Annotated in this window: 51 protein-coding genes (2 of these 51 cut by a window edge); 19 read left to right on the top strand and 32 right to left on the bottom strand. The window is 74.1% G+C overall.

The genetic code is table 11. The annotated features are described in order from the left end of the window. Nucleotides 1-387: the 5' portion of a hypothetical protein gene (locus tag B086_RS0138430; RefSeq protein ID WP_051115996.1), read on the bottom strand. It extends 51 nt beyond the left edge of the window; only the first 387 of its 438 coding nucleotides appear in the window; its start codon is at nucleotides 385-387; its stop codon lies beyond the left edge, outside the window. A gap of 86 nt (nucleotides 388-473) precedes the next feature. Here B086_RS0138430 and B086_RS0138425 point away from each other — a divergent pair, with 86 nt between their 5' ends. After that, entirely contained in the window at nucleotides 474-1247 is a 774-nt protein-coding gene (locus tag B086_RS0138425) for an MBL fold metallo-hydrolase (protein WP_018571763.1), read from the top strand. Continuing rightward, nucleotides 1244-1885, top strand: a complete 642-nt coding sequence (locus B086_RS0138420; protein WP_018571762.1) for a DedA family protein — start codon at nucleotides 1244-1246, stop codon at nucleotides 1883-1885. Before B086_RS0138425 ends, B086_RS0138420 begins: the two co-directional genes overlap by 4 nt. Nucleotides 1886-1948: 63 nt before the next feature. Here the strand turns inward: B086_RS0138420 and B086_RS0138415 are convergent, their stop codons facing one another. The 3 genes from B086_RS0138415 to B086_RS42170 all read right to left on the bottom strand — a co-directional run bounded on the left by B086_RS0138415 (nucleotide 1949) and on the right by B086_RS42170 (nucleotide 5630). Then, nucleotides 1949-3091: an MBL fold metallo-hydrolase gene (locus B086_RS0138415; RefSeq protein ID WP_078531328.1), complete on the bottom strand. Its 1143-nt coding sequence runs from the start codon at nucleotides 3089-3091 to the stop codon at nucleotides 1949-1951. Beyond that, on the bottom strand, nucleotides 3088-4344 hold the full coding sequence (locus B086_RS0138410) for an aminotransferase class I/II-fold pyridoxal phosphate-dependent enzyme (RefSeq protein WP_026253215.1): 1257 nt from the start codon (nucleotides 4342-4344) through the stop codon (nucleotides 3088-3090). The genes B086_RS0138415 and B086_RS0138410 overlap by 4 nt, the downstream gene beginning before the upstream one ends. Nucleotides 4345-4706: 362 nt before the next feature. Beyond that, nucleotides 4707-5630 carry a hypothetical protein gene (locus tag B086_RS42170; protein WP_026253214.1) on the bottom strand — a complete coding sequence of 308 codons (924 nt, stop codon included), beginning with the start codon at nucleotides 5628-5630 and terminating at the stop codon, nucleotides 4707-4709. 336 nt (nucleotides 5631-5966) lie between these two features. On the opposite strand from B086_RS42170, the gene B086_RS0138400 reads away from it, so the two are divergent. Both B086_RS0138400 and B086_RS0138395 read left to right on the top strand, forming a co-directional pair. After that, a complete protein-coding gene (locus B086_RS0138400) occupies nucleotides 5967-6350 on the top strand; it encodes a DUF2795 domain-containing protein (protein WP_026253213.1) in 384 nt (127 codons plus the stop codon). 60 nt (nucleotides 6351-6410) lie between these two features. Next, nucleotides 6411-6962, top strand: a complete 552-nt coding sequence (locus tag B086_RS0138395; RefSeq protein WP_018571758.1) for a type 1 glutamine amidotransferase domain-containing protein — start codon at nucleotides 6411-6413, stop codon at nucleotides 6960-6962. Between the two features lie 147 nt (nucleotides 6963-7109). Here the strand turns inward: B086_RS0138395 and B086_RS0138390 are convergent, their stop codons facing one another. Continuing rightward, nucleotides 7110-7358, bottom strand: a complete 249-nt coding sequence (locus B086_RS0138390; protein WP_018571757.1) for a DUF6158 family protein — start codon at nucleotides 7356-7358, stop codon at nucleotides 7110-7112. Nucleotides 7359-7420: 62 nt separating this feature from the next. Between B086_RS0138390 and B086_RS0138385 the strand changes: the two genes are divergently transcribed. After that, nucleotides 7421-8539: a Vms1/Ankzf1 family peptidyl-tRNA hydrolase gene (locus B086_RS0138385; RefSeq protein WP_018571756.1), complete on the top strand. Its 1119-nt coding sequence runs from the start codon at nucleotides 7421-7423 to the stop codon at nucleotides 8537-8539. 52 nt (nucleotides 8540-8591) lie between these two features. On the opposite strand, the gene B086_RS0138380 is transcribed toward B086_RS0138385, so the two are convergent. Continuing rightward, nucleotides 8592-10211 carry an ABC-F family ATP-binding cassette domain-containing protein gene (locus B086_RS0138380; RefSeq protein WP_018571755.1) on the bottom strand — a complete coding sequence of 540 codons (1620 nt, stop codon included), beginning with the start codon at nucleotides 10209-10211 and terminating at the stop codon, nucleotides 8592-8594. 70 nt (nucleotides 10212-10281) lie between these two features. Next, entirely contained in the window at nucleotides 10282-10941 is a 660-nt protein-coding gene (locus B086_RS0138375; RefSeq protein WP_018571754.1) for a histidine phosphatase family protein, read from the bottom strand. A 99-nt stretch (nucleotides 10942-11040) separates the two neighbouring features. On the opposite strand from B086_RS0138375, the gene B086_RS0138370 reads away from it, so the two are divergent. Beyond that, nucleotides 11041-12543 (top strand): bifunctional phosphatase PAP2/diacylglycerol kinase family protein, encoded by a 1503-nt coding sequence (locus B086_RS0138370; protein ID WP_018571753.1) that lies wholly within the window; start codon nucleotides 11041-11043, stop codon nucleotides 12541-12543. Between the two features lie 138 nt (nucleotides 12544-12681). Next, nucleotides 12682-13509, top strand: a complete 828-nt coding sequence (locus B086_RS0138365; protein ID WP_018571752.1) for a class I SAM-dependent methyltransferase — start codon at nucleotides 12682-12684, stop codon at nucleotides 13507-13509. 88 nt (nucleotides 13510-13597) lie between these two features. Here the strand turns inward: B086_RS0138365 and B086_RS0138360 are convergent, their stop codons facing one another. The 12 genes from B086_RS0138360 to B086_RS0138305 all read right to left on the bottom strand — a co-directional run bounded on the left by B086_RS0138360 (nucleotide 13598) and on the right by B086_RS0138305 (nucleotide 22841). Further along, entirely contained in the window at nucleotides 13598-13879 is a 282-nt protein-coding gene (locus B086_RS0138360) for a gas vesicle protein K (protein ID WP_018571751.1), read from the bottom strand. Beyond that, entirely contained in the window at nucleotides 13876-14112 is a 237-nt protein-coding gene (locus B086_RS41750) for a gas vesicle protein (RefSeq protein ID WP_018571750.1), read from the bottom strand. Before B086_RS41750 ends, B086_RS0138360 begins: the two co-directional genes overlap by 4 nt. After that, nucleotides 14109-14897 (bottom strand): GvpL/GvpF family gas vesicle protein, encoded by a 789-nt coding sequence (locus tag B086_RS0138350; RefSeq protein ID WP_018571749.1) that lies wholly within the window; start codon nucleotides 14895-14897, stop codon nucleotides 14109-14111. Before B086_RS0138350 ends, B086_RS41750 begins: the two co-directional genes overlap by 4 nt. Then, nucleotides 14894-15232, bottom strand: a complete 339-nt coding sequence (locus B086_RS0138345; RefSeq protein ID WP_018571748.1) for a gas vesicle protein — start codon at nucleotides 15230-15232, stop codon at nucleotides 14894-14896. The genes B086_RS0138350 and B086_RS0138345 overlap by 4 nt, the downstream gene beginning before the upstream one ends. Further along, nucleotides 15229-16350, bottom strand: coding sequence for an SRPBCC family protein (locus B086_RS0138340; RefSeq protein WP_018571747.1), 1122 nt, complete (start codon nucleotides 16348-16350; stop codon nucleotides 15229-15231). The genes B086_RS0138345 and B086_RS0138340 overlap by 4 nt, the downstream gene beginning before the upstream one ends. Then, the gene (locus tag B086_RS0138335) at nucleotides 16347-17045 is read right to left on the bottom strand and encodes a hypothetical protein (RefSeq protein ID WP_026253212.1); all 699 of its coding nucleotides are present in this window, start codon (nucleotides 17043-17045) and stop codon (nucleotides 16347-16349) included. The genes B086_RS0138340 and B086_RS0138335 overlap by 4 nt, the downstream gene beginning before the upstream one ends. Further along, nucleotides 17042-17305 (bottom strand): gas vesicle protein GvpG, encoded by a 264-nt coding sequence (locus B086_RS0138330; RefSeq protein WP_018571745.1) that lies wholly within the window; start codon nucleotides 17303-17305, stop codon nucleotides 17042-17044. The genes B086_RS0138335 and B086_RS0138330 overlap by 4 nt, the downstream gene beginning before the upstream one ends. A 4-nt stretch (nucleotides 17306-17309) precedes the next feature. Further along, a complete protein-coding gene (locus B086_RS0138325) occupies nucleotides 17310-18080 on the bottom strand; it encodes a GvpL/GvpF family gas vesicle protein (RefSeq protein ID WP_018571744.1) in 771 nt (256 codons plus the stop codon). Continuing rightward, a complete protein-coding gene (locus B086_RS0138320; RefSeq protein WP_018571743.1) occupies nucleotides 18077-18508 on the bottom strand; it encodes a gas vesicle structural protein GvpA in 432 nt (143 codons plus the stop codon). Before B086_RS0138320 ends, B086_RS0138325 begins: the two co-directional genes overlap by 4 nt. 96 nt (nucleotides 18509-18604) lie before the next feature. Further along, nucleotides 18605-19060, bottom strand: coding sequence for a gas vesicle protein (locus B086_RS43510; RefSeq protein WP_078509745.1), 456 nt, complete (start codon nucleotides 19058-19060; stop codon nucleotides 18605-18607). Nucleotides 19061-19296: 236 nt separating this feature from the next. Next, nucleotides 19297-21144 (bottom strand): transketolase, encoded by a 1848-nt coding sequence (locus tag B086_RS0138310; RefSeq protein WP_018571741.1) that lies wholly within the window; start codon nucleotides 21142-21144, stop codon nucleotides 19297-19299. Continuing rightward, entirely contained in the window at nucleotides 21141-22841 is a 1701-nt protein-coding gene (locus B086_RS0138305; RefSeq protein ID WP_026253211.1) for an NAD(P)/FAD-dependent oxidoreductase, read from the bottom strand. Before B086_RS0138305 ends, B086_RS0138310 begins: the two co-directional genes overlap by 4 nt. A 195-nt stretch (nucleotides 22842-23036) precedes the next feature. Here B086_RS0138305 and B086_RS0138300 point away from each other — a divergent pair, with 195 nt between their 5' ends. After that, on the top strand, nucleotides 23037-23993 hold the full coding sequence (locus B086_RS0138300) for a TIGR03557 family F420-dependent LLM class oxidoreductase (protein WP_018571739.1): 957 nt from the start codon (nucleotides 23037-23039) through the stop codon (nucleotides 23991-23993). Nucleotides 23994-24070: 77 nt separating this feature from the next. Here the strand turns inward: B086_RS0138300 and B086_RS0138295 are convergent, their stop codons facing one another. Next, the gene (locus B086_RS0138295) at nucleotides 24071-24508 is read right to left on the bottom strand and encodes a phage holin family protein (protein ID WP_026253210.1); all 438 of its coding nucleotides are present in this window, start codon (nucleotides 24506-24508) and stop codon (nucleotides 24071-24073) included. Between the two features lie 112 nt (nucleotides 24509-24620). On the opposite strand from B086_RS0138295, the gene B086_RS0138290 reads away from it, so the two are divergent. Further along, the gene (locus tag B086_RS0138290) at nucleotides 24621-24968 is read left to right on the top strand and encodes a VOC family protein (protein ID WP_018571737.1); all 348 of its coding nucleotides are present in this window, start codon (nucleotides 24621-24623) and stop codon (nucleotides 24966-24968) included. Between the two features lie 28 nt (nucleotides 24969-24996). On the opposite strand, the gene B086_RS0138285 is transcribed toward B086_RS0138290, so the two are convergent. Beyond that, complete coding sequence (locus B086_RS0138285; RefSeq protein ID WP_018571736.1) at nucleotides 24997-26976, bottom strand: DUF5107 domain-containing protein; 1980 nt, start codon at nucleotides 26974-26976, stop codon at nucleotides 24997-24999. A 184-nt stretch (nucleotides 26977-27160) separates the two neighbouring features. On the opposite strand from B086_RS0138285, the gene B086_RS0138280 reads away from it, so the two are divergent. Beyond that, nucleotides 27161-27508 (top strand): DUF6204 family protein, encoded by a 348-nt coding sequence (locus B086_RS0138280; protein ID WP_018571735.1) that lies wholly within the window; start codon nucleotides 27161-27163, stop codon nucleotides 27506-27508. Nucleotides 27509-27767: 259 nt separating this feature from the next. On the opposite strand, the gene B086_RS0138275 is transcribed toward B086_RS0138280, so the two are convergent. Genes B086_RS0138275 through B086_RS0138260 form a run of 4 tightly spaced genes read right to left on the bottom strand, consistent with a single transcriptional unit; the run spans nucleotide 27768 to nucleotide 32810 of the window. Then, nucleotides 27768-28691, bottom strand: coding sequence for a S66 peptidase family protein (locus tag B086_RS0138275; RefSeq protein WP_018571734.1), 924 nt, complete (start codon nucleotides 28689-28691; stop codon nucleotides 27768-27770). Continuing rightward, a complete protein-coding gene (locus B086_RS0138270) occupies nucleotides 28688-30640 on the bottom strand; it encodes an LpqB family beta-propeller domain-containing protein (RefSeq protein WP_018571733.1) in 1953 nt (650 codons plus the stop codon). The genes B086_RS0138275 and B086_RS0138270 overlap by 4 nt, the downstream gene beginning before the upstream one ends. A 21-nt stretch (nucleotides 30641-30661) precedes the next feature. After that, nucleotides 30662-31984 (bottom strand): M20/M25/M40 family metallo-hydrolase, encoded by a 1323-nt coding sequence (locus B086_RS0138265; RefSeq protein WP_018571732.1) that lies wholly within the window; start codon nucleotides 31982-31984, stop codon nucleotides 30662-30664. Then, the gene (locus B086_RS0138260) at nucleotides 31977-32810 is read right to left on the bottom strand and encodes a M55 family metallopeptidase (protein WP_018571731.1); all 834 of its coding nucleotides are present in this window, start codon (nucleotides 32808-32810) and stop codon (nucleotides 31977-31979) included. Before B086_RS0138260 ends, B086_RS0138265 begins: the two co-directional genes overlap by 8 nt. 152 nt (nucleotides 32811-32962) lie before the next feature. On the opposite strand from B086_RS0138260, the gene B086_RS0138255 reads away from it, so the two are divergent. Then, nucleotides 32963-33997, top strand: coding sequence for a C40 family peptidase (locus B086_RS0138255; protein ID WP_018571730.1), 1035 nt, complete (start codon nucleotides 32963-32965; stop codon nucleotides 33995-33997). A gap of 76 nt (nucleotides 33998-34073) precedes the next feature. Here B086_RS0138255 and B086_RS0138250 read toward each other — a convergent pair whose 3' ends face one another. From B086_RS0138250 to B086_RS0138225, 6 genes are all read right to left on the bottom strand, one after another. Continuing rightward, nucleotides 34074-34943 carry a class II glutamine amidotransferase gene (locus tag B086_RS0138250; protein ID WP_018571729.1) on the bottom strand — a complete coding sequence of 290 codons (870 nt, stop codon included), beginning with the start codon at nucleotides 34941-34943 and terminating at the stop codon, nucleotides 34074-34076. Nucleotides 34944-34958: 15 nt separating this feature from the next. Continuing rightward, the gene (locus B086_RS0138245) at nucleotides 34959-36389 is read right to left on the bottom strand and encodes a glutamate decarboxylase (RefSeq protein ID WP_018571728.1); all 1431 of its coding nucleotides are present in this window, start codon (nucleotides 36387-36389) and stop codon (nucleotides 34959-34961) included. Between the two features lie 64 nt (nucleotides 36390-36453). After that, nucleotides 36454-37587: a glycosyltransferase gene (locus B086_RS0138240; RefSeq protein ID WP_018571727.1), complete on the bottom strand. Its 1134-nt coding sequence runs from the start codon at nucleotides 37585-37587 to the stop codon at nucleotides 36454-36456. Beyond that, nucleotides 37584-40466 (bottom strand): bifunctional glycosyltransferase family 2 protein/CDP-glycerol:glycerophosphate glycerophosphotransferase, encoded by a 2883-nt coding sequence (locus B086_RS0138235; protein WP_018571726.1) that lies wholly within the window; start codon nucleotides 40464-40466, stop codon nucleotides 37584-37586. The genes B086_RS0138240 and B086_RS0138235 overlap by 4 nt, the downstream gene beginning before the upstream one ends. Before the next feature lie 357 nt (nucleotides 40467-40823). After that, nucleotides 40824-43286 carry an MFS transporter gene (locus tag B086_RS0138230; protein WP_018571725.1) on the bottom strand — a complete coding sequence of 821 codons (2463 nt, stop codon included), beginning with the start codon at nucleotides 43284-43286 and terminating at the stop codon, nucleotides 40824-40826. 176 nt (nucleotides 43287-43462) lie between these two features. Next, nucleotides 43463-43906 carry an SRPBCC family protein gene (locus tag B086_RS0138225; RefSeq protein WP_018571724.1) on the bottom strand — a complete coding sequence of 148 codons (444 nt, stop codon included), beginning with the start codon at nucleotides 43904-43906 and terminating at the stop codon, nucleotides 43463-43465. Nucleotides 43907-44110: 204 nt separating this feature from the next. On the opposite strand from B086_RS0138225, the gene B086_RS0138220 reads away from it, so the two are divergent. The 3 genes from B086_RS0138220 to B086_RS0138210 all read left to right on the top strand — a co-directional run bounded on the left by B086_RS0138220 (nucleotide 44111) and on the right by B086_RS0138210 (nucleotide 47470). Then, complete coding sequence (locus B086_RS0138220) at nucleotides 44111-45250, top strand: Rv2578c family radical SAM protein (RefSeq protein ID WP_018571723.1); 1140 nt, start codon at nucleotides 44111-44113, stop codon at nucleotides 45248-45250. A 147-nt stretch (nucleotides 45251-45397) separates the two neighbouring features. Then, entirely contained in the window at nucleotides 45398-47005 is a 1608-nt protein-coding gene (locus tag B086_RS0138215) for an alpha/beta hydrolase (RefSeq protein ID WP_018571722.1), read from the top strand. 66 nt (nucleotides 47006-47071) lie between these two features. After that, the gene (locus B086_RS0138210) at nucleotides 47072-47470 is read left to right on the top strand and encodes a RidA family protein (RefSeq protein WP_018571721.1); all 399 of its coding nucleotides are present in this window, start codon (nucleotides 47072-47074) and stop codon (nucleotides 47468-47470) included. Nucleotides 47471-47652: 182 nt separating this feature from the next. Here the strand turns inward: B086_RS0138210 and B086_RS0138205 are convergent, their stop codons facing one another. Further along, a complete protein-coding gene (locus B086_RS0138205) occupies nucleotides 47653-48228 on the bottom strand; it encodes an adenylosuccinate lyase (protein ID WP_026253209.1) in 576 nt (191 codons plus the stop codon). Nucleotides 48229-48635: 407 nt separating this feature from the next. On the opposite strand from B086_RS0138205, the gene B086_RS0138200 reads away from it, so the two are divergent. The 5 genes from B086_RS0138200 to B086_RS0138180 form a co-directional block, all read left to right on the top strand. Then, on the top strand, nucleotides 48636-50441 hold the full coding sequence (locus B086_RS0138200) for a 3-hydroxyacyl-CoA dehydrogenase family protein (protein WP_018571719.1): 1806 nt from the start codon (nucleotides 48636-48638) through the stop codon (nucleotides 50439-50441). 199 nt (nucleotides 50442-50640) lie between these two features. Next, nucleotides 50641-51489, top strand: coding sequence for a TetR family transcriptional regulator (locus B086_RS0138195; protein WP_037874709.1), 849 nt, complete (start codon nucleotides 50641-50643; stop codon nucleotides 51487-51489). Nucleotides 51490-51890: 401 nt separating this feature from the next. Then, the gene (gene ccrA, locus B086_RS0138190) at nucleotides 51891-53228 is read left to right on the top strand and encodes a crotonyl-CoA carboxylase/reductase (RefSeq protein ID WP_026253208.1); all 1338 of its coding nucleotides are present in this window, start codon (nucleotides 51891-51893) and stop codon (nucleotides 53226-53228) included. Nucleotides 53229-53235: 7 nt separating this feature from the next. Next, nucleotides 53236-55308 carry a protein meaA gene (locus B086_RS0138185; protein ID WP_026253207.1) on the top strand — a complete coding sequence of 691 codons (2073 nt, stop codon included), beginning with the start codon at nucleotides 53236-53238 and terminating at the stop codon, nucleotides 55306-55308. Then, nucleotides 55305-55746: the 5' end (the start) of an HpcH/HpaI aldolase/citrate lyase family protein gene (locus B086_RS0138180; protein ID WP_018571715.1), read on the top strand. It continues 533 nt past the right edge of the window; the window shows 442 of its 975 coding nt (coding positions 1-442); it begins with the start codon at nucleotides 55305-55307; its stop codon lies beyond the right edge, outside the window. Before B086_RS0138185 ends, B086_RS0138180 begins: the two co-directional genes overlap by 4 nt.

Here is a 55746-nt window from a genome sequence, read left to right as displayed (position 1 = left end):
GGCCTTCATCTGGGCGTCGTAGCAGGGTTCGGCGGTGCCGACCGTCTCCACGCGCACCCCGCGCCGCGCGCACTCCGCGGTGAACTCCTCCACGGAGGACAGCGCCCGCTCCAGCACCCGGCGGCTGGGCGCCACGAACAGGTCCAGGCCCGGCCGTACGCCTTCCCACAGGGCGCGGTGGTCGGTGCGCAGCCCGCCCACGAGCAGTTCCCGCGCGATCACATAGCCGTGCTCGGCGGCCCAGCTTGCGCACATCGCGTACTGACTGCGGGAGTCCACGAGGAAGGGGTCCTCGTTCAGCTCCTCCAGGGGGGTCAGACTGGCGATCGCCGTCACGCGGACCGGCGTCGCGACGCCCTGGCCGCGAGCGTCCCGCACATCTCCCATGGAGTCTCCCTCACCTCCGGGTTCTGCCCGCCGACCCTACCCCTGCACGTAGGCTCAGGGGGAGTCGCGCGAAGGAGGCAAAGAAGGTGCCGGTGGAGATCACCTGGTGGGGTCACGCGACGTGCACGGTCGAGGATTCGGGCGTGCGTGTGCTGACCGATCCGCTGTTCGCCCGCCGGCTCGCGCATCTGCGCCGCCGCCGGGGCGCACCGCCGCCGCCGGACGCCTGGCAGGCCGACCTCGCGCTCGTCTCCCATCTGCACGCCGACCATCTGCACCTCCCCTCGCTGGCCCGGCTCGCCCCGGGCACCCGCGTGCTGGTGCCGCGCGGCGCGGCGCGGGCGGTGCCGGGGCTGCGCCGGCTGGCCGGGCTGCGGATCACCGAGGTGGCGCCCGGCGACCGGTTCGAGGCGGGCGGGCTCGTGGTCCGGGTGGTGTCCGCGCGCCACGACGGGCGCCGGCTGCCCGTGGGACCGCACCGCTCACCGGCGCTCGGCTACGTCGTCGAGGGCGCCGCCCGGACGTACTTCGCCGGGGACACCGGCCTGTTCGAGACGATGGCCGAGGAGGTCGGGCCGGTGGACGTGGCGCTGCTGCCCGTGGGCGGCTGGGGGCCGTACCTCGGGGAAGGCCATCTGGACGCCGGGCGGGCGGCGCAGGCGCTGGCCCGGCTCGCGCCGCGCAGCGCCGTCCCGGTGCACTACGGCACGTACTGGCCGATCGGGATGGACGCCGTGCGCCCCCATGAGTTCTACGCGCCGGGCGAGGAGTTCGTGCGCCATGCCGCGCTGCGCGCGCCCCAGGTGGCGGTGCACCGGCTCGGGCACGGGGAGAGCGTACGGCCGGAGGTCGCCCGGTGATACGGCTCGCCGCCGCCGTCACGACGGTGGTGCCGCCGGAGTCCACCCAGCAGGCACTCGGCTATCCCTCGCTGTTCCTGCTGGTGCTGATCGGGGCGCTGGTGCCGGTGGTGCCGACCGGGGCGCTGGTCAGTTCGGCGGCGGTGGTCGCCGTGCACCAGACGGCGCCGTTCTCGCTGGCGCTGGTGTTCGTGACGGCGGCGCTGGCCGCGTTCCTCGGGGACGCCGCGCTGTACTGGCTGGGGCGGCGCGGGCTCGGCTCGAAGAACGGCTCGCGCTGGCTGGAGGCGATCCGCTCGCGCGCCCCCGAGGACCGGCTCGCGCAGGCGCAGGAGAAGCTCACCGAGCACGGTGTGGCGGTGCTGGTCCTCTCCCGGCTGGTGCCGGCCGGGCGCATACCGGTGATGCTGGCCTGTCTGCTGGCCCAGTGGCCGCTGCGCCGCTTCTCCCGGGGCAACCTGCCCGCCTGTCTCGCCTGGGCGGCGACGTACCAGGTGATCGGCATCCTCGGCGGGTCGCTGTTCCGGGAGCCGTGGGAGGGCGTGGCCGCCGCGATCGCCGTGACCGTGCTGGTCGGCGCGGCCCCGGCGGTGTGGCGACGGCTGCGCCGCTCGGCGCCGGTGCACCGCTCGGGCTGACCGGCGGGGCGGGACAGTGCCCGCAGGGGGTGCGCAGGAATTCCTGGCGAGGCCGCGCGCCGGTCAGGACGGCAGGACCGCCGAGGCGCCCACCGGGAGGTCCCACAGGTCCTCGCGGGCCAGACCGGCCCGGTGCCAGGCGGCGCGGACGCGCGTGAGGGGTTCCAGCACGGGTTCGGCGGAGAGCACGAAGGCGCCCCAGTGCATCGGGGCCATCCGGCGCGCGCCGAGGTCCTGGGCGGCGCGGACGGCCTCCTCCGGGTCGCAGTGCACGTCGCTGAGCCACCAGCGCGGGTCGTAGGCGCCGATGGGCAGCAGGGCCAGGTCGATGCCGGGGTAGCGGCGGCCGATGCGCTCGAACCAGTGGCCGTAGCCCGTGTCGCCCGCGAAGTACACGCGCTGACCGTCGGGCGCGGTGAGCACCCAGCCGCCCCACAGGCTGCGGCAGGTGTCGGTGAGGGTGCGCTTGGACCAGTGGTGGGCGGGCACGAAGTCGACGCGGACCCCGGACAGTTCGGCCGCCTCCCACCAGTCCAACTCGGTGACGCGGGTGAACCGGCGGCGGTGGAACCAGCGGCCGAGTCCGGCGGGCACGAACACGGGCGTGTCGCGCGGGAGCCTGCGCAGGGTCGGGGCGTCCAGGTGGTCGTAGTGGTTGTGACTGATGACGACCGCGTCGACGGGCGGCAGCGCCTCCCAGGGGACGCCGACGGGGGTGATGCGGGCGGGGGTGCCGACGATGCGGCGGGACCACACGGGGTCGGTCAGGACGGTCAGCCCGCCGATGCGCACCACCCAGCTCGCGTGCCCGGCCCAGGTGACGGCGACGGTGCGGTGGTCCACGCGGGGCAGCGGCCCCGGTTCGTACGGCAGCAGCGGGACGTCGGCCAGTCCCTCCCGGCCCGGCCGCACCGCGCCCTCCCGGGCGAACCGGGCGAGGGCCTTGAGACCGGGCAGCGGGGCGGTGAGCCGGTCGTGGAAGGCGCGCGGCCACACCCGCCGCTCCCCCAGCGGGCGCGGCTCGGCCAGCGGCGGGAACGGGGCGGGGGCACCGCCGGGGCGCGTGGCCGTGGCGGCGGCGGACGGGGGCGGGGATGGGGATGGGGATGGGGATGCGGGGGTGGTGGTCGGGGACGGGGGCGTGGGGGCGGTGGTCGGGATCGGCTCGGCGGTCGGGGTCGTGGTCGGCTCGGACTGCTGCGTCATCGAGGAGGCTCCCATCGCCGAGCATCGTCACGGAGACCGTCGAAGGCGGACCTCAAGGAGATCAACGCGCTTCGCGGGTGCGGCAGTTCCAGGGGATCGGGGCACGTGAGGCAGGCCGCGCGCTCCTCGTCCGTACCGCCGAGCAGGTCCGCGCAGGACAGCCGGACCCGCAGGGCTCCGAGGCCGTCCCCGAACCGGTGGCCGCCGGGCGCGGCGATGCCCAGCCGGGCGCCGAGGAAGTCCTCCAGCTCCTGCGCGTCGCCGACCCCGAGGGCGGTGAGCGCGGGACGCAGCGGGCCGAGGTCGGCGTACAGGTGGCGGCCCGCCTGCGGCGGCGGTGCCAGGGCGCCCGCGCCGACCACGGCGGCGTGCACGGCGCGGGCCACGCGCGCGTGCAGGCGCACGGTGGCGGCGCGGCGGGCGGTGACGGGCGCGGGTTCGTCCAGCGCGTAGGCGGCAGCGGCGGCGACGGGTTCGGCGATCCGGGCGTCCAGCGCGGTGAGGACGTCCAGCACGCGCGCGTGCAGGGCGTCGCCGGTGGCGCCGGCCGGGAAGCGGGCGAGCGCGGCGGGCCAGCCGCCCGGCAGGAAGGCCCCGGCGAGGTCGGTGACGACGGTGACCCGCTCGGGCAGCATCTCGGCGGGGCTGAGCAGCACCGTGCCGTGCGGCGCGTGCACGGTGTCGCGCCAGGTCTCGTCGGCCACCAGGTGCAGCCCCTCGCCCGCGGCGGCCTCGACGGTCTGGTGCAGCAGTTCCGGCGGGGCCACGGTGGCGGTCGGGTCGTCCGCGACGGACAGCACCAGCAGTCGCGGGTCCCCGCCCTCGGCGCGGACCCTGCGCACGGTCTCCAGCAGGGCGTACGGGTCCGGTACACCGCCGCTCCCGGCCGGTGTCGCGACGGAGAAGGCGGGCCTGCCGAGCAGCCGCGCGGACGGCGCCCACCAGGCGGCGCAGGGCCGGGGCACGAGGACGTCGCCGCCGAGCGCCGCGGTCAGGGCGAGCAGCAGGGAGGGTGCGCCGGGCGCGGCGGCCACCCGCTCGGGCCGGGTCGCTAGCCCGCGCCGCGCCCAGTGTCCGGCGGCGGCGTCCAGGAGCGCGGCGCCGCCGCCGATCGGCCGGTCGTGGCGCCGTCCCGCGGCGGCGGCCAGCGCCTCGCACAGCTCCGGCAGCACCGGCAGCCCGTCGTCGGGCAGCGCCGAGGGCCCGTAGCGCACCGGTCCGTGGCCGTGCCCCTCGGGGACCGTCCGCCGCATGGCCGCCACCTCCGCGCAGTCCCTGGTGCCGGGCCGGACACCGGGTCCGGTCCGGCTGCCGTGCCGGACACCGTGCCGTACCGCCGTGGTGCCGTACGGGCCCGGCGTGGTGCCGTACGGGCCCGCCGTGGTGCCGTACGGGCCCGGCGCCTCGGACGCGGCCCGTACGGCGGCACCCGGCCCCGCCGGTCCGCCGCCGCGTCCCGTGCGGAAGGCGACTCCGTACGGTCCGGACCGGCGCACCTGGCGTGCGGGTACCCCGGGGCACGGCGTCCCATCGGAGGCCGGTCGCGGCGCGGTGTGTGCGGCGGCCGTGGAGGGAGCGGTTCCGTGCGGGGGCATGCCGTGTCCTGCGGGCCCGGTCAGCCGTCCGCCCGCCTGCGCCGCCACATCCGGTGGGCGGCGCCGCAGAGCGCGATCGCGATGAGGACGCCGCCGCCGATCAGGGCGGGCAGGGAGGCGGTGAAGGAGCCGCCCGTACCGGCCTGCACCCCGTGCTCGGCCGCCGCCCCCCGGCACGGGTCGTCCGACCCCGGCCGGTCGTCGCCGCCGTCGTACCCGCTCCTGCCCAGGGCGCCGTCGGGTCCGCCGTCCCGGCCCGCGCCCGTGTCCCCGGCGCAGCCGGACCCCGGGGTGCGGCCCGGCTGGTCGCGCGGGGGCGTGTCGCGGCCCGGGGCCCGGGTGGCGGCCGCGTCCCGGCCGGGCGTACGCGAGGGCGTGGCGCGGGGCGCCTGGTCCCGGCCGTCCTGGGCCGGGGAGGTGCCGTGGGCGGGGTCGTACGCGTACGGGGACGGGCCGGTGACCGGGGCGCCGGGCACGGTGCCGATCTGGGGGCCGGTGCCGGCGAGCGGATCCCGGAGGGGGTCCGGGGAGGCCGCCTCGCGGGCCGGGTCGTGGGCCAGCGCGTCCTGGAGCACCGGGTCGTCGGCGGGGTCCTGGAGCGCGCCGTCGTCCCCGCCGGACCCGTCCGGCGGGTCGGGTACGAGGGCGGGGGCCGGGGCGGCCTCGCGGACTCCCGTACCCGGCCCGCCGTCCGGCGGACCGTCCTGCGCGGGCGTGGGCCCGGCCGCCGCGCCGCTCCGCGCCCCGGCCGCACGGACTCCGGCGCCCGTGCTCCGCTCCGTCACGGCTCCCTCCGCGAGGGCCGCGCCGGGGCCCGCCGCCTGCCGGACGGAGTCCGGGGGCACGGCCGGGGACACGGCGGCGGCCTGCGCGGCGGAGCCCGCTATGACCCCCAGCGCGGCCAGGACGGCGGCGGGCAGGGCGCGGGTGGCGGTACGGCGCATGGGCGGAACTCCTCGGACCGGCGGACGGCGGACGGTGTGCGGGTGAGGGGCGGACAGTGCGGCACGGGACGGACGGGGCCAGGGGCCCGGAAGGGGCGGGCGCGGTGGCCGTGCCTCTCCCTTCCGCCATCACAGCCCCGGGCGCCGCCCGGCGCGCGCGGCCGGGCACCATTCGCGGGACGGCGGCGGCCTATCGGGTGATCTCGCGCGCCGGTGGGCGGCGCGCGTCCCGGCGGGCGCCGCGAACTCCGGCATCCGGGCCGGAAAGGCCGTGTCGGCCCGGCGTGCACGGGTACGCGGCAGGCCATCCCCGACGATCTGGAGCTGGAGGGAGACATGCAGCGAGGCAGCGACCGGCTGAGTGTCCACCGTGACGAAGAGATGAAGCACGAGTTGCAGGGCCTGCTCCGGTCCGGTCACCCCACGCGGAGCGAGGAGTGGCACGACCCGGAGCCGACCGCCGAGGACGACCCCGAGGTGTGGGGCGGACCGGTGACCCCGGGCGGCTCCCGGGCCTCCCTGGAGACCGTGCGCCTGGAACTGGCCAGGATCCTCGGCCGCAGCGCCTTCCCGGCGGACCCGGGCGAGCTGGCCCGCGTACTGCGCCGCAAGAACGCGCCGGACGCGCTGGCCGACGCCGTGCAGCGGCTGCCGCGCCGGACGCGGTACGCCAACGTCCAGGAGCTGGCCGAGGAAGTGACCCACCACGAACGCGCCTGACGCCCGGCCGCCAGGCGGCCGAGAGACTCCGGACAGGCGACGGAAGGACTCCGAACCATCATGCGCATCGCTTTTCTGACCGCACCCGAGGGCGTGGAACAGGTCGAGCTGACCGAGCCGTGGAAGGCGGCCGAGGGCGCCGGGCACGAACCCGTGCTGGTGTCCACACGGGCGGGCGAGGTCCAGGGCTTCGACCACCTGGACAAGGCGGACACGTTCCCCGTCGACGAGGTCGTCGGGGACACCTCCGCCGACTCGTTCGACGCGCTGGTCCTGCCGGGCGGCGTGGCCAACCCCGACTTCCTGCGCACCGACGAGAGGGCCGTGGCGTTCGTCAAGAGCTTCTTCGACCGGGGCAGGCCGGTCGCGGCGATCTGCCACGCGCCCTGGACCCTGGTCGAGGCCGATGTCGTGCGCGACCGCGTGCTGACCTCCTGGCCGAGTCTGCGCACGGACATCCGCAACGCGGGCGGCACCTGGGTCGACGAGCAGGTGCAGATCTGCACGAACGGCCCGAACACGCTGGTCACCAGCCGCAAGCCGGACGACCTCAAGGCGTTCGACGCGGCGTTCCTCGACGTGCTCGCGCAGCAGGGGCCGAACGGCGGCTGAACCGGCCGTCGGCGCGGCGCCGACCGTGCCCGCCGTGCCCGCCGTGCCCGCCGCCCGCGGCCGTGCAGAACGGCGAGCGGGCCGGCGGGCACGGCTGTGCCGGGGTGCGCGCCGGGACACCGGGGCCGGGACGACGGGGCGGGGGCCTCAGCGCTCCCGCGCGCCCTCCCGGGTCCGCCCGGCCGCGACCAGCCGCCGCGGGTTGCGCCGCAGGTACTCGCCCTCCAGCTGGGCCATACGGCCGTTGTGGGCCCGCAGCGCGTCGTCGGAGCCGTACAGCAGGGTGTCGTGGCGCGTGCGGTGGATGGTCTCCAGCTCCTTCATGAGCTGCTGGTCGTCCAGGCGGCCCGGGTCGACTCCGGTCATGGTGCTGCCCCGCTCGTCGTGTTCGTCCATGCGGCCCGGGTACCCGCCCGGCGCACACCGCCACCGACCGGCATCCGATCCGGGAGGGAGCCATGGAGCTCGCCTTTCTCCATCCACTGTACGAACACCCGGGCCCCTGGGCCTCCGTGTACGTCGACACCTCCCGTCCCACGCAGGACAGCGCGCACGAGCTGCGTCTGACGGCGCGGGCGATGGCCGGTGACCTGGCGCAGCGGGGCGCGGACGGGGCGACCTGCCGGGCCGTCGAGGAGGCGGTCGAGGAATTGCGCCACTCCCCCGACCCGCACGGGCGGGCCTTCTTCGCCCGGTCCGGGACGGTCGTCCTTGACCCGCGTCTCGCCCGTCCGCCGCAGGGCGGCAGCCGGGCCGAGTGGGGTCCGCTGCCCCGGGTGGGGCCGCTGCTGGACCTGGCGGGCGAGGACCCGGTCGCGATCGTGGCCTACGTCGACCGCAAGGGCGCCGACTTCGAGCTGCGCAGCGCGCTGGGCCGCCGGGAGGCCGGCACGGTGACAGGGCGGCAGTGGCCCCTGCACCGCACCAGCGGTGCCGACTGGTCGGAGCGGCACTTCCAGCTGAAGGTCGAGAACACCTGGGAGCACAACGCCGCCGAGATCGCCGACGCGCTCAGCGTCTGCCAGGACGAGACCCGGGCCGATCTGATGATCGTGGTCGGTGAGCAGCGGGAGCGGCACGAGGTGCGCGCACGGCTGCCCGAGCGGCTGCACGACCGCGTGGTGGAGGCCACCCACGGCTTCGGGAGCAGGCTGCTGGACGAGGACGTGGAGCAACTGCGCGCCGAGCACGTACGCGACCGGATCGACGGGGAGCTGGACCGGTTCCGGGCCGCCCGCGCGCCCGACGACGCGGGCCGCGCCGGGGCCGTGGAAGGGGTGCCCGCGCTGGTCGAGGCGGCCCGCGAGCACCGTATCGAGGAGCTGCTGATCCGCCCCGAGGCGGCGGACGCCCACCGCGAGGTGTGGGTCGGCGAGGACCCGGACCAGCTGGCGGCGCGCCGCGGGGAGCTGCGGACGCTCGGCGAACGGCACGCGTGGGCGACGCGCGCCGACGACGCCCTGATCCGCGCGGCGGTGACCACGGACGCCGCGGCACTGTCCCTGACCCCGGTGGCCCCCCTGCCCGCGGGCGCCGCGCCGAGCGGCGGCCTGGGCGCCATCCTGCGCTGGCGGTGAGCCGCACCGTGCCCTTCCCGGACGCGCCGCCGGTCCGGCCGCGCGGAAGGACCTACCGCGCCCGCTCCACCCGCCGCTCGTCCCAGACCGGTTCCGCCGTCTCGCGGAGCCGGCCGTCGCTGCCGAAGACCAGGTAGCGGTCGAAGGAGCGGGCGAACCAGCGGTCGTGGGTGACGGCGAGGACGGTGCCCTCGTACGCCTCCAGGCCCTCCTGGAGGGCCTCGGCGGACTCCAGGTCGAGGTTGTCGGTGGGCTCGTCCAGGAGCAGGGCGGTGGCGCCCGCCAGTTCGAGCAGCAGGATCTGGAAGCGGGCCTGCTGGCCGCCGGAGAGCCGGTCGAAGGACTGCTCGGCCTGGCCGGTCAGCTCGTAGCGGCGCAGCCGGGACATGGCGGCGCCCCGGTCCTGGGAGTGCTCGGTCCACAGGATGTCCAGGAGGGTGCGCCCGGCCAGCTCGGGGTGGGCGTGGGTCTGGGCGAAGTGGCCGGGCTCCACGCGCGCGCCCAGCTTCCACGCGCCCGTGTGCGCGACGTCCCCGCCGGCCAGCAGCCGCAGGAAGTGCGACTTGCCGGAGCCGTTGGAGCCGAGGACGGCGACCCGTTCGCCGTAGAAGACCTCCAGGTCGAACGGTTTCATCAGGCCGGTCAGCTCCAGGCCCTGGCAGGTGACGGCCCGGATGCCGGTGCGGCCGCCCTTGAGCCGCATCCGGATGTCCTGCTCGCGCGGCGGCTCCGGCGGCGGCCCGGCCTCCTCGAACTTGCGCAGCCGGGTCTGGGCGGCCTGGTAGCGGGAGGCCAGCTCATGGCTGACGGTGGCGGCCTGGCGCAGGTTGAGCACCAGCTTCTTCAGCTGGGCGTGCTTCTCGTCCCAGCGCCTGCGCAGTTCCTCGAAGCGGGCGAAGCGCTCGCGCCGGGCCTCGTGGTAAGTGGCGAAGCCGCCGCCGTGCACCCAGGCGTCGGCTCCGGCCGGTCCCGGCTCGACCGAGACGATCTTCTCGGCGGCGCGGGCGAGCAGTTCCCGGTCGTGGGAGACGAACAGGACCGTCTTGCGGGTCTCCCGCAGCCGCTCCTCCAGCCAGCGCTTGCCGGGCACGTCGAGGTAGTTGTCGGGCTCGTCGAGCAGCAGCACCTCGTCGGTGCCGCGCAGCAGCGCCTCCAGGACCAGCCGCTTCTGCTCGCCGCCGGACAGGGTGCGCACCTGCCGCCACTGCGCCTGCTCGTAGGGCACGCCGAGCGCGGCCGTGGTGCACATGTCCCACAGGGTCTCGGCCTCGTAGCCGCGGGCCTCGGCCCAGTCGGCGAGCGCCTGGGCGTACCCCAGCTGGGCGGCCTCGTCGTCGACGGTCATCAGGGCATGCTCGGCCGCGTCGACGGCGCGGGCGGCCTCCCGCACGCGCGGCGGCGCGACCGACACCAGCAGGTCGCGTACGGTCGTCTCGTCCCGGACCGAGCCGACGAACTGGCGCATCACGCCCAGGCCGCCGCTGACGGTGACGGTGCCGCCGTGCGGCTTCAGCTCACCGGAGACCAGCCGCAGCAGGGTCGTCTTGCCCGCTCCGTTGGGCCCGACGAGGGCGACCACCGCTCCCTCGCCCACCCGGAAGGACACGTCGCCGAGGAGCGTCCTCCCGTCGGGCAGGTGGTACTCCAGGTGCGCGGCTTCCAGATGTCCCATGGTCACGCATTGTGCGGGCGCGCCCGGGGCGGCGGCAAACCCTTAACCGGTCAGCGGTCCGCGCACCCGGTCATCCGGCGTCGACCGGGCGGCCCGCGGGCCCGCCCTCGCGCGCGGGCGTGACGAGCGCGCCCGCCCAGGACAGCGCCCGCCAGCCGTCACCGGGCGAGCCCTCCAGGACGACCACGCCGGTGTTGCGCAGCGGGTGGGCGGCGGCGAAGTCCGCGTCCAGGTTGCGGGCGCGGACGGCGGTCCACAGGCGGATGGCCGCGCCGTGGCTGACCATGGCGACGGTCCGGGCGCCGCTGCCCGCGGCCTCGGCGACGACCGCGTCGTAGCGGGCCAGTACCTCGGTGCCGCTCTCGCCGCCCGGTCCCGGCATCCGCAGCGCGCGCTCGCCGTCCGCCCAGGCCAGGACCGTACGCAGGTAGAGCCGCCCGCGTTGGGTGTCGCCCGGTTCGCGCTCCAGGTCGCCCGCGGCCAGTTCGCGGATGCCGTCGCGGATGTGCACGCCGAGGCCGCGGGCGGCGGCGAGCGGGGCGGCGGTGAGCTGGGTGCGCACCAGGGTGGAGGCGTACAGCGCCTCGATGTCCTCGTCGGCGAGCGCCTCGGACAGCGCGGCGGCCTGCCGGGTGCCGAGTGCGGTCAGGCCGGGCCCCGGGGCGGCCGTGTCCAGCAGCGAGGCGACGTTGGACGGGGTCTCGCCGTGGCGGACGAGGAGCAGACGCATAGGTGGTCCCGGGTGCGGGGGCAGGGGCGTGCCGTGCGCGCCCGGGGCCGGGTCCGGCCCGCGCACAAGAAACGGCCGCTTCAGGGTATCGGTGCCTGTATGAGCCCAGATCTCGACCTCACCTCCCCCGCCGCCGCGGGCCGCGGCGCCCGTACCGGCCTGACCCGACTGCTCGCCGCGGACGCGTGGCTGTTCCGCGCGGCGGCCGGGCGCCGCTGGCCGGGCGCGGGCCCGGTGCTGCCCCGGCTGAGCCGGAGCGCCAACCACGGCGTGCTGTGGTTCGCGACGGCGGCGGCGGTCGCGGCCAGCCGCACCCCGCGCGCCCGCCGGGCCGCCGCACGCGGCCTGGCCTCGCTGGGGCTGGCCTCGCTGACCGTGAACACGCTCGGCAAGCGCTCGGTACGCAGGCCGCGCCCGGACCTGGGCCCGGTGCCGCTGGTGCGCCGGCTGGGGCGGCAGCCGATCACCACCTCCTTCCCGTCCGGGCACGCGGCCTCCGCCGCCGCCTTCGCGACCGGGGTGGCCCTGGAGTCTCCGGGCTGGGGCGCGGCGGTGGCGCCGCTGGCCGTCTCGGTGGCGGCCTCCCGCGTCTACACCGGCGTCCACTTCCCGAGCGACGTGCTGGCGGGCGCGGCCCTCGGCGCGGGGGCCGCGTTCGCCGTACGGGGACTGGTCCCGGCCCGCGCCCAGCTGGTGCCGCCCGCCCGGCCGCGGGCCGAGGTGCCCGCGCTGGCGGAGGGCGAGGGGCTGGTGCTGGTCGCCAACGACGCCTCCGGCACCTCGGACCGGGCCCGCGCCCTGCGGGACGTGCTGCCGAAGGCGGAGGTCGTCGAGTGCGCGCCGGAGGACGTCGGGGACGCGCTGGAGGAGGCGGCGGGCCGGGCCGTGGTGCTCGGTGTGTGCGGCGGCGACGGCACCGTGAACACCGCCGCCGAGACGGCCCTGCGCCACGGTCTGCCGCTCGCGGTGCTGCCCGGCGGCACGCTCAACCACTTCGCGTACGACCTGGGCGTGGAGGATGCCAAGGACCTGGGCCGGGCGGTGCGGCACGGCCACGGGGTGCGGGTGGACGTGGGCCGCTTCACCTCGGGGCGCGGGCAGGGCATCTTCCTCAACACCTTCAGTCTCGGGGTGTACCCGGAGCTGGTGCGGCTGCGTGAGCGGTGGACGGACCGGATCGGCGGCTGGCCCGCCGGGCTGCTGGCGGCGCTGCGGGTGCTGCGCGCGGACCGCCATCCGCTGGAGGCGGAGGTGCAGGGCCGCTGCCGTCCGATGTGGCTGCTGTTCGCCGGGAACGGCACGTACCACCGCATGGGGCTCGCGCCGGGCCGCCGCCTCGACCTGGCCGACGGGGTGCTGGACGTCCGGGTGGTGCACGGGGGCCGCAGGCCCGCGCTGCGGCTGCTGTCGGCCGCGCTCGCGGGCCCGCTGACGCGCTCCCCCGCCCACGCGGCCGTCCAGGTGCGCCGGCTGCGGCTGGCCGGTCTGGAGCCGGGCACCCTCCTCGCGTACGACGGCGAGGTCACCGAGGTGGAGGGCGAGGTGCGCCTGGAGAAGCTGCCCGAGGCGCTGACGGTCTACCGGCCGCTGCCCGACGCCTGACCCTACCGTCACTGACGCATCGTCAGTCCGGATGCCGAAACGCGGGTCTCATCATTCGGCATGCGCGCGTACCGTGATCCGTACCGCCCCCGGGCCGCGCGGCCCGTGCGGGGACAGGTCAGGAGAAGGGGTACCGCCATGCCGGAACCGCGGGAGACGGCCGTCTACACCCATGGGCACCACGAGTCCGTGCTGCGCTCGCACACCTGGCGCACCGCCGCCAACTCGGCGGCCTACCTGCTCGGTTCGCTCAAGCCGCACATGAAGGTCCTGGACATCGGCTGCGGCCCCGGCACCATCACCGCCGACCTGGCGGAACTGGTGCCCGACGGTCATGTCACGGGCGTCGACCGGGCGCCGGGCGTCCTGGAGCAGGCCCGCGCCACGGCGGCCGGACGGGGGCTCGGCAACGTCGACTTCGCCGTGGCGGACGTGCACGCCCTGGACTACCCGGACGACACGTTCTGCGTGGTCCACGCCCATCAGGTGCTCCAGCACGTCGGGGATCCGGTGCGGGCGCTGCGCGAGATGCGGCGCGTGACGCGGCCGGGCGGGATCGTCGCGGTCCGGGACGCGGACTACGCGGCGATGACCTGGTACCCCGAGGTGCCGGGGCTCGACGACTGGCTGGACCTGTACCGGCGGGTGGCGCGGGCCAACGGCGGTGAGCCGGACGCGGGCCGGCGGCTGCGCTCCTGGGCGCTGCGGGCGGGCTTCCCGGAGTCGGTGGTGACGGCGACCTCCGGCACCTGGACCTATGCCACCGCCGAGGAGCGGGAGTGGTGGAGCGGGCTGTGGGCCGACCGCACGCTGGCGTCGGCCTACGCCGAGCGGGCCACCTCCGGCGGCCACGCCACCGAGGAGGAGCTGCGGGCCGTCTCCGGGGCCTGGCGCGCGTGGGGGCGGCAGGAGGACGGCTGGTTCGCGGTCCTGCACGGAGAGGTTCTGTGCCGCAAGGAAGGCTGATTCCCCCGCGGACTCTCCGGCTTCCCCGGTCCCGGGTCGTCACCGGTCGTCACTGGTCATCACCGGTCGTTCCCGGGGCATTGCCGGGTCATTGCCGGGGAAGCAGCGGTCCCAGCGGCCCGAGGTCCAGGTTCAGGTCCTCGGGCCGCAGTCCGTAGCGGTCGCGCAGCTCGGCCATGCGGTCCTCCAGCAGCATCAGCGTCAGACCGATCCGCTCCTCCTGGTCCTCGGACAGGTCCCCCACGTCGAAGCGGCGCAGCGCCTGCCGCTCCATGAGCTGGCGCAGCAGCTCGACCACGGTGAGGACGAGTTTGACCAGGTCGCGTTCGACGGTGTCGGGTTCCAGCTCCAGACGCTTGCGCGCGCTCACGACGGTTCCTCCGGAAGTTCGACGGGCTCCTGCGGCCCTTCGACGGCCCTGAGGGGGCCGAACGGCGAGGGCACCTGTGCGTTCACCGAGCTGATCAGCGCGTTCAGGTCGATCCGGACCAGGTCGACGTCCGCGATCCGCAGGGTGACGTCGCCCGTGATGACGACCCCGCCGGCCAGCAGCCGGTCCAGCAGGTCGACCAGGGCGATCTCCCGGCGCTCGATGACGGTCATGGGTTCCCCCCGGCATCGCCCTCGGGGTTCTCCCCGGCGAACGAGTACGCCGCCCAGGGGCCCGTCAGTTCCACCCGCAGCCCCGGTGCCTCGTCCTTCGTGCGGTCCACGAGTTCCACGAACTCCTCGGAATGCGCGCGCGGCACCAGATAGGCGGCGTTGAGCACGTTCTGCCCGGCGGCGCCGGAGAGCGCGGGATTCTGCGGGGCGTGCAGCCGGGACTCCTCGGCGAACGCCGACAGCCTGCCGTGCAGCCGGGTGGCGAACGTCTCGGCCCGCTGCCAGCGGTCCTCGTGGGCCCGGGACTCCTGCCGCCGCTGCCGCAGATAGTCCCGGCCGGACGCGGGCCTGCGCCCGGCGCCCGCGGCCGCCGGCTCCTCGGACCGCTCGGGCTCCACATACACCTTGACGCCCCACTCCACCCGGCCCTGGAGGCGTTCCAGGGTCTGCCGGAAGTGCTCCTCGCGGGACTCGATCATCGCGCGCACCCCGCTGTCGTCCCGGAAGACCGTGGCCAGCCGCAGCGGGAGCGGGGTGGTGACGACGGTGAGCGCGTCGATGACGCCCTGATGGGCGCGGGCGGTGGCGGCGAGCCAGTCCAGGTCCTCCAGACGGGCGCGCAGCGCCTCCTCGGAGAAGTCCCGTTCCGGCACCTCACTGACGACGGCGACCAGGCCGTGGTGGGCCAGCGACTTGGCCGGCGCGCCCGCGACCCCGGTCAGCTGCGCCTGGAGGGGCGCGCCGAGGGGGCGGCAGACGGCGTAGACGTACCGCAGTCCCGTCATGGTGCCTCCTTGCGGACCGTGCTGCCCTGTTCCAGCTCCTCCAGACGCGCCAGCCGCTCGCGCAGCGCGGCGTTCTCCCGGGTGAGCTCGTCGCGGCGGGCCCGGGAGGAGAGCGCCGGGTCGCTCTCCCACCAGTCGATGCCCATCTCCTTGGCCTTGTCCACCGAGGCGACGACCAGCCGGAGCTTGATCGTGAGCAGTTCGATGTCGAGCAGGTTGATCCGGATGTCGCCCGCGATGACGACACCCTTGTCCAGCACCCGCTCCAGGATGTCGGCCAGATTGGCGCCGCTTCCCGAGCCGTACGGGTCCGGCAGCCTGCTCGGCGTCGTCATCGACGGCTCCCGCCCTCGGCGTACTCGTCGTCGTACTCCGCCTCGTCCTCGCCCTCGTACTCGTCCTCCGCCTCGTCCTGCGCGTCGCGCTCCTCCTCGTCCTCGGGCTCCTCTTCGTACTCGTCCTCCGCCTCGTCCTCAGGCTCGTACTCGTCCTCGGCGCCCTCGTCCTCGGGTTCCTCGTCCTCGGGCTCCTCCTGGTCCTCCTCGGTGCCCTCGGCCTTCTCCTCCTCGGCGACCGCGTCCTCGTGGCTCTGGACGACCTCGCCGTCGCGGATCTCCCCGCGCCAGCCGTCCTCCGCCTCGCCCTTGAGGGTGATGAAGCGGGCGAAGTTCTTCAGGTCGAGCCGGGCGCGGCGGCCCTGGGCCCGCCAGATGTTGCCGGTCTTCTCGAAGAGGCCGCTGGGGTAGTACTCCATGACCAGCAGGACGCGGGTCAGGTTCTCCTCCAGCTCGTGGAAGGAGACGACCCCCTTCGTGGTGCCCTTGGCGCCCTCCGACGTCCACTGGACGCGGTAGTCGGGGATCTGCTCGACGGTGTGGGACTTCCAGCTCCGGCTGGACCAGAAGATCTTCGCCTGCCAGTCGGAGTGCGTGTCGTCGGCACGGCTCGCGCTCTTGACGCCCTTGGCGAAGGTGCTGAAGTCCTGGAACTGGGTCCACTGGTCGTAGGCGGTGCGCAGCGGTACGCCGACGTCGACGGACTCGATGATGACGATCGGCTTGTTGCCGCCGCCGCGCTTGCCCTTGCCCTTGCCGCCGCCCAGGTTCTTCAGGGCGCCCGTCACGCTGTCCTTGGCGTGCGAGGCGCCCAGCTCCAGCGCGGAGCGCACCGGCCCCTTGCCCTCGGCGATCTTCCGGCCGCCTTCGAGGGCGAGGCGCGCGAAGCCGGGGCTGTTGCCCTCGGCGATGTCGTTGAGCTTCCCGGTGGTCTCGCCGAGCTTGCGGCCGAGGCCGGCCAGCAGCCGTTGGGCCTGGGCGGACAGATACTCCTGCGCCTCCGCCTTGAGCCGGTCGGCGGCCTCGCTGTGGGCCAGGTCGCCCAGCGGGCTGCCCTTGGCCGCCCCGGCCGCCGTCCTGCCCGCGGTCGAGGCCGCGGATCCCAGGGTCTCGGTCATCGTTCACCGCCGCCCTTCGCCGACCGGGACCGGGCGGTGCGAGGAGCCCGGCCGGACGCGGCCGTCTTCTTCGCGGCCGCCTTGCGGGCCGGGGCCGTCTTCTTCGCCGCCGCCTTGCGGGCGGGGGCCTTCTTCGCCGCCTTCTCGGCGGGCTCCGCGGCCGGTGCCTTGCGGGCCGCCTTCTTCGCGGGGTCCGCGGGGCTCTTCTTCGCGGGCGCCTTCCGCCGGGGCTGCTCCCGCCTGTCCTGCCGTGATTCCCGCCGCGTGTCCTGCCCGGGGTCCTCGTCGGCCTCGCGGCCCTCGCCGCGATCCTCGTAGTCGTCGTCGCCGTCGTCGTAGCCGTCCTGGCGCCCGTCCTCGGCACCGCCGTCCGGCACCACACCGGCCAGTTCGTCGCGCACCTGGGCCGTACGGCCGTGCAGCCGGTCGGCGAGTGCCGTCATCTGCCGCTCGACCATCGCCCCGGAGGCCGCCTTGCCGACGCCCCGCAGGTCCTGGCGCAGCTGGTCCCCGATCTCCTTGAACTGGGGGTTGTCCTTGAGCTGCTGGTTGAGCAGGTCCGCCAGGGCGCGCGGCCCGAGGTTCAGCTTCTTGCCCGCGACCAGACTGCCCACCGCGAAGGCGAGTTTCGCCTTCTTCGTCCGCCCCAGCAGATATCCGGCCCCTATCGCGAGGCCCAGTCCCACTCGGTTCATCGTGCCGTCCCCTCACCCGTCCCCGCGCCGCCGCGCAGGCCGATCTCCAGCCGGTCCAGAAGCTCGTCCTCCTGGCGGTCGAACTCCTCCTCGGTGATCTCCTGCGCCTCCAGACGCTCCTCCAGCCGTGCCAGCTCGGCCCGGACGGTGGCCGGGTCGTAGTAGATGCGCTCCGCCTCGCGCAGCACCTGTCTGATCGCCCAGGAGCTGCCGCGCGCCGGTGCGAACGGCAGCAGCAGCACCTCCGAGATCAGTCCCATGGCGTCACTCCGCTCCCGCGTCGGCTCCCGCCGCTGTGCCCGCGGGCTCGGCCGGGCCTGGCTCGACGAAGCTGTAGGGCGGCAACGGGCCATTGACGCGCAATTCGAGATGGGGCAGGTCCTTGCGGGCCTGTTCGGCGGCCTCCAGGAAGCCGGCCGCCTCGTCGCGGCCGACCAGGAAGGAGGCGTTGACGAGCCAGCCCGTGGACGCCGGGCCCTCGCTGACCGCCGCCGCGTGCGACTCGACCGCCCGGATCACCAGGGCGCCGTCCTCCGCCTCGCGGGCCTTGACGGCCGCGGCGACCATCTCGCCCAGCCTGATCTTGTCGTCGTAACTACCGCCCCCGGCCTGCCGGTTGGCCTCGGCCTGGGCCCTGATCTCCGGGTTGTCGGCCATCACGTGGTGCAGGACGGCCTCCTCCACATGGCTGGCCTTGATGTTGTACTCGACCTTGCCGTCCAGCGCCCGCAGGCGTTCCTTGTAGTGCTCGGCGCGCTCGGTGAGCACACCGGTGACGGAGTCGTCGTCCGGCGCGACGCTGCCGAACCGCATGGGCAGCACACAGCCGGCGGCGCCCGCCTCCCCGAGCACGCCCTGGTGGGCGAGGAGTTCCCGGCGCTTGGGGCGCAGGTCCTCGGGTGCGTCGCTGACCACGGCGGCCAGTTCGCCCGCCGTCAGCACGCGGACCGGCCGGGCCGGGTCGCCGATGCCGGTCAGTCCCTCGGGCAGCGCGGGGTGCGAGGCGGCGGTGATGCCGTAGACGTACGTGCTCACTCCTGCTCCTCCTTCCGGCGCGCCGAGGAGGTCCTGCGCGGTCGCGGACGGGACTCCGACTCGCCCGAGCTCTCGGAGCGGGCCTGCTTGAAGGCGTCGGAGACGGTCTGGGCGGCGCCGGACAGCGCCCCCTTGGACTTGCCGCGCGCGCCGGACTCGGTGACCTCACCGACGATGTCCGGCAGGCCCGGAGTCTTGTGCGGGCCCGACTCCAGGTCGAGCCGGTTGCACGCCTCGGCGAAGCGCAGATACGTGTCGACGCTGGCGACGACGACGCGTACGTCGATCTTCAGGATCTCGATGCCCACCAGCGAGACCCGCACGAACGCGTCGATCACCAGTCCCCTGTCGAGGACGAGTTCCAGTACGTCGTAGAGGCCGCTGCTGCCGCCTCCACCACCGGACGTCTGTGCCGGGACAACGGTCATGCCGACCGTGCCTCCTCTTCTCGTGTGAGGGTGTGTTTCCCGTAAGGAAAAAGGTGTGTTTCCCGTGTGAAAATGGAGTGCCCCGGGCCGCCCGGGTCAGCGGCCGCCGGACTTGCGGGCGTCGGACCGGCCGCGTTCGTAGCGGCTCAGCCGCCGGTATCCGGTGAGCTGGCCCTCGGGGTCGAGTGCGACCTCGTAGCTCGCCATCAGGCTCATCGTGTCGGGCACGCGGGCCAGTTCCAGGACCTCCAGCTCCAGCGACCAGCCGTCCCCGGTCCGCTCGAAACTCGTGACGGACTCCGGGGCGAGACCGGTCAGCTCGCCGAACTGGGCGCGCGCCTCGCGCAGCACCTCCATCGGCCGGGGCCGCGCCGGGGCCTGGTGGCCCTCGTGGTGGCCGCTGCCCGACTGCTGGGACTTCTGTGTTCTCTGAGGCTTCTGTGCTGTCCGGGATCCCCGGGGCTTCCGGGGCTCTTGTGGTTCCTGCGACTCCGCCGCGTTCTCCGGCTCTTCCGGATCCTCCGGCTCTTTCGGGGTCTCTGTGTTCGCCATGACCACCTCTCCTCTTCGTGTGGCCGCAGGTTCCTTGGCCAAACCTCAGTCACGCAGCGCATCCGGTCGCCGCCGGGCGGGGCCCGGCGCCCGGCGGCATGCGGGCAGCCCGGACCAGGGACGCGTCCGGGCGTGTTCGGCGGTGTGCCGGGCGGACTCCCGCAGCTCGTCGACCCCGCACCGCCGGCTGCCGGCGGTGCGGGGTCAGGCACGACTGGTCGTGCGGATGGTTCAGCTCACTGCACCACCGCTTCCTCCACCAGGAGCCGGGCGGAGGCGGCGATGGACTCCGCGTCGATGCCCGCCGCGTGCAGCTGCTCGGCGGGCGTGGCCGAGCCCGGCATGCTGCGCACCGCGAGCCGGACCAGGCGGGGCACCGGGCGGCCGTCGAGGAAGGCGTCGAGCACCGCGTCGCCGATGCCGCCCTCCTCCCGGTGGTCCTCGACCGTGAGCAGGCACCCGGTGTCCTCGGCGGCCTCGCGCAGGGTGGCCCGGTCGACGGGCTTGACGGAGTACAGGTCGACGACGCGCACGGGGATGCCCTCCCGGTCCAGGGAGTCGGCGGCGGAGAGCGCCTCGTGCAGGGTGACTCCCGCGGCGACGATCGTCAGCCGGTCCCGGTCCGAGGAGCGCAGCACCTTGCTGCCGCCGACCGGGAACTCCTCGTCGGGCCCGTACAGCACCGGGCTCTCGCCGCGCGAGGTGCGCAGATAGCGGATGCCGTCCAGGCCGGCCATGGTGGCGACGAGCCGCGCGGTCTGGTTGGCGTCGCACGGGTAGAGCACGGTCGAGCCGTGCACGGTCCGCATCATGGCCAGGTCCTCCAGGCCCATCTGGCTGGGCCCGTCCTCACCGATCGACACGCCCGCGTGCGAGCCGTTGAGGTTGATCCCGGAACCGCTGACGGCGGCCATCCGCACGAAGTCGTACGCCCGGGTCAGGAACGCGGCGAACGTGGAGGCGTACGGCACCCAGCCGCGCCGGGCCATGCCGACCGCCGTGGCGACCATCTGCTGCTCGGCGATGTAGCACTCGAAGTAGCGGTCGGGGTGTTCCTTGGCGAAGAACTCCGCGCGGGTGGAGTCGCCGACCTCGCCGTCCAGGGCCACCACGTCGCCGCGCGCGGTGCCGAGCGCGGCCAGCGCGTGTCCGTAGGCGTCGCGGGTGGCGACCTGCTCGCCGCGCTCCCAGCGGGGCAGTTCGAGGCTGCCGTCGCCCACGGCGTGCAGGGAGCGCGCGGAGGGCGGTTCGTGCACCTGGACGCGCAGGTCGCGCGGGCCGCCGAGTTCCTCGATCGCCTCGTCGGGGTCCTTCAGCGGCTTGCCGTGCAGACCCTCGCGGTCCTCGGTGTCCTTGACGCCCTTGCCCTTGAGGGTGCGGGCGATGATCGCGGTGGGCCGGCCCCTGGTGGAGGCGGCCTCGCCGTAGGCCCGGTCGATCGCGTCCACGTCGTGGCCGTCGATCTCGACCGTGTGCCAGTCGAAGGCGCGGAAGCGGCGGGCGTAGGCGTCCAGGTCGTGGCCGTGCCGGGTGGGACCGCGCTGGCCGAGCCGGTTGACGTCCACGATCACGGTCAGGTTGTCCAGGTGCTCGTACCCGGCGTGCTCGGCGGCCTCCCAGATCGACCCCTCGGCCAGCTCGCTGTCGCCGCACAGCACCCAGACGCGGTAGTCGGCGTGGTCCAGGCGCTTGCCCGCCAGGGCGATGCCGACGCCGATGGGCAGCCCCTGGCCGAGCGACCCGGTGGCCGTCTCCACCCACGGCAGCCGCTGCGGGGTGGGGTGGCCTTCAAGGCGGCTGCCCAGCTTGCGGAAGGTGAGCAGTTCGTCGTCGTCGACGGCGCCGGCCGCCTTGTAGGCGGAGTACAGCAGCGGGGAGGCGTGTCCCTTGGACAGGACGAAGCGGTCGTTGCCGGGGTGTTCGGGCCGGTCGAAGTCGTAGCGCAGGTGGTGGGCGAGCAGGACCGCCATCAGGTCGGCGGCGGACATGGAGGACGTGGGGTGCCCGGAGCCCGCCGCGGCGGCGGCCCGCACACTGTCGACGCGCAACTGCTGGCCGAGGTCGACGAGTTCGGCGTGGTTCATGAGTCTCCTTCCGCGGGGATGTCGGCCCGCTTGACCGGGCCGGGGGCCGGGTGGTGCTCGTGGTGCACGGCCGGGCCGGGGTCGGGGCCCCTCGGGCCGTGCCGCCGGGCGGACCGGTTCGGCACGGGCTCCCGGCCGCCCTCCGGGGGTCTCTTCGTACGGGTCCCGGGTCCGGTCCGGCCGGACCGGGGGCCGGTCTCCGGCGCCCGTGCCGGTGCCGTGGTGTGCGGTGCCGGTTCGGCGCCCGCCAGTTGGGCCTTCTCGGTGTTGTCGATGATCTCGGTGACGCTCTCTCCGTCCCCGCCGTCTTCTCCACCCTTGCCGCCCTCGCTGTCCCTGCTGTGCCTACTGTCCTTGCTGTCCTCGCCGGTCCCAGCGCCTCTGCCGCCCGGCCCGCCGCCCACCCGGGCCAGTTCCGGGGAGGCGGTGTCCAGCGGCACGGACCAGGACCGTACGAGTCCCAACTGGACGGCCTGGCGCGGCAGTACGCCGCCCAGCAGCCAGTCGGCGGCCACCCGGACCCGGTTGCCCGGCATCGCGGCCAGGTGGTAGCCGCGGGTGACGACGGCGGCCGGCAGCCCGGACAGCGGGAGGCCCAGCGGATCGGCGGCGGCCCGCGCACCGCCGAGGTCCACGACGAAGCCCAGGTCGCGGTGACGGTAGGGCCGACGCGCGCAGGCGCCGAGCGAGGCGGCGACGTTGATCGCGGCGATCCGGCCGTGCCGCCAGGCGTGCTGGGCGGTCATCGGGGTGACGGAGCCGGGGTGGTGGGCGTCGGGCACGGCCGCCGCGTCGCCGCAGGCGAACACCTCGGGCCGCCCCGGCACCTGGAGGTAGGGGTCCACGACGATCCGGCCGCGTTCCAGGTCCTGCCCGATGCTCTCCACCAGCGGGTCGGGGCGGACGCCCACGCACCACACGAGGGTGCGGGTCGGCACGAACCCGCCGTCCGTCAGCAGCACCCCCTCATGGGTGGCCTCCTGCACGGAGGTGCCCATGCGCACCTCGACGCCCCGGTCCCGCAGCGCCCGGTCGGCGGTGCGCGAGAGCCGCTCGTCCAGCTCGGGCAGGACGCGCTCCGCGATGTCCAGGAGCAGCCAGCGGGGCCGCGTCCCGCGGTCCGGCGGGCGCTCGTGCGCCTGCGCGTCGGTGTACATCTTCCCGTGCGCGGCCACCTCGGTCCCGGTGTAGCCCGCGCCGACCACGACGAAGGTGCGGCGGGCGGCACGGAGCGCGGGATCGTCCTCCGCGGCGGCCAGTTCCATCTGGCGGGTCACGTGGTCGCGCAGGTACAGCGCCTCGGGCAGGCCCCGGAAGCCGTGCGCGTGCTCGGCGACACCGGGGACCGGGAGCAGCTTGTTGACACTGCCGACCGCCAGCACCAGCCGGTCGTAGCCGAGCGTGCCGGGATCACCCTCGGGTCCGGTGAAGTGCACGGTGCGCGCGTCCAGGTCGACCCGGCCGGCCTCGCCGAGCACCAGGCGGACCCCGGGCAGCCCGGCGGAGAGCGAGACGGCGACCCGGCGCGGCTCCAGCACCCCCGCGGCCACCTGGGGCAGCAGCGGCACGTACAGGAAGTAGTCGGTCGGGTTCAGCACGGTGATGTCGGCCCTGTTCCGGGACATCCGGGACAGGGTCCGGGCCGCGTGGAAACCGGCGAAACCGGCGCCCACGATCACGATGCGGGGTCGACTCACGGTTCGCCTCCGGCGCTCTCGCGTACCTGGAACGGAGCTTTCCGCGTCCCCCGGGCCGGGGCACCCAAACGTGCGGGCGGCCCGGCGCCACGCGCTCCGGCGGCCCGTGCCCGGTGCCCCCGCGCCGGTTTCCGGCCCCGCGCCCGGGTACTCGGGTGCGCGGTCCCGCCCGCCCCCTTCGTGGAGGTTCGCCCCATGCCCGAGTACGGCTACTTCCTGTCCTGCGAGCAGTACGGCCCGGCGGAACTCGTCGAGCAGGCCAGAATGGCCGAGCAGGCCGGATTCGAAGCCCTGTGGATCTCCGACCACTACCATCCGTGGAACGGCGCGCAGGGTCAGAGCGCGTTCGTGTGGTCGGTGATCGGGGCGCTGTCCGAGGCGGTGTCGCTGCCCGTCGAGACGGCGGTGACCTGTCCCACGGTGCGGATGCACCCGGCCGTGGTGGCGCAGGCCGCGGCGACCGCCGCGGTGATGGCCGAGGGCGGCTTCCGGCTCGGTGTGGGCACCGGGGAGGCGCTCAACGAGCACATCCTCGGCGACCGCTGGCCGCCCGCGCATGTCCGCCTGGAGATGCTGGAGGAGGCGATCCAGGTGATGCGCCGCCTGTTCACGGGCAAGGAGGTCAACCACCACGGCACGCACTACACGGTGGAGAACGCCCGGCTGTACACCGTCCCCGAGGAACCGGTGCCGATCGATGTCTCCGGCTTCGGCCCGAAGGCGACCTCACTCGCGGCGCGGGTGGGCGACGGGTACATCACGATGACGCCGGACGAGGAGATGGTCACGCAGTACCGCAAGGGCGGGGGCGGGGCCAAGCTCGTCAGCGGCGGGACGAAGGTGTGCTTCGGGCACGACCGCGAGGAGTGCGTCCGCACCGTGCACCGGCTGTGGTACAACGAGCAACTGCCGGGCGAGATGGGCCAGGTGCTGCCCACACCCCGCCACTTCGAGCAGCTGGAGCCGCTGGTCACCGAGGACATGGTCCGCGACAACGTGGTGTGCGGCGACGACGCGGACCAGCATGCGGCCACGCTGCGGGAGTACGCCGACGCGGGCTTCGACCGGGTGTACGTCAACCAGATCGGCCCCGACCGGCGCGGCTTCTTCGACTTCTACCGTACGAAGGTGCTGCCGCAGCTCCCGCACTGACGCGCCCCGCCCCCGGACATCAGTCGATACTGACGGGGGGGCGGGGCGGACGCCGGATGCTGCTGTCGGGGTGCCGCTCAGGACACGTCGTCTCCCCGGGTGTGCGGCGGACGCGGCACGGCGGGCGGGCTCGGCGGCATCGGCGGCACGTGCGAGGCCGCCGGGTGCGGCGCACGGGCCGCCTCCGGACCGCCCGCCACCCCCGCTGCCGCTGTTCCCGGTGCCCCCGGCCGCGCGGCGCGGCGCAGCGCATAGGCCGCCGCGCCCAGCACCGCCGCCGTGATCAGGGCGGCGGCCCAGCCGGGCAGTCCGATCGCGAGGGCCAGTCCCACGGCGAGCGCGACGGCCGCGCCCGCGTACAGGGCGACCGCGCCCGACGCGGCGTACAGCAGGGCCGTACGGCGCTGCCTGCGGGCCTGCTCGCGCAGTTCGTCGCGCACCGTCTCGCGTGCCACCTGCGCCAGTTCGTCGACCAGGTGCTTGTCCAGATGCTCCATGTGTTCGAGGCGCTCCATGGAGCTGCGGGTACCCGCACAGGGACGCGTCACGCGTGGCCGGTCCGGCGGTCCCGCGGCAGTCGGCGCAAACGATCTCCGCCGGGCCGGGCGCCCAACTAGGCTCCCTGGCATGGAGATTCTGGGAACCAGCCTGCGCGTCTGCGTCGACGACCTGGAGACCGCCGTCCCCTTCTACGAACGCCTGGCGGGCACCCCCGCCCTCCGGTTCGGACGCGGCGGGGTGAAGGTGGCCGCGGTCGGCTGCTTTCTGCTGATGAGCGGCCCCGCGGCCGAGCTGGAGGTGCTGCGCAAGGTGTCGGCGACGATCGCCGTGGCGGACGTCGAGGAGGCGGCCCGGGTGCTGACCTCGCTGGGCGCCCGGGTGATCGCGGGCCCGGTCGGCACCCCGGCGGGCCGCAATCTCATCGCCGTGCATCCGGACGGGTCGGTGTACGAGTACGTGGACCGCCGCGGCTGACCGGCACCGGGGCGCCCGCCCACGGCGGTCAGTGCGACGACGGCCGCATCCGGAAGTCGTGGCGCTCCGGCAGCGGTGTGCCCACCGCCCGCTCCCACACCCGGCCGATCCGCTCGTCGCCCTCCCTGAGGTCGGCGACCTCGAAGCCGTCCTCGAAGACGGCACGGGCGCGCTCGCGGTGCCCCTCCGCGAGCAGCAGTTCCGCCTCCAGCAGCCGGAACCGGCCGCGTGCGCGGGTGGCGGCGGGCAGCCGGTCCCACACGGAGCGCGCACCGGCCGCCCGGCCCGAGTGCAGCAGCGCCTCGATCGCCTCGCGGCCCAGGGCTGCGAGGGCGACGGCGGCGCTGACGTCGCCGTCCTCCCCGTCCTGCCCGGTGGCGGCGCGGCACAGGTCGTCGAACGCCTCGGTGTACCGGTCGGCGGCCCGCTCGTGGTGGCCCGCCTCCTGGTCGGCGACGGCCAGGCAGCGCAGCGACGGCCAGCGCAGCGCGGCGCGTTCGAGGGCGCGCTCCCAACTGCGCACCGCCTGCGCGCGGTCGCCCGCGTGCCACTGGGCGACGCCGAGGTGGTACTCGGCCAGCGGACCGGCGGGCGCCGTCTCCAGCAGGTCCCGCCAGTGCGGGGCGACCAGGCTCTCGCCGGGCGGGTCCTGCCGGTGCCGCTCGGGGAAGGAACCGGTGCGCAGCAGTTCCCGCCAGGGCTCCTGGGCGGCGCCGAGGGCGGACTCGGAGAACGGCGTGCCGGGCAGCTTCCAGCCGGAGCGCAGGACTTCGAGCGCGCCCCAGCCGGACCCGGCGCTGAGGATCTCCTCCGGTTCGGTGTCGGCGTACGGCCGCCAGGCGGCGTGGGCGGCCTCGACGGCCGCGCGCGGCAGGACCGCTTCGAGACGCTCCTCGGTGCACCGTACGGCGGCGTCCCACTCCCCCGCCGGGGCGGGCGCGTCGAGCGGTCCGTAGGACTCTAGCCACGCCACCTCGCTCTCCGGCTCCAGGCGTACGTGTTCGAGCTGGGTGCGGGCCAGTCCGGCCTGGATCTCGCAGTAGCCGCCGGTGCCGGGCTCGGTCAGCCACTGCTGCCAGCGCCGTCCGCCGGGCCCCGAGCCCCAGACGAACAGCTTGCGCCCGCGCAGCGCGTCGGTGGAGGTCTGCACCAGACCGGTGCCCTCCTCGTCGAGGGCGGCGATCCAGCGGCGGCGGCCGTCGGGCACCTCGTAGAAGTAGTCTGCGGCATAAGGGCTGTTGAGGGGGTAGGTGCGGTCGGCGCCGTCGTGCTCGGGGACGGGGACGCGGGTCAGGCGGCGTTCGTAACCGAAGTGCCACGCCTCGTCGGCGGGGGCGAGGACCCGGCGCTCCTCGGGGACGGCGATGTTGGACCACCAGTAGGTGGGCACGGGCCGCTCGTGCGGGTTGCGGACGCGGACGCCGACGTGCAGGAAGTCGGAGCCCTCGGGCAGCCACAGGTCCACCTGGAACGGCAGGTCGCGCAGCCGCTCCCACTCCCACAGGCGCAGCATGGCGCCGCCGTCCGGGGCGGGGAGGCGGGCGGCGTGCACGGGTGCGCAGGACAGGGTGGTGTGCCCGGTGGCGCCGATGTTCCACTCGATGCCGCCGGAGAACCAGGCGCCGTTGAGGGCGAAGTTGGCGGGCTGCAACACCGGGTTGCGGTAGAGGAGTTCGCGGCCGGTGGGCTTGTGCACGAGGGAGGCGATCCGGCCGCCGAGGCCGGGCAGGACGGTGGCGCGCAGCCGGTCGTTCTCCAGGACGAGGGCGTCGACGGCGGCCGGCCGCCGGGTGCGGCCGTAGCCGTCGCGGATCCGCGCGGGCAGCAGGCTGTGCAGGGGGGCGTAGCCGATCTGCCGGGCCATGTCGTGCGGCAGGCCGGCCCGGTCCCGGTCCTCGATGCGGTGCGCCTCGTCGAGCGGGCGCAGCGCGGGCAGCGGGTTGTCCGGGCCCAGCGGTGCGGCGGGGAGCGTCAGTACCTCGCGTCGGATCGTCGTCACGATCACCATGGAACCCGGTGAGCGGGGAGCTGACCAGGGGCGGCACACGTCAGGATTGCGCAAAGCGTGCGGGCGGGCCGTGCCGGGCGGCGCGGAAATCCCGTGGGCCGCGGCCCGGCGGGCGACGTACAGTCGGGGCTTCGGCCGTGCCCGCGCGCGCGGGCACGCACGGCACCGAGGAGCACGGGACGCGATGAGCGAGCAGCACACCTACCGGGTCATCGTCCGGGGTACCTGGGACGGACTGACCGACGAGGCGCGGGCGCGGCTGCTCGCCGAGGCGGGCGACCACGGCATGACGAGCATGCGGTTCACCGAGGAGGGTTCGCTGTCCTACGAACCGGTGCCGCTGAAGCACTTCTCGATGCGCTACGTGGTGGTGTCGGACGCCGCGGACGGCGAGGAGATGGCGGCGGCGCTCGCGGAGGACCGCGCGGAGGGTGCGCTGCGGGCGCTCGGCTGCGGCTTCCGGGACCTGCGCTCGACCGTCACCGACCTGGACACGATGAAGATCAACCGGAAGCCCGCGTCCCGGCTCTGAGCGCCCGGCGTCCATGGCCGCGCCAGGCCCCGTCGGCGTACGGCGCCTTCGCGGAGCAGCCCTTCCGCCGGAAGCCACAGGAGCGGGCCGGCGCGAGGGAGGCCGTGCTGTTGATGCTGATGTGTCCGGCGATGGCGCCGCCGGGTCTCTCGCAGAACCAGGAACCCGGCCCGGTCCTCGTCCGTGATTCAGCCGGGCCCCTCGGCGGGACGCGGTGTGCGGGCGTTCCGCCGGGCCGCGCGGGCACCGGCGGCGCCGGTCAGCGCAGCGCGGGTGTGTCCAGCGCCAAGGTGCCCGCTTCCGCGTCGAGTTCGGCGGCCACCCCGAAGGGCATCGTGCGGGCGCCCGCGCAGTGCCCGAACCCGAAGTCGGCCGCGACGGGCACCCCGAGTCCGCCCAGCCGGTCGGCGAGCAGCGCGCGCACCCGCTCGGGTGCGCCGCAGTCCTTCCACGAGCCGAGCAGCACCCCGCTCACCCGCTCCAGCCAGCCGGCCCGCAGCAGTTGTGTGAGGTAGCGGTCCAGGCGGTACGGTTCCTCGCCGACGTCCTCCAGGCAGAGCAGGCCGCCGGCGGCGGACGGCCGGGCGTGCGGCGTGCCGAGGTCGGCGGCGAGCAGGGCGAGGCAGCCGCCGAGCGTGACGCCCCGGGCCCGCCCGGGGACGAGGGCCGTCCCGTCCGAGGGGATCACCCGGACCGCTTCGGGTGTGCACAGGGTGGCCCGCAGATGCTCCTGCGCGCGGGCGTTCTTGAGGAAGTCGATCCCGGCGGCCATCGGCCCGTGCAGGGTGACCAGGCCCAGCCGGACGGCGAACGCCTCGTGCAGCGCGGTGATGTCGCTGAAGCCGACGAACACCTTGGGTCCCGCCGCGCGCATCGCCTCCCAGTCGAGCAGGTCGGCCATGCGCTGCGCCCCGTAGCCGCCCCGGGCGCACAGCACCGCGTCCACCGACGGGTCGCACCAGGCCCGCTGGAGGTCGGCGGCCCGGTCGGCGTCGGCCCCGGCGAGATAGGCGAACTCCTCGTGCCGGTCCAGCACATGGGGTGCCACGACCGGGTCGAGGTCCCAGCCGCGCAGGACGTCGAGCCCGGACTGGAGGCGTTCCTCGGGTACGGGTCCGCTGGGGGCGACGACGGCGACGCGGGCGCCGGGGGCGAGCCGGGCGGGACGCAGCAGTTCCTTCACGTGTCCAGCTCCAGGGTGGGGATCCCGGCCGGGTCCAGGCCGAACACCTGGGCGTACAGGGAGAGTTCCGCCTCCAGGGCGCGCACCATCGTCTCGGCCCGGCGGAAGCCGTGCCCCTCCCCCTCGAAGGTGAGGTAGGCGTGCGGTACGTCGCGTCCGCGGAGCCGGGCGAGGAAGCGTTCGCACTGCACGGGCGGGCAGATCACGTCGTCCAGGCCCTGGAGCAGCAGGAACGGCGCGGTGATCCGGTCGGCGTGCTCGGCGGGCGAACGCTCGGCGTACCGGCCGGGCACCTCGGCGAGCGGTCCCACCAGGCTCTCCAGGTACTGCGACTCGAAGTCGTGGGTCTCCCCCGTGCCCCAGCCCGTGAGATCGAGGATCGGGTAGAGGACGGTGCCGCAGGCGTAGACGTCGGTGCCGGTCAGCGAGGCCGCGGTGGTCCAGCCGCCCGCGCTGCCGCCCCGGATCGCCAGCCGTCCGCGGTCGGCGGTGCCCTCGTCGGCGAGGGCGAGCGCGACGGCCGCGCAGTCCTCGACATCGACGACACCCCACTGCTCCCGCAGCCGCTCGCGGTACACGCGGCCGTATCCGGTGGAGCCGCCGTAGTTCACCTCGGCGACGCCGATGCCGCGTGAGGTGAAGTAGGCGATCTCCAGGTCGAGGACGAGCGGGGACCGGCTGGTGGGTCCGCCGTGCGCCCACACCACGTAGGGCGGCAGTTCCCCGGCGGGCGCGGCGCAGCCGGGGTGGTGCGGCGGGTAGACATGGGCGTGCACCTCGCGGCCGCCCGGTCCGGTGAAGGTGCGCACCCGCGGTTCGGGGTAGTGGGCGGGGTCGACCGGGTCGCGGTGGGCGGCGCCGACGACGCGGGCCCGTCCGGTGCGGGTGTCCAGTTCGACGACCTCGTGGGAGCCGAGCGGTCCGGCGCCGACGCCGACCACCCGTCCGCCGTGCACCGCGAGGGTGGCGTCGAACTCGCCCCAGGGCCCGGCCGCGTCGACGACCTCGCCGCTCTCCGGGTCGAGTATGCCGAGGGCGGTGGCGCCGCGGCCGTGCACGACGGCGACGAGACCGCTGTCCAGCGGCGCGAACCAGCGCTGCCCGAGCTTCCACAGCGGCCCGGCGAACTCCTCCTCGCGCGGACACAGCGGACGCCCGTCGCGGTAGAGGTTCCACCAGCCGCCGCGGTCGCTCGCGTACAGCAGGGAGCCGTCGGCGGCCCAGTCCGCCTGGGCGACGGACTCCTCGGGGCCGCCCGCGACGGTGCGGGGCGCGGTGAGGCGGCCGTCGTCGCTGACGTCGGCGACCAGGAGTTCGGTGCCGTCCCAGGGCATCCTCGGGTGGTCCCAGGCCAGCCAGGCGGCCCGCCGCCCGTCCGGCGACAGGCGCGGCCCGGTCACGAACCGGTGCCGTTCGGCGGTCAGTTCGCGCACCGCGGCCCGGTCCTCGGCGGCCGATCCGTCCAGCGGTACGGCGGCCGGGACGCGCCGTACGTCGCTGGGACCCTCGCCGGTGAACTCCTCCAGCACGCACCAGACTTCGCCGCGGTCGACGAGCAACTGCGGCTCGGCCCAGCGCAGTCCGCCGCCCACCGCCGAGACGGGGGTGAGCGGGCGCGGGGTGCCGCCGGGCTCGTGGCGGTAGAGCCGCTGGTCGGCGAAGTTCACGAAGACGATCAGCGGGGTGCCGTCCACGACCGTCCCGTCCCAGGGCCGGCCGCCGTACTCGATGACCCTGCTGCGCACGTTCCACGGCGGCGGCAGGACCGGCTCCTCGGTGCCGTCGGCACCCCGCCGCACCAGCGTCCGCCGCCCGCCCTCGGCGGGCCGCGGCGCGGTCCACCACACCTCGTCGCCGACGAAACCCACGAACTCCGGCTTTCCGTCGTGCGCGGCGGCCAGCGCCGCGTCGATCGGCGAGGGCCAGGAACCGTACGGCAGGGTCTCCACTGTTTCCTTCTCCCAACTCGCTCAGGACGTCCGCAGGAAGCGGTCGAGCACATGGACACCGAAGTGCAGCGCCTCGACGGGGACACGTTCGTCGACGCCGTGGAACAGCGCGTCGTAGTCGAAGCCCTCGGGCAGTTTCAGCGGCGAGAAGCCGTAGCCGGTGATGCCCAGCCGCGAGAACTGCTTGGCGTCGGTGCCGCCCGCCATGCAGTACGGCACGACATGGCCCTCGGGCGCGAACTCCTGGACGGCGGCGCGCATCGCGGCGAACGTCGGGGAGTCGAGGGGTGCCTGGATCGCCACCTCGCGGTGGTGGAACTCCCAGTCCACGTCGGGCCCGGTGAGCCGGTCCAGGGTGGCGCGGAACTCGTCCTCGCCGCCGGGCAGATACCGTCCGTCGACATGGGCGACGGCCTCGCCCGGGATGACGTTCACCTTGTAACCGGCGTCCAGCATGGTCGGGTTGGCGCTGTTGCGCAGCGTCGCCTCCACCAGGCGGGCGGCGGGGCCGAGCTTGTCGAACAGCACGTCCACACCGTCGGCGCTGTCCAGGCTGTCCGGGTCGGCCTCCAGGCCGTACAGCGCGGCCAGTTCGGTGAGGGCGGCGCGGACCGTGGGGGTGAGCCGCAGGGGCCACTGGTGGGCGCCGATCCGGGTGATCGCGGCGGCCAGCCGGGTCACCGCGTTCTCCGTGTTCACCCGGGAGCCGTGACCGGCCCGGCCGCGCGCGGTCAGCTTCAGCCAGGCGGTGCCGCGCTCCCCGGCGGCGATCGGGTAGATCTGCCGTCCGGCGCCGTCGTGGAAGGTGTACGCGCCGGACTCGCTGATGCCCTCGGTGCAGCCCTCGAACAGCTCGGGGTGCTCCTCGGCGAGGAAGCCGGAGCCGTCCTCGGCGCTGGCCTCCTCGTCGGCGGTGAAGGCGACGACCAGGTCCCGGCGGGGCCGCACCCCCTGGCGGGCCCAGGAGCGGACTACCGCGAGGATCATCGCGTCCATGTTCTTCATGTCGACGGCGCCCCGGCCCCACACGACGCCGTCGCGGACCTCGCCGGAGAACGGGTGCACGCTCCAGTCCGCCGCCTGGGCCGGGACCACGTCCAGGTGGCCGTGGACGAGCAGGGCGGGCGCGGACGGGTCGGTGCCCTCGATCCGGGCGACCACATTGGTCCGGCCCGGGGTCCGCTCCAGGAGCACCGGCCGCGTCCCGGCCGCCGCGAGCTGCTCGGCGGCGTACTCGGCGGCCGGGCGTTCGCGGCAGTCGCCGCCGCCCCGGTTGGTGGTGTCGATGCGGATCAGGTCGGAGGTGAAGCGGACGACCTCGTCCAGCGCCTGCGCGTCAGCCATACTGCTCCTCGATGGCGGCCGAAGCGATCGTGGTGACCGCCTTGAACGTGCGGATTCCCTCGTACATGGTCGCGCTGGTGTAGGCCACCTTGCGCTCACCGGCCCGGGTGACGCCCGGCACCACGGTGGCGGCCATGGCCAGGTGCTCGGCGTCGAACTCGACCGCGACGGTGAAGGGGCCGCCCGCGACCGGCGGACGGCGCACCGCCAGGGCGGCCGCCTCACGGGCGGCGGCGCGGATGTCGGCGGCGGTGCGGGCCGGGGTCCGGCACACCGCCGCGTACCGCGACACATGGTCCTTGACGGCGACCTTCAGCGCCTCGGGCGCGTATCCGAGCGCGTCCTCGCAGGCCACGTCGTCGCCGGTGACCAGGACCACCGGCACACCGTACTCGGCGACCACATGCGCGTTGAGCAGTCCCTCGCTGGCCCGCACGTCGTCGATCCACACCCCGGTGATGGAGTTGGCCAGGTAGGTGTGGGCGAGGACGCCCTCCATACCGGCGCCCGCGTGGTAGCCGACGAAGGCGATGCCGTCCACGTCGCCGTGCTGCACGCCCTCCACCATGGACAGCGACTTGTGCCGTCCGGTGAGCATCTGCGCCCGGTCGTCCAGCTCTTCGAGCAGCAGGTTGCGCATCGACCAGTGGGCCTCGTTGATGAGGACCTCGTCGGCGCCGCCGTCGAGGAAGCCGAGCACCGCGGCGTTGACGTCCGAGGTGAACATCGACCGGCACCGCTCCCACTGCGGCGTCCCCGGCAGCACATCGGCCGGCCAGGTCACACCGGTGGCGCCCTCCATGTCCGCGCTGATGAGGATCTTCATGGGGCGCCACGTTACGCGCCGGGGCTGCAACTTCCTACCAGGTGGAGCGCAGGAAACGGAACGCCCCGAGCCTGGCGCCGAGGAGCCCGGATCACTAGGTTTAAACTCGAACTCCCGAACGGGAGTTCACCCAGCAGAAGGAGTTCGCTTCCGTGGCGTCCCACCGTCGACCCAAAAAGCCCAGCCGCACCCGCGTCACCGTGCTGACCACGGCGGCGGCCGCCGCCGTCGCCATCAGCGCGCAGGCGGCCAACGCGGCCCCCGGCGCGAAGCCGAGCAAGGACGAGGTCAAGTCCAAGGTCGACGCGCTCTACGAGCAGGCGGAGCAGGCCACCGAGAAGTACAACGGCGCCAAGGAGAAGCAGGAGAAGCTCCAGAAGGAGATCTCCACCATCCAGGACAACGTCGCCCGCGGCCAGCAGGAGCTCAACAAGCTGCGTGACGCGCTCGGTTCGATGGCCGCGGGCCAGTACCGCAGCGGCGGCATCGACCCCTCGCTCCAGCTCTTCCTGTCCTCGCACCCGGACGAGTACCTGGACAAGGCCGCCACCCTCAGCCAGGTCAGCGGGCAGCAGGCCGACTCCCTGAAGAAGATCCAGGACAAGCAGCGCCGGCTCGCCCAGCAGCGCGCCGAGGCCACCGGCAAGCTCAGGGACCTCGCCGCCACCCGCACCGAACTGGGCCGCCAGAAGCAGCAGGTCCAGGGCAAGCTGGCCGAGGCGCGGCAGTTGCTGAACACGCTCACCGCGCAGGAGAAGCAGCAGCTCGCCCAGGCCGAGCAGACCCGGGCCACCCGCGGCACCGAGCGGGTCGACCTGGGCAACATCACCCCGGGCAGCGGCCACGCGGGCGCCGCCTTCGCCGCCGCCCAGTCGAAGATCGGCAGCCCGTACCAGTACGCCCACAACGGGCCCTCGACGTTCGACTGCTCGGGTCTGACCTCCTGGGCCTACGCCCAGGCGAACATCACCATCCCGCGCCAGTCCGAGGCCCAGGCCAACGCCGGCCAGCGCATCTACTCGCAGAGCCAGCTCCAGATCGGCGACCTCGTCTTCTTCTACGGCGACCTGCACCACGTCGGTCTGTACGCGGGCAAGGGCATGGTCCTGCACGCCCCGCACACCGGCGCCGTCGTGCGGTACGAGTCGATGAGCAACATGCCGTACCAGTTCGGCGTCCGTATCTGACACGGCGTCGGCCCGGCCGTCCTCCGGCCGGGCCGTACTGTGCCGCGCCGTGCCGCGCGCGCTGCTCGCCGGACGGTCAGGCGGCCTTCTGGGACGCGGCGGCCTCGGGGCGCAGATCGGCCAGGGTGAGCCGGTGCGCCGGCGGATCGGGCAGGACGGTGCGCGCGGTGGTGGCGAGGTCCGGGCCGACGTGCAGGAGTTCACCCGGTGCCATGAGGCGCCAGCCGGGGTCGTCGTCCATCCGTTCGCTGGCGACGACCACGGCGGGCAGCCCGGCGAGATCGTCCGAGTGCACCCGCATCCGCCCCCGGGTGCCGCTGTGGTCGAGACGGCGTCCCCCGTGCGGGCCGCCCAGCGGACGCTCCAGCACATACAGCTCGTGGGTGTCGGGGTAGCGCAGCGCCCACAGTTCGTCCGGGGTGACGAGGATCAGATTGAGGGCGTAGACGGGCAGGTTCGCGGCGATCCAGCCGGCCGCCCGCCGGACACCGGCGCCCACGTCGCCGCCGTGCTCGCGGATCTCGCGGGTGATGAGCGCGAAGAACCGCTCGGAGTCGGTGTCGCCGGACACCAGTGACCGGTCCGCGCCCAGGTGCGCGTCGAGCCGGTCCAGGCCCTCGATGACGCCGTTGTGCGCGAACAGCCGCCCGTCCTGCGCGAACGGATGGGTGTTGCGCGCGTCCAGGCCGCCGGTCGAGGCGTAGCGGATGTGCGCGAGGAACGTGGTGGACTCCGCCTGCCGGGCGTCCTCGGCGAACGCCCGGTCCTCGAAGGCGGCGATCGGGGCCTTGTCGATCCGCGGGGAGCCGTCCGGGGCGAAGTAGCCGAGGCCGGTGCCGTCCGGGTCCCGGTGGCTCTGCTCGCTGAGGCTGTCGGGGGCGTCCAGGAGCCAGAAGGTGGCGCGGGTGCGGCGTGGGGCACTGCTGAGGCCGAACAGACGGCACATCGGGTACCTCCTCGGTCAGTCGCGGCCGGGGCTGCGGGGGTTCTTGGTCTCCGCGCCGTGCGCGAACCCGCCGGCGTCGTCGGCGGTGCGGTGCGGCTCGTTCTGCTTGTCCAGCCGGGGCAGGACGCGGCGCAGATCGGCCAGGAGCAGATCGGCGAGGTCGTGGCTGAAGCCGTTGCGGACCACGATCCGCAGCACGGCCAGATCGGTGCGGTTCTTCGGGAAGGTGTACGCGGGCACCAGCCAGCCGCTCTCGCGCAGCGCGGCGGAGACGTCGAAGACGCTGAAGTGGTCGGTGCCCTCGCTCATCCGGAACGCGAAGACCGGGATCTCGCTGCCGTCCGTGATCAGCTCGAACGGGCCGAGCCGCGCGATCTCGGCGGCGAGCCGGGTGGCGACGTCCCGGCAGGTCTGCTGGACGCGCCGGTAGCCCTCGAAGCCCAGCCGCAGGAAGTTGTAGTACTGCGCGACGACCTGGGCGCCGGGCCGGGAGAAGTTCAGCGCGAAGGTCGGCATGTCGCCGCCGAGGTAGTTGACGTGGAAGACGAGGTCGTCGGGGAGTGCCGTCTTGTCCCGCCACAGGGCCCAGCCGACGCCGGGCATGACGAGCCCGTACTTGTGCCCGGAGGTGTTGATGGAGGCGACCCGCGGCAGCCGGAAGTCCCACTCCAGGTCCGGGTCGAGGAAGGGCGCGATCATCCCGCCGGAGGCGCCGTCGACATGGACCGGGATGTCCAGGCCGGTGCGTTCCTGGAGGTCGTCGAGCGCGGCGGCGATGGCGGCGACGGGCTCGTAGCTGCCGTCGAAGGTGGAGCCGAGGACCGCGACCACCCCGATGGTGTTCTCGTCGCACAGCTCGACGGCCTGCTCGGGGGTGAGGTGGTAGCGGTCCCCCTCCATCGGGACGTAGCGCGGCTCGACCTCGAAGTAGTCGGCGAACTTCTCCCAGCAGATCTGGACGTTGATGCCCATGACCAGGTTGGGCCGGTCGGTGGGCTTGCCCTCGGCGCGGCGCCGGTGCTGCCAGCGGCGCTTGAGCGCGAGCCCGCCCAGCATGGCCGCCTCGCTGGAACCGGTGGTGGAGCAGCCGACCGCCCGGCGCGGGTCCTCGGCGTGCCAGAGCCGGGCGAGCATGTGGACGCACCGCGTCTCGACCTCGGCGGTCTGCGGGTACTCGTCCTTGTCGATCATGTTCTTCTCGGCGCACTCGTCCATCAGCCGCCGCGCCTGCGGCTCGGCCCAGGTGGAGACGAACGTCGCCAGGTTCTGCCGGGCGTTGCCGTCGAGCATCAGCTCGTCGTGCACGATCTGGTACGCCGTGTCCGGGTCCATCTCCGCCCGGGGCAGCGCGTACCGCGGGACCTGAAGGGGCTCGCGGCTGAAGACCGGGTTGACCGCCAGGTCGCGGCTGTCGCCCCGGTCGTCACGAGAATGCCTCACCGTCATGCGCGCTCCGTCCTCCGCCTGTCGTCGGTGTACCTGGGGCCGGTCCGGTCGAGGGTGCTCGCCGCTACCGCTCCAGGAAGTCGAAGAGCCGCTCCCAGCGGTCGGTGATCGCGTCCGCGTCGAAGCGGCGCACACTCCGCAGGGCCTGCTCGCCCATCCGGTCGCGCAGTTCCTCGTCGGACATCAGCCGCACGAGGTGGCGGGCGAGTTCGGAGGTGTTGCCGGGCCGGGCCAGCAGCCCGTCCTCCTCGTGGCCGACGATCTCACGGACGCCGGGCGCGCAGTCGAACGCGACACAGGGCACCCCGCTCGCCATCGCCTCCAGCAGCACCAGCGGGAAGCCCTCGCCGCGGGAGGACTGCACGAAGACGGAGGAGGCGCGCAGTGCGCCGGGCACGTCGTCGGTCTGCCCGGCGAAGTCCACCGAGTCCTCGACGCCCAGTTCGGCGCACCGGCGGCGCAGCTCTGCCTCGGACTCGCCGCGGCCGTAGATGCGCAGGGTCCAGCCGGGCTGCCGGGGCGCGGCCTCGGCCCAGGCGTCCAGGAGCAGGTCGACGCCCTTCTCGTGGGAGAGACGGCCGATGCTCGCCACGACCTTCTCGGTGCGCGGGGACGGCGCGCCGGGCGCCAGGGGCAGCGGGTTCGGCATGAAGCCGAGGTTGTTCATGCCCTCGCCGACCCAGCGGTCGGCGTCCTCCTGGGTGAGGGCCAGCAGCCGGTCGACGGTGCCGTAGTACTTCTTCACCCGGCCGAAGCGGGACGACTTGCGGGCCGTCTCGAAGGACTCGTGGGTCATGCCGATCACGGTGTGCCCGGCGGTGTCCGCGAGGGCCACCCACTCCATCGCCCACACCTGCGTGACGATGATGACCGCGCCGGGCGCGGCGGCCCGGAACAGGCCGGTGAGCCGGCTCGCGGCGGCGCGCATGTGGGCGTCGTGGCGGCGCACGGCCGGGTCGGCGGAGCCGAGCAGCCGACGGGGGCGCGGGCGGCCCGGCGGGCGGCGGGCGTACAGCGTGACGGTGCGGAACGGCGGGTTCTCGCCGAGGTCCATCGGATGCCCGGCCGGGGCGATGCCGGCGATGGTGACCCGGTGGCCGCGGCCCGCGAGCAGGGTCGCGAGCTGGGCCTGCCAGCGGCCCACGCCGCCGAGTTCGTCGACCTCGTTGGCCACGAAGAAGATGTCGCGCTGGGTCATCGGGCCTCTCCCGCGGGGCCGAAGAAACGGTCCACGATCTGCGCCGCGGCGTCCCCGCGGTCGTACTCGCCGTACTTGTCCACGAACTCCTTCAGCCGCGCCTCGTACGTGGCGTGCACGGCGTCCAGGTCGCCGATGGCGGCGAACAGCTCCTCCGGTGTGCGCGGCGCCGGGCCCGGCGCCTCCGCGAGCAGGTCGAAGTAGGTGCCGCGGGTGTCCTCGGCGTACTCCTCCCAGTCGTGGACGTAGAACACCAGGGGGCGCTGGAGCAGGGCGTAGTCGAACATCACCGAGGAGTAGTCGGTGATCAGGGCGTCGGCGAGCAGCAGCAGCGGGGTGATGTCCGGCTCCGCGCTGACGTCGATGACGCGCCCGGCCACCGAGGGGGGCAGGGTGAGCCGGTTGAGGTAGTGGGCGCGCACCAGCAGGACGTGGTCGTTGCCGAACCGGTCGGCGAACTCCTCGACGTCGAAGGGGAACGCGAAGTCCCGTACCCGGCCGTCGCGATGGGCGCGGAAGGTGGGCGCGTACAGCAGCACCTTCTTGGCCGGGTCGATGCCGAGGCGCTCGGCGAGCCGCCGGGCCTGGGGGTCCGGCGCGGTGGACTCGCGGGCGCGGACCAGGGCGTCGTTGCGCGGGTAGCCGGTGCGCAGGAGTTTGTGCTCGGGGATGCGGTAGGCGCGGGCCAGGGTGCGCACGTCGTGCTCGCTGCGGACCACGAAGTGGTCGAAGCGGTCCAGGGCCTGCTGGTAGGAGCGCTGCTCCTGCTCGGACTGCATGCGCTGGGAGGGCTCGTCGAAGCCCATCCGCTTGAGCGCGGAGCCGTGCCAGGTCTGGATGTACGTCGTGCCGGGGCGCTTGGCCAGGCGCAGCGGGAAGCCCTGGTTGTCGATCCAGAACTCGGCCTGGGCGAGCGCCTTGAGGTACCGCCACGACCAGCGGCGCACCAGCTCGGCGTCCTTCGGGAAGCCCTTGGGGCTCTCGCCCGCGTAGGACCAGATGGCGGTGACGGGCACCTCGCGGCGGCGCAGCTCCTCGTAGACGGCGCGGGGGCTGTCGCTGTACTGCTTGCCGAGGTGGCTCTCCAGGACGACGGTGCCCTTGCGGATGGGCAGCCTGGTCAGCATGCGCTCGTAGACCTGGAGCTTGCGGGCGCCGGAGTTCAGGTCGCGGCGCACGGCGCGCAGCTTGCGGTAGGCGCCCTTGGCGGCGCGCGCGGGGCGGCCGTGCAGGTTGCGCCGGACCGCGGCGTGTCCGGCGCGGGCGGCCTGGCCGTGCTGGGCGAGCCGGAAGGCGAGGTGGCCCTTGGCGGACACCTGGGCCTCGATGCGGTCGGCCAGCAGCCGGGTCAGCCGCGGCCGGACGGGCAGGGCCTCGGTGTTCTCCAGGTCGACCGTGCCGACGGTGAGCCGGCTGGTGGTCCTGGTGCCGTCCGCGGTGAGGTGCAGCCGGACGTCCCAGACGTCGTCGATGATCCCGAGGGGGCGCAGGCGGCGGCTCAGGGGCACCTCGGCCCGCCAGGCGATGGTGTCGCCCTCGTGGCTGAGGGCGGTGACCGGGAAGCTGAACGTCTGGAGGCTGCGCCGTCTGGCCCGGAACTCCAGCTCGGCCGAGAGCTTCGCCCCGGGGGCGATGACGCGCAGCGGGTTGACGATCTCCCCGGCGAGCCGGACGTCCCCGTCGTGCGCGGTGTATGCGGTGAGCCGGTTGCGCAGGGACATCTGGTTCAGGCGCTTGGCGTGGTAGCCGAGGGTGGTGACGTCCAGGAGGGAGCGCATCTCAGGGTCGTCGAGGTGGCGGTCGGTCCAGTAGATCCGGCCGTCCCGCTCGGCCAGCGGGGTGGCGATCTTGTGCCGGTTGATCAGGGTGTCGATGGCCGGCATCAGGTCGGCCCAGTCCTCGCGCAGCAGCAGTTGGGCGCAGATGGCGTGGACGCGGTCGAGTTCGGCGTAGGCGGCCTCGGGGAAGTCCTGGACGTAGCCGCGGGCCAGTTCGGCGAAGCCGTGCCGGTAGTCGTCGTCGAGGAAGGGCAGTTCCCGCAGGTAGAGCACGAGGTCGTGCTTGAGGAACTTGATGTCCTTCCACAGCTTCAGCCGGTCCTGGCCCTGGCGGTCCAGGAGGGCGTCGATCCGGCGGTGGATCTCGACCCGGTCGGCGAAGTTCCTGATCTCGCCGCGCCGGTTGCTGATCGACTTGGCGGCGGTCTTCTCCACCACGTTCCAGTGGTAGACCGTGTTCGGGATGAGGGTGATGCGCCGCGCGGCCAGATACGCCTGGGCGGAGAACAGCAGGTCCTCGTAGTGGATGCCGCGCGGGAAGGCCAGGTCGTTGTCGAGGAGGAAGCGGCGCCGGTAGCACTTGTTGGTCGACAGGGTGTCGAAGACGAACAGGTCCGGCAGCTCGGCGACCGAGTCGAGGGTGCGGGTGGTGCGGTACAGCCACGGGTACCAGGCGACGCGCTTGCCGTGCCGGTTGTCGGTGTACACCCGGACGCACAGGCCGGAGACGAGGTCGGCCTCGGTGCGGTCGGCGGCCTCGACCATGTTGCGGCAGGCGTTGCGCTCCAGCGTGTCGTCGCTGTCCAGGAACATCACGTACCGGCCGCGGGCGGCCTTGACGCCCTGGTTGCGGGGCTCGCCGCAGCCGCCGCTGTTCTCGGGGAGCCGGATGGCGCGCACCTTGCCGGGGTGGGCCGCGGCGAGCGCCTGCGCGACCGCGAAGGAGCCGTCCGTCGAGCAGTCGTCGGCGATGATCACCTCGACATTGCGCAGACTTTGCTCAAGAACGGAACCGACGGCCGCCGGAAGTCGCTCCTCGTCGTTGTAGACGATGACGACAACACTCACGTCCGGCTCGGGCGCGACGCTCGACACGGCCACCTCTCGTCTCTGTACCGTGGGGGGTTTGCGATGGGGCGGACGCCACCCTACAGCCCGTAGGGTCCGCACCGGCCCCCGCCCCCTTCAAACTACGTCAATGCGACAATACGCCGCTCCGCTGACACGCTGCGTCGTGGACCGCCCGGCCGTCCGCCGCCGGGCACGCCCGCCGCGCGGCACCGCGCACACGAGCCGTCCGGGCCGCGCGGGGGGTGCGAACTGCCGTCCGCCGGGCGGTACTTCACCGCACGCCGGGGCGGCGGCCCGGGGCTCGACGGTACCGTGCCGCCGCGGCACCGGCCCGCGGGGCCCCGGGCCGCGCCGCCCGGGGCCCCTGGGACCCCCGGGCGGCTCGGGTCAGTCCTCGTGACCGAGCTGGAGATCGCGTTCGGTGCGTCCGCCGCCCGCGACCTGGAGCACCGTGGCGACCGGCGGATACCCGGCCGCGATCACGGTGTACTCGCCGGAGGACAGGTCCACGAACCGGAACGTTCCGTCGGGTCCGGTGGTGAGCGTGTCGACGACGTTGCCCGCCGCGTCGAGCAGGGTCACGCGCGCGTCCTCGACGGCCCGGCCGCCGCTCGCCCGTACGGTGCCGCGCAGCACGGCGCCGCCCGCCAGCTCGACGTCCTGGCGGGTCTCGCGGGCGGCCTGCACGCTGACCGGCAGGGCGGCCGGGCGGAAGGCGGGCGCGCTGGCGGCGAGGGTGTACTCCCCCGCGACCAGCTCCGTGATGACGTAGCCGCCCTCGCGTCCGCTGCGGGTGCTGGCGACGACCTCGCCGTGCACATTGGTGAGGGTGACGGTGGCCTCGCGCACCGGGCTGCCGTCCGCGGTGCACACGGTGCCCGCCAGGCGCCCGGCGCCGCCGAGGACCACGTCGAGTTCCACAGGGCGCTCACCGACGGTCACCGAGACGGCCTGCGGCTGGTGGCCCCCGGCCGAGGCGATCAGGACGTACGAGCCGCTGCCCGGCGTGGACAGCGCGTAGCGGCCGTCCTCGCCGCTCGCGCCCCGCCCCACCTGGAGGCCGCCGACGTCGATCAGCGTGAGGGCCGCGCGCGGCACGACGGTCCCGTCCGCGTGCTGCACCGTGCCGCACACGGGGATTCCGGCCGGGTGGGGCACCCGGGCCGGCGGCACGTCGGCGGGGACGTACGCCACCGGCTCGGTCTGGAAGGCGGCCGGGGCGTGGGGGTCGGCCGGGGCGTGGGTGTGGTGGGACACCAGCGGTTTCTCCTTGAGGAAGAAGGCGATGATCAGGCCGAGGACGAGCACCGGGACCAGATAGAGGAAGATGCGCGGCATGGCGTCGGCGTACGCCCGGATGTAGGCGTCGCGCAGGGCCGGCGGCAGCGCGCGGACCGTCTGGGGGGTGATCGACTCGGGGTCGGGGAGGGCGGCGCCCGCGCGCGCGGGCAGGCGCTCGCGCAGGGCGTCGGTGAGGCGGCCGGCGAAGAGGGTGCCGAAGACGGCGGCGCCGACGCTGCCGCCGATCTGCCGGAAGTAGTTGTTGGCGCTGGTGGCGGTGCCGAGGTCGGCGGGGCGCACGGAGTTCTGCACGGCGAGCACGAGGACCGGCATCACCAGGCCGATCCCGGCGCCGAGGACGGCCATCCACAGGCTGTACGCCGCGCGGGAGGTGTCGACCTCCAGACGGGACAGCAGCCACATGCCGACGGCGGACAGGGCGCTGCCGAGCAGCGGGTACATCCGGTAGCGGCCGGTGTGGCTGATGAGCTGCCCGGAGACGATCGACGCCACCACGATGCCGCCCATCATGGGCAGCATCAGCAGTCCGGACTCGGTGGCCGAGGCGCCGTCGACCATCTGGAGGAAGGTCGGCAGATAGCTGGCCGCGCCGAACAGGGCGACGCCGATGACCAGGCCGACCAGGCCGCTGATGTTGAAGACGGAGTCGCGGAAGAGCCGCAGCGGGATCAGGGGCTCGGCGGCGAAGCGCTCGGCGACGACGAAGAGGACGGTGGCCGCGGCGGCGCCCGCGCCCAGGCCGAGGATGACCCGGGACCCCCAGGCGTACTCCGTGCCGCCCCAGCTGGTCAGCAGGACCGCGCAGGTGGAGGCGGCGCCGAGCAGCAGGGTGCCGAGGTAGTCGAAGCGTGCCCTGGTGCGCGGCCGGGGCAGCTTCAGCACCAGGGTGACGACGAGCAGCGTGACCAGACCGAAGGGCACGTTGACGTAGAAGCACCAGCGCCAGGAGAGGTGGTCGGTGAAGTAGCCGCCGAGCAGGGGCCCGGCGACGGAGGCCAGTCCGAAGGCGGCGCCGATGAGCCCCATGAACCGGCCGCGCTGCCGGGGCGGCACGATGTCCGCGATGATCGCCTGGACGCCGATCATCAGACCGCCGGCGCCGAGCCCCTGCACGGCGCGGTAGGCGATCAGCTGGTCCATGGTCTGCGCCCGGCCGGCCAGCGCGGAGCCGATGACGAAGACCGCGATGGCGAACTGGAAGACGCCCTTGCGGCCGACCAGGTCGCCGAGCTTGCCGTAGACGGGCAGTCCCACGGTGGCCGTGAGCAGATAGGCGGTGATCGCCCACGACATCTTGTCCAGGCCGTGCAGTTCCCCGACGACCTTGGGGAGCGCGGTGGCGACGATCATCTGGTCCAGGGCGGCCAGCAGCAGCGCGAGCATCAGACCGACGAAGACCAGCCGGACCCGGCGCGGGCCGAAGGCATCGGCGCCGGCCGGGGGCGCGGCAAGGTCCGGGCCGGCCGCGACGGGATGCGGACCGGTCGCGGCGCGGGTCCCGGCCCGCGCCACGACCGGTTCGTCCTGCGCCAGAGTGATCCCGCCCACGTGTCCTTCTCCCTCGTCGCACCGTCGCGCTCGTCGCACTCGCGCGGATTGCGCGCGTGAAGCGACAACTACGGACAGCGCGCCGGGTTACGGCGCCGGGCGGGGCGGTACGGAGATCACCCGAACCGGTGAAGGGGCCAACACGGGCCCGGAAGAGGCGAGTTGCCCCGGTGGTGCTACTTCTCCACCTCGGTGGCGAGGTTGGCGAGCAGGGCTTCGTAGATCCGGCCGAGGCCCTTGGGGGCGAACGTCTTCTCGAAGAAGCCGCCGATGCCGCCGGCGCCCTGCCAGGTGGTGGCGACGACGACCCGGGAGCTGCCCTCGCCCGCCGGGGTGACCCGCCAGGTGGTGACCATGGACGAGTTGCGGTCCTTCTCGACCAGTTCGCCGTCGGTGGGCTCGCTGACCTCCAGGAGGCAGTCGCGGATCCGCTTGCTGGTGGCCTGGAGCTTCCAGTGGACGAGGGTGCCCTCGCCGTCGCCGCCCTCGCGCACCTCGTACTCGCTGAAGTGCTGGGGCAGCAGCCGCCCGCGGGTGCCGCTGTAGTCGGCGAGGGCGTCGAACACCTTCTCCGCGTCCGCCGCGACGACCCGCTCCGTAGTGGCCTCGACCTGCGCCATGGGGTTCCTCCAGGACATCCGTTCTCAGGGTGGGGGGCCAGCCAACCACCCCGCTCACCGGGCCCCCAAATCGGGGGGCGGCAAGTGATCGGACCCGGCGCACGGAGCGATCGCGAACGGTGCCGGAACGGCCCGGCCGCGGTCGTCCGCACGATCAAGGGAACAAGTGTTCTATTCTGTGGCCAGTGCTACCGAGGAGGCGTCATGCGCTGGGACAACCTCACAGCGGGCCCCGTGAACCCCGAAGACCCGGCGGACCCGGCGGACCCGGCGGACCCCGCAGAACCGGCGGGCTCCCGGGACCCCGGCGAGCCCGCCGTCGAACACGGCCGGGCGGACGCGGCACTGTTCGGCGCCGACGCGGTCACGACCCGCACGTTCGACACCCCGGAATTCGCCGGGATCACCTTCCACGAGGTCCGGGCCCGTTCGATCCTCAACCGGGTGCCCGGCGCCTCCCGGATGCCGTTCGAATGGACGGTCAACCCCTACCGGGGCTGCACGCACGCGTGCGTCTACTGCTTCGCCCGCAAGACGCACAGCTATCTGGACCTGGACACGGGCCTCGGCTTCGACACCCAGATCGTGGTCAAGGTGAACGCCCCCGAGCTGCTGCGCCGCCAGCTCTCCGCCCGCCGCTGGCAGGGCGAGCACATCGCGATGGGCACCAACGTCGACTGCTACCAGCGCGCCGAGGGCCGCTACCGGCTGATGCCGGGCATCATCTCCGCGCTGCGCGACCACGCGAACCCGTTCTCGATCCTGACCAAGGGCACGCTGATCCTGCGCGACCTCGATCTGCTGAAGCAGGCCGCCGAGGTCACCGACGTGGGCATCTCGGTCTCCGTGGGCTTCACCGACCCCGGGCTGTGGCGCACCGTGGAGCCGGGCACGCCCGCGCCGGAACGCCGTCTGGACGTCGTGCGCACCCTCGGCGAGCACGGCATCGGCTGCGGGGTGCTGATGGCGCCGGTGATCCCCTTCCTCGGCGACGACCCGGCCCAGCTGCGGGCCACGGTGCGGGCGATCGCGGCGGCGGGCGCCACCTCCGTCACACCGCTGACGCTGCACCTGCGGCCCGGCGCCCGCGAATGGTTCATGGCCTGGCTCGCCGCGCACCACCCGCATCTGGTGCGCCGCTACGAGCGTTTGTACGCCGACGGCTCCTACGCCCCCAAGTGGTACCAGCGCCGCATCACCCGCCAGGTGCACGAACTGGCCCAGGAGTACGGCATCGGGCCCGCGCGCGCGGGAGCGGCCCGCCGCATCCGCCCGGACCGGCCGCTCCCGCACCCGGCGGACACGGCCGGGCCGAGCGAACCCGTGCAGCTCTCGCTCCTCTGAGACGGTGCCGGTGATCGTTCGAGGGCACCGGCCGGACCAATCGGGTCAATAAGGTTCATAATGCGGCGCACCGGAGGCGCTTTCCGGGACGATGCGGCGAGGATCGCGGGACGCGCGGTCCGCAGCCTCTCCGTCCTGGGAGGACGCATGAGAAGACGCGCCGCCGTACTGTGCGGTGCCGCGCTCGTCGTGGCCGGCTCCGTCACCGCCGCCCCCGCCGACGCGCGCACCGCGCGGTCCGCAGCCACCGCCCCGGCCGCCGGGGTCGCCTGGAAGAAGTGCGGCACCACCGACCGTCCGACCCTCCAGTGCGGCACCGTGCGGGTGCCGCTGGACCGCCGCGACCCGTCCGGGCGGCAGATCTCGCTGGCCCTGACCCGCATCCCGCACACCGCGCGGACCTCTCAGGGCCCGCTGCTGGTCAACCCCGGCGGCCCCGGGGGCAGCGGGCTCTCGCTCGCCGGCTTCGTCGCCTCGTCGCTGCCCGAGGCGGTCGCGGCCCAGTACGACGTCATCGGCTTCGACCCGCGCGGGGTGGGCGAGAGCGGCCCGGCGCTGGACTGCGCGCCGGGCCACTTCAAGGCGGTGCGCCCGGACTCGGTGCCCGCCACCCCGGCCCTCGAACAGGCCGGTCTCGCACGGGTGCGCTCCTTCGCCGACGCCTGCGCGCGCAAGTACGCGAGCGTGCTGCCCCACATCGACACCGTGGACGCGGCCCGGGACATGGACGCCGTCCGCGAGGCCCTCGGGGCGCCGCGGCTCAGCTATTTCGGCTACTCCTACGGCACCTACCTCGGCGCGGTGTACGCCAAGCTGTATCCGCACCGGGTGCGCCGCCTGGTGCTCGACTCGATCGTCGACCCGGCCGGGGTCTGGTACGAGGACAACCTCCGGCAGGACGTGGCGTTCGACGCCCGCCACCGGGCGTTTTTGGCCTGGGTCGCCCGCAACGACGCCGCCTACGGGCTGGGCACCGATCCGGCGGCGGTCGAGGCGAAGTGGTACGCGATGCGGGCGGCGCTCGCGCGCGAGCCCGCGGGCGGGAAGGTGGGCGCCTCCGAACTGGAGGACACCTTCATGCCCGGCGGCTACTACAACGGCTACTGGCCGCTGCTCGCCCAGGCGTTCGCCGCGTACGCGAGGGACGGGAAGAGCGACGCGCTGGTCGCGGCCTACGACGACCTCGGCGCCGTGGACGCCTCCGGGGACAACGGCTACAGCGTCTACACGGCGGTGCAGTGCCGCGACGCCGCCTGGCCGCGCGACTGGCGGCAGTGGCGCGCGGACACCTGGGCGGTGCACGACAAGGCGCCGTTCATGGCCTGGAACAACGCCTGGTACAACGCACCGTGCGCGTTCTGGCCGGTCCCCGCCGAGCGTCCGGTGGACATCGCCAACGACGCGCTGCCGCCGGTGCTGCTGTTCCAGGCGACCGACGACGCCGCCACGCCGTACGAGGGCGGGGTGCGGGTGCACCGGATGCTGGCCGGGTCCCGGCTGGTCGTCGAGGAGGGCGGCGGCAACCACGGCATCACCCTGAGCGGGAACGCCTGCCTGGACGGGCAGTTGGCGGCGTATCTGCGCGACGGCACCGTGCCGCGCGCCCGGGGCGGCGCGGTGGCCGACGCCGTGTGCCCGAGGACGCCCGACCCGAAGCCGCTGAGCGGCAAGGCCGCGGCGGCGGTGCCCGCGCACGGCACGGGCGGGGCGCGCGGGGCCGCGGCCCTGCACGACCTGGTCCGCTTCCGCGGCTGACCACCTGACGCACCCTCGGGGCGGGGGCGGGGCCCGGCTGTCACACCCATGGTCCACCATGGGGACATGAACGAGCTGACCAGGATCCCCGCACCCGAGGGCGTCGCCCCCGCACCCGCGTACTCCCATGTCGTCATGGGCACCGGCCGCCTCGTCGCCGTCTCGGGCCAGCTCGCCCTGGACGAGGACGGGCGGCTGGTCGGCGAGGGCGACCCGGCGGCCCAGGCCCGCCAGGTCTTCGAGAACCTGCGCCGCTGCCTGGCCGCCGCGGGCGCCGGCTTCGACGACGTCGTCAAACTCACCTACTTCGTCACGGACATCGCCCACCTCCCCGCCGTCCGCACGGCCCGCGCCGCCCACATACCCGACGACCGCCTCCCCGCCTCCTCCGCCGTCCAGGTCGCCGCCTTGGTGCGCCCCGAATTCCTGATGGAGATCGAGGCGTTCGCGGTGGTGAGCGGATGAGCGGAGCCCGGCTGCGCGAGGCCGCACCGCGATGCGCCCTCCCCACGCGGCGGGACGGCTGGGCGGTCGGCCCCGCTGCTGCGGGACGGTGAAGTCACCACCGCAGACACCGAGTCGCGCAGCCGCGCCCGAGGTGCGGCGCAGCCGGGGGCCGAGCGGCTGAGACGGCGGCTGAGACGGGGTCAGCCGCGTCTCGGGAGGCGGGCCAGGGCGTGGACCGCCGCTTCGGCCAGCGGCGGGTGGGCCAGGGCCTCGTCGAGGACCGGGCGGGCGCGGGCGTCGCCCAGGGCGCCGAGGCCCTCCACACAGGCCAGCGCCACCCGGCGGTAGGGGTCGTGCGGGCGCAGCCGGCGGCGCAGGGTGGTGATCAGCGCGGGCACGGACTCGGGGGCGCGCAGGGTGACGAGCAGCCGCACGGGGTGCAGGGCGTAGGCGACGCGGAGTTCGTTGGTGGCGAGGGCCGCCGCCGCGCGGGCCGTGCGGGGGTCGCCGAGGCGGGCCAGGGCGTACGCGGCGCTCGCGCAGCGCGGCGGGTCGCGGTGGTTGAGCAGCAGGACGAGGGACTCGAAGGCGCGCCGGTCACCCGCGAGTCCCAGCCGGAACGCGGCCAGTTCCCTGGCCCACAGCGGCCGTCCCGCGGCGGTCAGGACGGCGGCCAGGTCGTCCGGGTCCTCGGTCCGCGCCAGTTGCCGGTACTCGGCCGTCCCTCCGGACTCCTGCCGTAAGCGTTCCGTGAGTGATCGCAACTCTTCGTCCACGAAGGCCACGATAGAGGCGTGCCGGGCCGCACGGGACACCCCGCGCGCAGCAAACTCAGGGGGGTAGCGCGCTCGTTACCCACGGGTTAAGCTCAGACGAGCGAGTTACCCACTCGTGTCGACTCGCGGCGGCCTGGTGACGCAGCCACCGCGAGCGCTGTCGGTCCGGTGCCCCTGGTACCGGCGCGTGTTCCGCTGTACGACCCGGCTCCGGGACAGAGCCGGCCGGCCTCGTGCCGCACGGACGTGTGCGCGTCCGCGGCGCGGGCTCCCGGGCGTGTGCGCCAGGACCTGACGGTCCCCGGCAGCCCGGCAACACCCGCACCCTCTCCCTCCGCACCCGGTGCGCCCGCGCGGCGCACCGGGTCGCGCTCCCAGTCGTCACCCCTCATTCCTGGAGTCCCGCGATGGCCGCTCCCCGCCCCGACACCCCTCTGTCCCCGTTCAAGACCGTGGCCGTCGTCGGCCTCGGCACCATGGGCACCGGCATCACCGAGGTCCTGGCCCGCGCCGGCCGCGAGGTCGTCGGCATCGATATCGACGAGGCCGCCACCGCCCGGTCCGTCGCCGCCCTGGAGTCCTCCACCGCCCGCGCCGTGGCGCGCGGACGGCTGACCGAGCAGGAGCGCGTGGACGTCCTCGCCCGCGTGCGCACCTCGGCCGACCTGTCCGCCGCCGCCGACGCCGACCTGGTCATCGAGGTCGCGCCGGAGTCGTACGAGATCAAGCAGCAGATCTTCCGTGAGCTGGACCGCGTCGTGCGGCCCGGGACCATCCTGGCGACCGGCACCAACGCGCTGTCGGTGACCCGGCTCGCCGCCGACTCGGCACGCCCCGAGCGCGTGCTCGGCCTGCACTTCTTCAACCCGGCCCCGGCGATGCGGCTGGTGGAGGTGGTCTCCTCGGTTCTGACCGCGCCGCAGGCCGTCGCCGCCGTCACCGACCTCGCCGCCGAACTGGGCAAGGAGCCGGTCGCGGTCGGCGACCGGCCCGGATTCGTCGCCGACGGGCTGCTGTTCGGCTACCTCAACCAGGCCGCCGCGATGTACGAGGCCAAGTACGCCTCCCGCGAGGACATCGACGCCGCGATGCGGCTCGGCTGCGGCCTGCCGATGGGCCCGCTCGCCCTGCTCGACCTGATCGGCGTGGACACCGCGCGCACCGTCCTGGAGGCCATGTACGCCGCCTCGCACGACCGGCTGCACGCGCCCGCGCCCATCCTCAGGCAGCTCAGCGAGGCGGGTCTGACCGGCCGCAAGGCGGGCCGCGGCTTCTACACCTACGAGTCGCCGGGCAGCGGCACCCTCGTGCGGGACGCCCTCACCCCGCCGGAGGGCGACGCGCCCGCCCCCGGCCGGCCCGTGCGCGTGATCGGGGTGGCCGGCTCGGGCACCATGGCGTCGGGCATCGCCGAGGTGTTCGCGAAGGCGGGCTACGAGGTCGTGCTCGCCGCGCGCACCGCCGGGAAGGCGGAGGCGGCCAGGGCCCGCATCGGCGGGTCGCTGGCGCGCTCGGTGGACCGGGGCCGGATGAGCGCCGAGATCGCCGCGCAGGCCCTCGACCGGATCACGGCCACCGGCACGTACGACGACTTCGCGGACGTCGATCTGGCGGTGGAGGCCGTCGCCGAGGACCTGGCCGTCAAGCAGCAGGTGTTCGCGACGCTGGACAAGGTCTGCAAGCCGGGCGCGGTGCTCGCCACCACCACGTCCTCGCTGCCGGTGATCGCCTGTGCCCGTGCCACCTCGCGCCCGCAGGACGTGGTCGGCATGCACTTCTTCAACCCGGCCCCGGCCATGAAGCTGGTCGAGGTGGTGCGCACGGTGCTGACGGCGGACGACACCCACGCCACGGTCCGCGGGGTGTGCGCCGAGGTCCGCAAGCACCCGGTGGACTGCGGCGACCGGGCCGGTTTCATCGTCAACGCGCTGCTGTTCCCGTACCTCAACAACGCGATCAAGATGGTCCAGGAGCACTACGCCAGCCTCGACGACATCGACGCGGCGATGAAGCTGGGCGGCGGCTATCCGATGGGGCCCTTCGAGCTGCTGGACGTGGTCGGTCTGGACGTCTCGCTGGCCATCGAGAAGGTGCTGCACCGCGAGTTCCGCGACCCGGGCCTGGCCCCGGCGCCCCTGCTGGAGCATCTGGTGGCCGCGGGCTGCCTCGGCCGCAAGACGGGCCGCGGCTTCCGCGAACATGCCCGGCGCTGACCGCTCCGGCGGCCGGTCCCGGCCCGCGGACGGACGGCCGCGGCCGGGAGAGGAGCGGTGCGGGCCGGGCGGCGAGCGGTTCCGGGCCGCGAGGGAGTGGGGCGGTCTGCTGGACCCGGCCGCCCCGCCCCCGCCCGCCGGGGGCGGTGAAGGCCGGGGACCTGCGCATCGGGCCGCGCCCATGCAGTACGTTCAGGTCATGCCCCAGCCCGCCAAGTCCTCACGCACCCCCGCCACGTCCGACGCGCCGGAGAGCGCCGCGGGCTCCCGCGCCGCCGCGCAACGGCTCAAGATGCGCCGGGAGCTGGCCGCCGCCGCGATGGAGCTGTTCGCGACGAAGGGGTACGAGGCGACCACGGTCGACGAGATCGCCGCGGCGGCCGGGGTCGCCCGCCGTACCTTCTTCCGCCACTTCCGCTCCAAGGAAGAGGCGATCTTCCCCGACCACGACGACACCCTGATCCGGGCCGAGGCGGTGCTGAACGCCGCCCCCGCGCACGAGCATCCGCTCGACACGGTGTGCCGCGGCATCAAGGAGGTCATGAAGATGTACGCGGCGCGGCCGGAGATCTCGGTCGCCCGCTACAAGCTGACCCGCGAGGTGCCCACGCTGCGCGAGGCGGAGATCGCCTCGGTGGCCCGCTACGAGCGGCTGTTCACCCGCTATCTGCTGGGGCACTTCGACGAGCGGGCGCACGCCGACGACGCCAACGACGATCCGCTGCTGGCCGAGGTCGCCGCCTCGGCGGTGGTCACGGCGCACAACCACGTGCTGCGGCGCTGGCTGCGGGCGGACGGCCAGGGCGACGTGGAGACCCAGCTCGACCACGCGTTCGCGATCGTCCGCAGGACCTTCGGGACCGGGATCGGGGCCGGCCGTACGACCACGGCGACAGCCGCCTCCGCCCCCTCGGCCGGGGCACCCGGAGCGCCCGTGCCGCCCGCGGCCGCCTCCCGGCAGGGCGAGGTGCTGGTGACGGTCGCCCGGACCGACGCCCCGCTGGACGAGGTCATGCGCGCCATCGAGGAGGCGCTGAAGGAGCGCTGAGCCAGACCGCTGTGACAACGGCCACCCCCTCGGGGTGGCCGTTTTGGTGTGTCCGGGCCTGTTTTCGAGCGGTCCTCCACCCGCACACGATCGATCATCGCTCATCTGTCGGGTAAAGATTTCACCTGAGCGCAATATCTGGCACTCAGTGCCTTGTCAGCTGACACGGGGTGTCATACGTTGAGGGTGTCCGGGCTGTCCCGGCAGGCCCACCGCCTGCGCGCCCGGACGCCTGCGTCACAGGCACCCTCCCGCGCCACAAAGCGCCGCCACGCACCAGCCGCCGCACCCGCGGCACCCGCCGGACCGACGGCACCCTCCTCTGCACCCCTCAGCAGCACCGACGTACCCCTCAGCGCCCCTCCCTCAGGGCGCTCACCGCCGGAGGCAACACCGTGACCGTGAAGGACATCCTGGACGCGATCCAGTCCCCGGACGCCACGTCCGCCGACTTCGCCGCCCTGCCGCTCCCCGAGTCGTACCGCGCCATCACCGTGCACAAGGACGAGACGGAGATGTTCGCCGGGCTGGAGACCCGCGACAAGGACCCGCGCAAGTCGCTGCACCTCGACGATGTGCCCCTGCCCGAACTCGGGCCGGGCGAGGCCCTGGTGGCCGTCATGGCCTCCTCGGTCAACTACAACTCGGTGTGGACCTCGATCTTCGAGCCGCTGTCCACGTTCGGCTTCCTGGAGCGCTACGGCAAGGTCAGCGAGCTGACCCGCCGTCACGACCTGCCGTACCACATCATCGGTTCCGACCTGGCGGGCGTGGTCCTGCGCACCGGGCCCGGTGTCAACGCCTGGCACCCCGGCGACGAGGTCGTCGCACACTGCCTGTCCGTCGAACTGGAGTCGTCCGACGGCCACAACGACACCATGCTCGACCCCGAGCAGCGCATCTGGGGCTTCGAGACCAACTTCGGCGGCCTGGCGGAGCTCGCACTGGTGAAGTCCAACCAGCTCATGCCCAAGCCGGACCACCTCAGCTGGGAGGAGGCCGCCGCCCCCGGCCTGGTCAACTCCACCGCCTACCGCCAGCTTGTCTCCCGCAACGGCGCCGGCATGAAGCAGGGCGACAACGTGCTCATCTGGGGCGCGAGCGGCGGACTCGGCTCGTACGCCACGCAGTTCGCGCTGGCCGGCGGCGCCACCCCGATCTGTGTCGTCTCCTCGCCGCAGAAGGCCGAGCTGTGCCGGGCGATGGGCGCCGAGGCGATCATCGACCGCACCGCCGAGGACTTCCGGTTCTGGAGGAACGAGCACGAGCAGGACCCGCGCGAGTGGAAGCGCTTCGGCAAGCGCATCCGCGAACTCACCGGCGGCGAGGACGTCGACATCGTCTTCGAGCACCCCGGCCGCGAGACCTTCGGCGCCTCCGTCTACGTCACCCGCAAGGGCGGCACCATCGTCACCTGCGCCTCCACCTCGGGCTACCACCACGAGTACGACAACCGCTACCTGTGGATGTCGCTGAAGCGCATCATCGGCTCGCACTTCGCCAACTACCGCGAGGCGTGGGAGGCCAACCGCCTGATCGCCAAGGGGAAGATCCACCCGACGCTCTCCAAGGTCTACTCCCTGGAGGACACCGGGCAGGCCGCCCACGACGTGCACCGCAACGCCCACCAGGGCAAGGTCGGCGTGCTCTGCATGGCCCCCGAGGAGGGCCTCGGGGTGCGCGACACGGAGCTGCGCGCCCGGCACGCCGACGCCATCAACCGCTTCCGGAACGTCTGAGGGACCCATGACTGAGCGTCAGACCGCGCAGCCGCCGAAGGAGCGCGACCGCCCCTGGCTCATGCGCACCTACGCCGGCCACTCCACGGCCGAGGCGTCCAACGAGCTGTACCGGCGCAACCTCGCCAAGGGCCAGACCGGTCTGTCGGTCGCGTTCGACCTGCCGACGCAGACCGGCTACGACCCCGACCACATCCTCGCGCGCGGCGAGGTCGGCCGGGTCGGTGTGCCGGTCGCGCATCTCGGTGACATGCGCCGGCTGTTCCGGGACATCCCCCTGGAGCAGATGAACACCTCGATGACCATCAACGCCACCGCGATGTGGCTGCTGGCGCTCTACCAGGTCGTCGCCGAGGAGCAGGGCGCGGACATCACCCGGCTCCAGGGCACGACGCAGAACGACATCGTCAAGGAGTACCTGTCCCGGGGCACCCATGTGTTCCCGCCGGGTCCCTCGCTGCGCCTGACCACGGACATGATCGCGTACACGGTCTCCCACATCCCCCGGTGGAACCCGATCAACATCTGTAGCTACCACCTCCAGGAGGCCGGGGCCACGCCGGTGCAGGAGATCGCGTACGCGATGTCCACGGCGATCGCCGTCCTGGACGCGGTGCGCGACAGCGGCCAGGTGCCGCCGGAGCGCATGGGCGAGGTGGTGGGCCGGATCTCCTTCTTCGTCAACGCGGGGGTCCGCTTCATCGAGGAGATGTGCAAGATGCGCGCCTTCGGCCGCATCTGGGACCAGGTCACCCGGGAGCGCTACGGCATCGAGAACCCCAGGCACCGCCGCTTCCGCTACGGCGTCCAGGTCAACTCGCTCGGCCTGACCGAGGCGCAGCCGGAGAACAACGTCCAGCGGATCGTGCTGGAGATGCTGGCCGTCACCCTCTCCAAGGACGCCCGCGCCCGCGCCGTGCAACTGCCGGCCTGGAACGAGGCCCTGGGCCTGCCCCGCCCCTGGGACCAGCAGTGGTCGCTGCGCATCCAGCAGGTGCTCGCCTACGAGTCCGACCTGCTGGAGTACGACGACATCTTCGAGGGCTCGAAGGTGATCGAGACGAAGGTGGACGAGCTGGTCCGCACGGTGCTCGGCGAGATGGACCACATCCAGCGCCTCGGCGGCGCGCTGGCCGCCGTGGAGTCCGGCTATCTGAAGTCGCAGCTGGTCGCCTCGCACGCCGAGCGCCGGGGCCGGATCGAGTCCGGTCAGGAGAAGATCATCGGCGTCAACATCTTCGAGGGCACCGAGCCGAACCCGCTCACCGCCGATCTCGGCACCGCGATCCAGACGGTGGACCCGGCGGTCGAGGACCGGGTGGTCGGGGCGGTCGAGGAGTGGCGCACCACGCGCCAGGAGTCCTCCGACCGGCAGGGCATGGGCGATCCGTTCCACTTCCCGACCGTGCGGCAGGCGCTCGACCGGCTCAAGGAGGCGGCCGCGGGCACGGAGAACCTGATGGAGGCCACCCTGGAGTGCGCCCGCGCCGGGGTGACGACCGGCGAGTGGGCCGGGGCGCTGCGCGAGGTGTTCGGCGAGTTCCGGGCGCCGACCGGGGTGTCGTCCGCGCCGGTGGCCGTCACCGCCGAGGAGGGCTCGGCCCTGTCCGGGGTGCGCCGCAAGGTGGACGCGACCGCGCGCGAGCTGGGCGTGGGCAAGCTGCGCTTCCTGGTCGGCAAGCCGGGTCTGGACGGCCACTCCAACGGCGCCGAGCAGATCGCCGTACGGGCCCGCGACGCCGGGTTCGAGGTGGTCTACCAGGGCATCCGGCTCACCCCGGAGCAGATCGTGGACGCGGCGCTCGCCGAGGACGTGCACGCGGTGGGCCTGTCCATCCTGTCCGGCTCGCACGCGCGGCTGGTGCCGGACGTGCTGGAGCGGCTGCGTGTGGCCGGTGCCACAGACATCCCGGTGATCGCCGGTGGCATCATCCCAGGCGGTGACGCCGAACAGCTGAGGGCCGCCGGAGTGGCCGCCGTCTTCACCCCGAAGGACTTCGACATCACCGGCATCATCGGTCGCATCGTCGACGAGATCCGGAAAGCGAACAAGCTCGACCCCCTGGAGGTTCCCGTATGACCAGCCCCGCTCCCCAGGCCGACCGACTGCGTCCGCGGCGCTCGTGCCTGGCCGTCCCGGGCAGCAACCCGCGCTTCCTGGAGAAGGCGCAGGGACTCCCCGCCGACCAGGTCTTCCTGGACCTGGAGGACGCGTGCGCACCGCTGGCCAAGCCCGAGGCGCGGCACACCATCGTCAAGTTCCTCAACGAGGGCGACTGGACGGGCAAGACGCGGGTGGTCCGGGTCAACGACTGGACGACCGAGTGGACGTACCGGGACGTCGTCACCGTGGTGGAGGGCGCCGGCCAGAACCTGGACTGCGTCATGCTGCCGAAGGTGCAGAGCGCCCAGCAGGTGGTGGCGCTCGACCTGCTGCTGACGCAGATCGAGAAGACCATGGGCTTCGCGGTGGGCCGTATCGGCATCGAGGCGCAGATCGAGAACGCGCAGGGCCTCA

It is taken from the genome of Streptomyces sp. PsTaAH-124, from assembly GCF_000373685.1.
GTDB classification, from domain to species: Bacteria; Actinomycetota; Actinomycetes; order Streptomycetales; family Streptomycetaceae; genus Streptomyces; species Streptomyces andamanensis.
Note: the sequence above shows the minus strand (reverse complement) of the source record. Positions and strands in the feature narration are given on the sequence as shown.

Bases quoted from the DNA above. Each gene is read 5' to 3' on its own strand.
- B086_RS0138415 (WP_078531328.1), bottom strand. From the start codon at position 3,091: ATGACGCAGCAGTCCGAGCCGACCACGACCCCGACCGCCGAGCCGATC.
- B086_RS0138410 (WP_026253215.1), bottom strand. From the start codon at position 4,344: ATGCGGCGGACGGTCCCCGAGGGGCACGGCCACGGACCGGTGCGCTAC.
- B086_RS42170 (WP_026253214.1), bottom strand. From the start codon at position 5,630: ATGCGCCGTACCGCCACCCGCGCCCTGCCCGCCGCCGTCCTGGCCGCG.
- B086_RS0138400 (WP_026253213.1), top strand. From the start codon at position 5,967: ATGCAGCGAGGCAGCGACCGGCTGAGTGTCCACCGTGACGAAGAGATG.
- B086_RS0138395 (WP_018571758.1), top strand. From the start codon at position 6,411: ATGCGCATCGCTTTTCTGACCGCACCCGAGGGCGTGGAACAGGTCGAG.
- B086_RS0138390 (WP_018571757.1), bottom strand. From the start codon at position 7,358: ATGGACGAACACGACGAGCGGGGCAGCACCATGACCGGAGTCGACCCG.
- B086_RS0138385 (WP_018571756.1), top strand. From the start codon at position 7,421: ATGGAGCTCGCCTTTCTCCATCCACTGTACGAACACCCGGGCCCCTGG.
- B086_RS0138380 (WP_018571755.1), bottom strand. From the start codon at position 10,211: ATGGGACATCTGGAAGCCGCGCACCTGGAGTACCACCTGCCCGACGGG.
- B086_RS0138375 (WP_018571754.1), bottom strand. From the start codon at position 10,941: ATGCGTCTGCTCCTCGTCCGCCACGGCGAGACCCCGTCCAACGTCGCC.
- B086_RS0138370 (WP_018571753.1), top strand. From the start codon at position 11,041: ATGAGCCCAGATCTCGACCTCACCTCCCCCGCCGCCGCGGGCCGCGGC.
- B086_RS0138365 (WP_018571752.1), top strand. From the start codon at position 12,682: ATGCCGGAACCGCGGGAGACGGCCGTCTACACCCATGGGCACCACGAG.
- B086_RS41750 (WP_018571750.1), bottom strand. From the start codon at position 14,112: ATGACCGTCATCGAGCGCCGGGAGATCGCCCTGGTCGACCTGCTGGAC.
- B086_RS0138350 (WP_018571749.1), bottom strand. From the start codon at position 14,897: ATGACGGGACTGCGGTACGTCTACGCCGTCTGCCGCCCCCTCGGCGCG.
- B086_RS0138345 (WP_018571748.1), bottom strand. From the start codon at position 15,232: ATGACGACGCCGAGCAGGCTGCCGGACCCGTACGGCTCGGGAAGCGGC.
- B086_RS0138340 (WP_018571747.1), bottom strand. From the start codon at position 16,350: ATGACCGAGACCCTGGGATCCGCGGCCTCGACCGCGGGCAGGACGGCG.
- B086_RS0138335 (WP_026253212.1), bottom strand. From the start codon at position 17,045: ATGAACCGAGTGGGACTGGGCCTCGCGATAGGGGCCGGATATCTGCTG.
- B086_RS0138330 (WP_018571745.1), bottom strand. From the start codon at position 17,305: ATGGGACTGATCTCGGAGGTGCTGCTGCTGCCGTTCGCACCGGCGCGC.
- B086_RS0138320 (WP_018571743.1), bottom strand. From the start codon at position 18,508: ATGACCGTTGTCCCGGCACAGACGTCCGGTGGTGGAGGCGGCAGCAGC.
- B086_RS43510 (WP_078509745.1), bottom strand. From the start codon at position 19,060: ATGGCGAACACAGAGACCCCGAAAGAGCCGGAGGATCCGGAAGAGCCG.
- B086_RS0138310 (WP_018571741.1), bottom strand. From the start codon at position 21,144: ATGAACCACGCCGAACTCGTCGACCTCGGCCAGCAGTTGCGCGTCGAC.
- B086_RS0138300 (WP_018571739.1), top strand. From the start codon at position 23,037: ATGCCCGAGTACGGCTACTTCCTGTCCTGCGAGCAGTACGGCCCGGCG.
- B086_RS0138295 (WP_026253210.1), bottom strand. From the start codon at position 24,508: ATGGAGCGCCTCGAACACATGGAGCATCTGGACAAGCACCTGGTCGAC.
- B086_RS0138290 (WP_018571737.1), top strand. From the start codon at position 24,621: ATGGAGATTCTGGGAACCAGCCTGCGCGTCTGCGTCGACGACCTGGAG.
- B086_RS0138285 (WP_018571736.1), bottom strand. From the start codon at position 26,976: ATGGTGATCGTGACGACGATCCGACGCGAGGTACTGACGCTCCCCGCC.
- B086_RS0138280 (WP_018571735.1), top strand. From the start codon at position 27,161: ATGAGCGAGCAGCACACCTACCGGGTCATCGTCCGGGGTACCTGGGAC.
- B086_RS0138265 (WP_018571732.1), bottom strand. From the start codon at position 31,984: ATGGCTGACGCGCAGGCGCTGGACGAGGTCGTCCGCTTCACCTCCGAC.
- B086_RS0138260 (WP_018571731.1), bottom strand. From the start codon at position 32,810: ATGAAGATCCTCATCAGCGCGGACATGGAGGGCGCCACCGGTGTGACC.
- B086_RS0138250 (WP_018571729.1), bottom strand. From the start codon at position 34,943: ATGTGCCGTCTGTTCGGCCTCAGCAGTGCCCCACGCCGCACCCGCGCC.
- B086_RS0138245 (WP_018571728.1), bottom strand. From the start codon at position 36,389: ATGACGGTGAGGCATTCTCGTGACGACCGGGGCGACAGCCGCGACCTG.
- B086_RS0138240 (WP_018571727.1), bottom strand. From the start codon at position 37,587: ATGACCCAGCGCGACATCTTCTTCGTGGCCAACGAGGTCGACGAACTC.
- B086_RS0138225 (WP_018571724.1), bottom strand. From the start codon at position 43,906: ATGGCGCAGGTCGAGGCCACTACGGAGCGGGTCGTCGCGGCGGACGCG.
- B086_RS0138220 (WP_018571723.1), top strand. From the start codon at position 44,111: ATGCGCTGGGACAACCTCACAGCGGGCCCCGTGAACCCCGAAGACCCG.
- B086_RS0138215 (WP_018571722.1), top strand. From the start codon at position 45,398: ATGAGAAGACGCGCCGCCGTACTGTGCGGTGCCGCGCTCGTCGTGGCC.
- B086_RS0138210 (WP_018571721.1), top strand. From the start codon at position 47,072: ATGAACGAGCTGACCAGGATCCCCGCACCCGAGGGCGTCGCCCCCGCA.
- B086_RS0138200 (WP_018571719.1), top strand. From the start codon at position 48,636: ATGGCCGCTCCCCGCCCCGACACCCCTCTGTCCCCGTTCAAGACCGTG.
- B086_RS0138195 (WP_037874709.1), top strand. From the start codon at position 50,641: ATGCCCCAGCCCGCCAAGTCCTCACGCACCCCCGCCACGTCCGACGCG.
- B086_RS0138185 (WP_026253207.1), top strand. From the start codon at position 53,236: ATGACTGAGCGTCAGACCGCGCAGCCGCCGAAGGAGCGCGACCGCCCC.